The sequence below is a fragment of the Rhodohalobacter mucosus genome (genome assembly GCF_003150675.1).
Taxonomy (GTDB): domain Bacteria; phylum Bacteroidota; class Rhodothermia; order Balneolales; family Balneolaceae; genus Rhodohalobacter; species Rhodohalobacter mucosus.
Window position 1 is genome coordinate 1 of sequence record NZ_QGGB01000004.1, and the last position, 57,671, is coordinate 57,671.

A 57,671-nucleotide genomic window follows, 5' to 3' on the forward strand; every position below is an offset into this window, starting at 1 on the left:
CATCGGGATCCGTGTCATTGGCCAGCAGGCCGGTGGCAGCATCCACAATCAAATCTGTGCCCGGCCGTGTTGTGTAACTATCATCGTTGGCAACCGGAGGCTGGTTCTCCACAGCAATGGTCACGGTGCCTGTTGCAGTAGCCGTCCCGTCAGTGATGGTATATGTGAGGGTTTCGGTACCTGTAAACCCTGCATCCGGTGTGTATTCGAATGACCCGTCGGTGGCAATATTTATTACCCCGTTTACCGGTGCTTCGATCGACTGCACGGTAAGCGGGTCCCCATCGGGATCCGTGTCATTGGCCAGCAGGCCAGTGGCAGCATCCACAATCAAATCTGTGCCCGGCCGTGTTGTGTAACTATCATCGTTGGCAACCGGTGGTTGATTTGCTACAGTGGTAAAACTCCAGACCGTACTCCAGTCGCTTTGGCCGGCTGCATTGACCGCCCTCACCCTCCAGAAGTATCCAGTGGAATACGACAGTGCCGGAGCCTGGAATTCCGTGGCAGCTATTCCGGTCTCATTGACCGCGGTGCTCGAAAAGTCTGAGGCCGTGGACACCTGGATATCATAGGTTTCTGCATCGGTGGACGCCTGCCAGGTAAACAGAGGCGATACCGATACATCTGTTGCCCCATCAGCCGGTGAACTCAGCGTCACTACCCCGGGTGGACTCAACGGCTCGGCTTCGGTCGTAAAGCTCCAGACCGTACTCCAGTCACTTTGCCCGGAAGCATTAACCGCTCGTACTCTCCAGAAGTGCTGGGATTCGTAGGCCAGATCAGAAACGGTCAGTTCTAAAGCCGTGATTCCGCTTTGATCTATAATGGGTGCAGCAAAGTCACTGGTCAGTGATACCTGCACGATATAGCTGGCTGCATCAGTAGAGGCTTGCCAGCTAAGCGTCGGACTGATGGTCACGTCGACTGCTGCGTCACTAGGTGCACTTAGGGTCACAACACCCGGTGGGCTTAGCGGCTCGGCCTCTGTGGTAAAGCTCCAGACTGTACTCCAGTCGCTCTGACCGGATGCGTTTACCGCCCGGACTCTCCAGAAGTAGCCGGTTGAATAAGCCAGCTGCGGCGACTGAAATTCCGTGGCAGCAATACCGGTCTCATTGACCACGGTGCCCGAAAAATCTGAGGCCGTGGATACCTGGATATCGTAGGTTTCTGCATCGGCCGAGGCCTGCCAGGTGAACAGTGGAGCAACTGCTACATCGGAGGCGTTATCGGACGGGCTGCTCAGTGTGACTACTTCCGGCGGACTTAGTGGTTCAGCTTCCGTGGTGAAGCTCCAGACCGTGCTCCAGTCGCTTTGTCCCGCTTCATTCACAGCACGGACCCTCCAGAAGTAGCCGGTTGAATAGGCCAGCTGCGGCGACTGAAATTCCGTGGCAGCAATACCGGTCTCATTGACCACGGTGCCCGAAAAATCTGAGGCCGTGGATACCTGGATATCGTAGGTTTCTGCATCGGCCGAGGCCTGCCAGGTGAACAGTGGAGCAACTGCTACATCGGAGGCGTTATCGGACGGGCTGCTCAGTGTGACTACTTCCGGCGGACTTAGTGGTTCAGCTTCCGTGGTGAAGCTCCAGACCGTGCTCCAGTCGCTTTGTCCCGCTTCATTCACAGCACGGACCCTCCAGAAGTAGCCGGTTGAATAGGCCAGCTGTGGCGCCTGGAATTCGATCGCGGTGACCCCGGTTTCATTAACCACCGTGGAGGAAAAATCTGAAGCTGTCGATACCTGGATCTCATAAGTTGCCGCATCGGCCGAAGCCTGCCAGGAGAACAGCGGAGCGACCGCCACATCGGTGGCATTATCGGACGGTGTTGCCAATACAGGAGCATTGGGTGCCGTAAGTGCGCTTTCAACCAGAACGGTGCCGCCGAATTCGGACGTATTTCCGGTTGACGAAATGGCCAGTGCCGTAACCTGATCTCCTTCTGAAATTAAATCATTCGCTGTCAGCGATACCGCAACTTCTTTTTCCGATCCAAAGTCCGCTGTTTCATATTGTGCTGAACCTAAATAGACCTCTCCCTGCCTGTTTCCACTGTTTTTGTAGAATTCTATGCGAAGCGGATAATCTGAGTTGGCGGGATCTGACGGAACAGAGAACGTGGACGTCAGTTGAGAGACTGCACCATCATACACTGCCGATGTCAATACCGGAAAGTTCTGCAGGTTGTTGGGTCCTGTTACGGAATCATCAGCATCATTATCCGTGGTACCGTCGCCCCCCAGGTCAATACCGGTAGTCAGATTTCCAAAAATAGAGTTACCTGAAATGCGGTTGTTTAATGAATTATTATCCACAACGGTGACCCCGCTTTCATCGATTTCACCGTTACCGGCGATGATGTTTCTCAAACCGGCCCCGGTTTCATCCAATCCGATGATATTGTTGCTGGCACCCTGCTGTATTTTTATCCCATCACTGAAGTTCCCGGTATCCGCCTGAGGCGCACCATTCAGATCGGTACCGATGAAATTACCCTGAATGACGTTTCCGCTGGCGGTACCGCTGATTAGAACTCCACCTCCACGAAACAATGTGGCATTAAATATCCCGCCATTTCCGGATATCAGATTCCCGAAAGACGTGTCGTCACCGCCAAGGGTATTGTTCACCGCATCTACAAGAGCTACCCCGGAAAACCGGTTGGAAACCTTTGTCACTCCATCACTTCCCAACCCTATGATATTTCCCGTAACCACATTCCCTGTACTTTGAGACCCATTGATTTCAAGTCCATTGCTGTCGTTGCCGGACAACACGTTTGAATTAATCTGGTTATTGCCGGACTGCTCAATTCGAATGCCGTCTCTGAAGTTCGGTATTCTTGACGTTGTGAGTGCGTTTGTCCCAACCCTGTTGGCTGATACATTGTTGTTCGAAGTGCCGAAACCCAGGATATCAAATATGTATATTCCGTTTCCGCCATTTCCGGAAATAAGGTTATCAACAATCTCGTTTCCATTGGGACCATTGCCCAAACGGATTCCATCCACTTCATTTGGAATGGCTGTATTTCCTGCCAGATCCAGTCCGATTATATTCTCCTGTAAAACATTACCCGTTGCACCTGCAAGTTGCAGAAATATCCCTGAATTATTTCCTGATATCAGATTTCCTACAATTTCATTATTTGGAACATTGTCAATAAAAACGCCTGCTGATCCATTCGAAGCAGCAGCATCACCCGATGATGTTGTTCCTATAAAGTTATCTACTATGCTATTTCCACCGTTTTGTTGAATCTCAATTCCATTTCCTGAAAAATTATTAATCACCAATGCCAAAACGTTTGAATTACCTCCATTCAGTTCCAATCCCGAGGCCGTTCCCGCATTCGTTCCGTTTATCTCAATAACAGGAGTCGGTTCAAGGGATCCGTCAAAGTAACCCGGCTGTGAGGTTCCGTTAATGGTAACCGGTTTATTCAGAGTTGGTAGCGGTGAATTGGGTGCTATGGAATAGGGCGGGTCGCCTGGTATATTGAATTGAATGGTTGAAGCCTGAGGAGAAAAGTTTGATAGCGTCATCGCCTCTCTTAGCGATCCGGCTCCCGAATCGTTGGTATTGGTTACAACGAATAGAGAAGTTCCGGTAACAGCGGCCGATAGCTCAGACGTGTTCCCGGCTGCATCCGTTGCAGTTGCCACAAGCAGATCTCCGTCACCGAAATCACCCGGTGAAGGCAGCGTAATCGTGACAAATTTATTGCCGCTGCTGTAATCCGTCGACGTATAACTATCGGACCCCAGATAGGTTCTTGCCTGGGTGAAATCCGTACTTGGCCGGAAAAACTCAACCCTGACCGGATAGGCTGTATTTGCAGGGTCGGAATTAAGTGAATAAGTAATGGAAAGCTGGTCACTGCTCAGACTATAGGCAGAGATGTCCGGAGAGTTCTGCAGATTATTCGGTCCGGAATCCGTATCCAGGTCATCATTTTGCGTAATGCCGTCGCCGGCCAGGTCGATCCCGATACCGCCATTTGCATAAATTTGATTGCCCAGAATTGAATTGTTCAGCGACAGAATACCGCCGGAATCTGTCACTTCCACCCCATCGAGGGTATTGTTGGCAATGATATTTCCCTGACCTGCGAGCGTACCGCCGATAAAATTACCGCTGCTTCCTTCAATATCGACCCCACTTCCACCGTTTCCGAAAGGATCCCCCGAACTGTTTAATCCAATTCTGTTGCCAATTACCGAATTTCCGGTACCGCCCTCAAACAGTACGACACCCGTGCTGCTGTTACCGGCTATAATATTTGCAGAGCCGGCTGTTGTTTCACCAATTGTGTTGCTGTTATTCTCTCCCCATAAAAATACACCAGCGGTGTTGCCAAGATCTGCTGTTTCTGAGGCGTTCAGTCCAATAATATTGCCTTCGATATCGTTGGATTCGACGGGTGCTTCAAGGCTTCCCTGCAGGTAAATGCCGTACAAACCATTCCCTGAGACCAGGTTGCCCTCACCCGCGGCACTGCCCCCGATTTTGTTTTCGGTTGCTCCAAACAGCAACAGTACACCTGCCCTCTCATTTGGCAATGCTACGGTACCGGTTACATCCGTTCCGATATAATTTCCCTGAACGGTATTGCCGGTGGGGAGAATGCGATTGTCTGGAGAAAGAAAACCACTGGTAATTACAATCCCGCTTCCACCTTCATTCTGTCCGTCCACCTGTTCAAAAAATGCCCCGGAAATAACATTTCTTTGTGCCGCAGTACTGCCTCCAACCGTATTATTGGACGATCCTCTGATCTGCAGATTAAACTTGTTTCCGGCTGAGGCCGATCCGTCCGAGGTGGTTCCGATATAGTTGCCCTCAATCACATTCTGTCCGCTGCCCGCCTCCAGGTCAATCCCGATATTATTGCCCGAAATCACATTCCTCTGCGATGCGTTTGTACCGCCAATTTGATTACCTGTTGTGCTGGTCACGCTGATACCGGTTCCGTTTCCTGCCACGTTTCCGTCTGCGTCAAGACCGATGAAATTTCCCTCTATTGTGCTGCCTCCACCCACCAGCCGGATTGCAAAACTATCAAAGTTAATAATGGAGAGACCTCTCACGATGCTGTTATCTGCAGAATTGGTGAAAACCAGAGCAGGAGTATCCGTTGTTAAACTGCCGTCAAAAACAATGACCGGGGCACCATCCGCATATCCAGTCTGGGTTGTTCCGTCAACAGTAACCGAATTCGTGAAGGATGTATACTGAGATTGTGGCTGAATCACATGCGGCCCGGTTCCAGTGATGTCGAATGCAATAATTGCCGGATTTGCGTCTGCATTCACCTGATCAACGGCCCACCTGAATGAACCGGTACCCGAATCATCCGTATTGGTAACGGTATACGTATTCTGTGCAACGGCCGCACCCATCGTTGTGAGAACCATTGCTAACAGGAGTGCAAAAGATCTCACTAACTTTTTTGAAATGGTGACTGCATACTGATTACTGAGACTAACAGACAAATTTGTCATCTTATTATATGTTATGATCTGGTTAACACACGAAACGGAAAGGTGTAATATCACTGCTCAACCCCTATACCTACATGCGGGAAAAACTCCTGAATCATATCACGCTGTACAGCCAAATTTTAAAAAGAGGAACCCTTTTAATAAAAATCCTTCATTATATTAGAAACCTATAGTACTATTTTTCAACTGTTTATATGCACATCATTGAATCGGAATAATTATTAATACCTATCTGTACAGCCGCAGTTTGTTAATCCGTGTAATTTTTTTACTATGGAAATCGGGTTAGCCGATTATTCTTAATAGGGTTGGCATCCGTTTTCGCAGATTGAAAATTGAGTATTCATCAAAAGGCCATTATGGAAATTACACAGCTGCTGAAGCGAGTCGGCAAAGGAGATCAGGCTGCATTTGAGGAGCTCTATCCGATGGTGTATGAAAAGCTGAAGAGACTCGCACAGGTTCAGCTAAACCGAGAATATCAGACGCATACGCTATGCAAAACCGAGCTGGTTCATGAAGCGTATGAAAAGATGATTGATTATCCAGATCCGGACTATCAGAACAGAACCCATTTTTACGCCATTGCGGCCAAATCAATGCGCCAGATTTTGGTTGACTATGCCCGCAAAAAAAAGGCCCTCAAACGCGGCGGTGAATACTCAATCCAAAATATGGACATGCAGGAGATCCATATTGAAAATCATGCCGAGCAAATAATTCTTTTCGATGAGCTTCTTGAGGAACTTAAAAAGCTGGATGAGCGAATGGCAGCTGTGGTTGAACTCCGCTTTTTTGGAGGCTTAAGTATTGAAGACACCGCCGACAGCCTGGGCATCTCACCCAGCACCGCAAACCGCGACTGGCTGAAAGCAAGAGGATGGCTCTATGGTAAATTACAGGAGCAGTCGGATTGATTGAAAATTAAAAATGTGCGTTGACTGATACAGTCACGGATTTTTTGTCGCAATATTCTATATAAGACAGTTTTCCATGTAAATCCGCTTCGATGGAACCTAAAAACTGGCATACCATAACGTCGATCGTAGATCAGGCACTTGAACTGCCTGAGGAGAAACGTATGGATTTCGTTCAATCGGTTTGCAAAAATGACGAAGAAACCCGTATACAGGTAGAACGCTTTTTAGAATCGATCAGTAAATCGGAGGGGCTTTGGAGCGATTTATTGCAATCCAACCGGATTTTAGCAGACGATTATATGTCAACCAAACCCGGTTTCTCTGATGATGAGAGCGTCAATCCGGAAAAAATTGGCCGCTATACAATATTGGACAGGATTGCATCGGGCGGGATGGGGCATGTTTATCTTGCGGAGCGGAATGACGGACAGTTCTCCCGAAGGGTAGCCATCAAGGTGCTGCGCAACGAACTGCATTCTGATAAGAATATTGACCGATTTTACAAAGAGCGGCGCATTCTTTCATCTCTGGAACACCCGAATATCGCCAGGCTCTATGATGGCGGAATGACCGAAGATGAACGCCCCTACCTGGTAATGGAGTACGTGGATGGCGTTCCCATCCACAAATACGTCCGTGAAAACGACCTGTCCCTTCATGATATTCTGGATCTTTTTGAACAGGTGTGTGAAGCCGTTCGCTACGCACATAACCACTTCGTAATTCACCGCGATCTCAAACCGGATAATATTTTTGTAACCGGGGAAGGAACCGTCAAGGTCCTGGACTTTGGCGTGGCCAAACTGGTGGATCCCGCAAATACCGAATCGTCCGTTTCGCAGGATGAAAAAAAGGAACTGATTCTTTCACTTCTCTATGCTGCGCCCGAACAGGTGCGGCAGGATAAAATTACGGCCGCTACGGATGTGTACATGCTTGGCGTCGTACTCTATGAGCTGTTCACCGGCATTCAACCCTTCGCAAAGACGAAAACATTGAGCTTTGCAAAAGCATCAAACGTGATTGCGGAATATGTCCCGCCGCCACCCTCTCTAACCATGGATTCCAAACTCCTTAAGCGTGATCTGAGAGGCGATCTGGACGCCGTGGTCGGCAAAGCGATGCAAAAGAAACCGGACGATCGGTACCAATCCGTGGATGCCTTTTTGACCGACCTTGATAACTACAGGAGACACCGTCCGGTTTCAGCCAGGTCATCTACCCTCTCCTATCGTTCATGGAAATATGTGAACAGAAACCGGCAGCTTGTCGGAACCAGCAGTCTTTTCCTGGTTCTCATCACATTTTTTCTGGTTTACCATATATCACAGCTTACCGAAGAGCGAAATATCGCACAGCTGGAGGCTGAAAAAGCACAGACGGTAACCGCCTTTATGACCGATATCTTTTCATCTGCAAATCCAAGCCGGAATTTTGAGGATACTCTGACGGTCTTTCAACTGCTCGACCAAGGTATGCAAAGAGTTGATAACCTGAACAGTCAGCCCGCACTTCAGTCCGATCTGCTGGTTGCAATGAGCGGGGCTTATTCCAAACTGGGAAGCTATGAACAGTCTGAAAGACTGATCCATCGCGCGGATTCACTGGCTCAGACTCATTTTCCGGACGATGATGTAAGACAGGTAACCATAGCCAATCAATTGGGCTTTTTATATCTGGCCATGAGGGATTTTGAATACGCCAACTACTTTTTCGAACGTTCATATGGGCTTCTTGATCAATTAACTGAAAAGGATTGGCGACTTCTTCGGAGCACCTATAGTGGACTTGGCAGATCACGCACCCAGATCGGAGACCCGGAGGATGCCGAACATTGGTTTCATAAAGCCATGAAAATAAATGATGAATATGGAAATACCGCAACTAACAACCGGACTATCAAAACAGATTTAGCAATGAATCTTCGCGCTCAAAATCGTTATCGGGAAGCGGAAGAACTTTATACGGATGTTCTGGATGGACTGAAAGAAAATAATATCGATGACTATGAAGATTTGGTAATCACCTTGAATAATCTGGGATACCTGAATCGCGTATTGGAGCGCTATGCAGAGTCTGAGGAGCACTACCGGCGTGCACTTCGTACAGCAGCAGATCTGTATGGGGAGGACCATCCCCACATATTGATGATCATGAACAACCTGGCTGGAACTTTAAGCGCTCAGGAAAAGCATGAAGAAACACTGGTGGTCCTTGAAAACAAAGCTTCTCTCACCCAACAAAGATTTGGGGATCACTGGCGAACCGCCCGTGCAATCAGTGTGATCGGCAGATTTCATTTTCAGAGAAAAGAGTTTGACAGGTCATCTGAAAAACTACTTGAAAGTGAGGAGATGTACCGGGACGTGTTTGGGAATAACCATTTCTGGACCGGATATGAAAATCTGTACCGCCACATTGCCCTGAAAAATGCGGGTCGTTTTAATGAACCGCTGACCGATTTGCCGGCCTTTCAGGCGATGGTGAGGCATCGTAACACATTTACGTATCAGGACAGTACATCCATCGCATATCTTATTGACCAAACTGAAAAGCATAGTTCTGCTGTCATGGAAGAAGATCTGAAGGAGTTGAAAGCTCTGCTCAATCGCTGAGAAGCAGGGTGTTTTCATTTTTAAATAGTAAAATGATGCAGATCTGCGGTTAATTCGAATAGGTGATCCTTTTCCTTATCTTTAGCCACTCATACGCAGCTATCACATTTATTCCCTGATCGTGACCCAACAATCTGTCCGGAAGACGGATAAATCCACACCCATAATCTGCATCAAGGTAGGCGGCAACGCTCTTGTTGATGAAAGCACCAAAAAATCCATCATATCCCAGGTTTGCGATCTGCATCACCGTGGCTTTCATCCCGTTATTATCCACGGCGGCGGCATTGAGATCCAGCAGCTGCTGGATGATACGGGCACAGAATCACAGTTTATAGGCGGCCACCGCAAGACGGATGCGCGCTCTATTCGATATGTAGAGATGGCCCTCAGCGGTGCCGTAAATAAGGAACTGGTTGGCCTCTTGAATAAGGCTGGTGTGAAGGCGGTTGGCATTTCGGGCAGGGATGCCGGCATGGTGAAAGCCAAAAAGCGAAAACACACCGAAAACGGTGAGGAATTCGATCTTGGATTTGTGGGCGACGTTGATGTTGTAGATACGTCCCTGGTACAAACCCTTACCGCAGCCGGGTACCTTCCGGTGATCTCCCCTGTGTCGGCAGGTGAAGACGGCCACAGCTTTAATATCAATGCCGATATGTTTGCGGGTCATCTTGCCGGTGCACTTCAGGCTGACAAATTTATTGCACTCACCAATATCGACGGACTTCTGCGGGATGTAAAAGATCCAGACTCGATCATCGAGAGCCTGACCCCGGCCGAAGCACGGTCTCTTTTCGGATCTGTAATTCAGGGTGGCATGATCCCAAAAATAGAAGCCTGCCTGATCGCCATTGAGAAAGGCGTAAAATCAGCCCACATCGTCAATGGAACGAAAGAGGGGAATTTATTGCGTATATTCAAGGGCACTGACAAAGTTGGAACCACAATCAGTAAAAATTCCAAATCCCAAATTCCAAATTCCAAACAGCCTTAATGGAATGAAGACATTGGAATTTGGTGCTTGTTATTTGGAATTTCATTTGATTCACTTTAATAAAATCGAATTTTAAACCATGCCAACAAACATCCCCGGCAAAGTATTTAAGGCTGCAAAGACCCTGATCGGTAAGCAGCCTGCTCAGAAAAAAGCTGAAAAGTATCATTTTGATCTGTATAAACGATACCCTCTGACCCTTGTTAAAGGAAAGGGATGTAAAGTATGGGACGATGAGCACAACGAGTATATCGACGCCCTGGCCGGCATTGCTGTCAATAGCCTGGGCCACAGTCATCCGCGAATCGTAAAAGCCATTCAGAAGCAGGCCGGCAAGCTCATCCACGTATCCAATTTTTACTACAACGAACCCCAGAGCAACCTGGCCGAGAAACTTGTAAAAATGTCCGGACTCGACCGCGCATTCTTCTGCAACAGCGGTGCGGAAGCCGTTGAGGGCGCCATCAAGCTGGCCAGAAAGTATTCCTTTAATAAAGGAAAGACGGGAACCATCCTCTCCATGGAAAACTCCTTTCACGGACGAACACTCGGTACCATTGCCATGGGCAAGGACAAGTATCAAAGCGGATTTGCCCCCATGCCCTCCGGTTTTGAGCGGGTTCCCTTTAATGACGCGAACGCTCTTGAGGATCGGGTGAATGAACATACAGTTGCAATTATCCTCGAACCCGTGCAGGGTGAAGGAGGAATCCGGCCTGTGAGTCAAGAGTATCTGAAAAAGGTACGTGAGATTTGTGACGAGCATGATATTCCCATGATTTTGGACGAAGTGCAATGCGGTATTGCGCGGACCGGCAAAATGTTTGCCTATCAGCATTACGATGTGAAGCCCGACATTGTGGCTTCCGCCAAGGCACTGGGTTCCGGCTTCCCGATCGGGGCCGTTATTGCGCGCGAGCAATTTGCGAAAGCATTCGATTATGGAAACCACGGCACCACCTATGGCGGGAATCCGCTTGCATGTGCCGCTGCGCTTGAAACCCTGAAAGTGATCGAGGATGAGGATATCTGTGACATGGCCAGGGTCAGAGGCGAGTACATGATGACCCGCCTGCGCGACCTTTCCATAAACTGGCCTGCCATTCGTGAAGTTCGCGGACTCGGACTGATGATCGGCGTGGAGCTCTCCTTCCCCGGGGCAGACGTTGTTGTGGAAATGATGAAACGGGGCGTACTTTCAAACTGCGCATCCGATGTGGTAATCCGTCTCGTACCCCCACTCATTATGAGCAAGGAGGAGATCGATAAAGTGATTGAAGTGCTTGTGGAATCGATCAAGGAAGTGGAAAGAGTGAAAAGGCAGAAGTGAAAAGTGAGAAGTGAAAAGGCAAAAGATGTTAGCAGTCAGTTCTCAATTGGTTGAAAGGTGCTATCGAATAGTGCGATACCTATTTAGGCTTCCAACCCTTTTCACTTTTGCCCTCTGCCTTTTCACTCACTACACAATACTCATTACTCATTACTCATTACCCAATACTAGTTTTCCCCCATGCCCAAATTTAAAGTAGGAATCGTCGGCGCAACCGGATATACGGGATCAGAGCTTCTGAGACTCTTAATCCACCACCCGGACATCACCATTGAATGCGTAACCAGTGAAACGCATGCGGGCAAACGTATTACCGACATTCATCCGCACCTTCTTGATATTTCTGACATCAGGCTTGAATCTTCCGATAATATCAGTGATTACGACCTGGATCTTGTATTTCTGGCCCTTCCCCACGGTGTATCCATGAGCTTTGTGAAGGAACACGGTTTAGATAAATTTCTTACCGTTGACCTCTCCGGTGATTTTCGATTACCCAACAAGAAAGTGTATGAGAAGTGGTATAAAAAGAAGCACGTGGCAGAAACGTACTTTGAGAATGCCGTTTTCGGCCTGCCGGAACTTTACCGGCATGAAATCCGCAACGCACGGCTGGTGGCAAATCCCGGATGTTACCCAACCTCGGCTATCCTGCCGCTTACACCGCTCGTTAAATATGATATGATCCAGACCTCCGGAATCGTTGTGGATTCCAAGTCGGGAGTAACCGGTGCCGGTGCGAAAGCCAAACCCGGAACGCATTTTCCCGATCTTTTTGGAAATTTCTCCGCCTATGGACTCACAAGCCACAGGCATACACCTGAGATCGAATCCGTCATTCACAACTACACGGGTTACACGACCGAAGTGCTGTTTTCACCGCATTTGCTGCCGATCGATCGGGGGATCCTCACAACAACCTACTCCACGCCCAAAAAAGAGGTAAGCAAAGAGATGGTTGAAGAGCTGTTCTACTCGGTTTTTGAAAAAGAACATTTTATCAGGGTTGTCGACCGTCCGCCACTGCTGAAGCACGTGCGCGGATCAAACTACTGCGATGTGCATGTAACCTATGATGAACGCACCAATAAAATTATAACTGTATCCACTATCGACAACCTTATGAAGGGTGCTGCCGGTCAGGCCGTTCAGAATATGAATATCATGTTCGGGCTGATCGAATCGACCGGATTGCAGCACATTCCGTTAAATCCATAATAAGCCATAAGCGGCAAGCAACAAGCCGCAGGGTAATCGAACCTGTAGCCTGTAGCCTGTAGCCTGTAGCCTGAAACCTGATATCATGCTTAAAAACATCACCCACGTCCGCGGTTTTACCTGCTGGGGCGCCCATATGGGAATCAAATCCAAACGTCGAGACCTGGCGCTGATCTATTCGGATGTACCTGCTTCTGCAGCAGCCGTATTTACACGCAATGTGGTGTGTGCGGAGCCGATCAAACTCAGCAGAAAACACATTAAAAACGGTAAAGCCCAGGCTTTTGTGATCAACTCCGGCAATGCAAATGCATGTACGGGTACAAAAGGCATGGAAGGTGCCGTGGCAATGGCCGAAACAACAGCAAAAGAGTTGAAGATTCCGGTCAACTCAGTGATCGTAGCTTCCACAGGTCTGATAGGGGAGCCCTTCCCTACTGACAAGGTGCTCAGTGGGATACGGGAAAGCGCTAAGAAACTTTCAAGCCGTGACATTGCGGGCTCACTGGCTGCCAATGCGATTCTAACCACAGACACCTTTGCCAAAGAAGGATTCACGTCCTTCAATATCGAAGGAATAGAAATAAACATGGCCGGAATTGCGAAAGGGTCCGGGATGATTCATCCCAACATGGGTACCATGCTGGGGTTCATTGTTTGCGATATTGCGATAACTTCAAAATTGCTTGATGAGGCACTGCGAACAGCCGTCGATAAATCATTCAATATGATCACTGTGGACGGGGATACCTCTACGAATGATATGGTATCTGTGATGTGCAACGGCAAAGCGGGCAACCCGGAAATAAATAAGAAGGATGCCAACTATGATCTGTTTGTATCCAACCTGACGGATCTTTGTGCGCACCTGGCACGATTGATTGTTTCCGACGGGGAAGGATCCACAAAATTGATCGAATACCGGGTGAATGGAGCCAAATCGGAAGAAGATGCGAGGCAAATTGTACGCACCGTCTCCAATTCCAATCTGGTGAAAACAGCCATATTCGGTTCGGACCCCAACTGGGGACGAATTATCGCTGCGGCCGGACGAGCAGGCGTTAATTTCGATCCGGACAAGCTGGATCTCTTTCTGGGAACCGAAATGAACAGTTTATATCCGGTTCTTAAGCAAGCCCAGCCTGTTGAGGGTGTACGAAAGAAACTGCTTAAAGTGATGAACTCCTCCACCATTATCATCGTGGTCGACCTGAATCAGGGTGATGAGGAAGCCGTTGGCTGGGGCTCTGACTTCTCGTATGAGTATGTGAGAATCAACGCGGAGTACACTACGTAGAGGGTTCACCGCAGAGGCGCAAAGGGCGCGGAGAAATATGTATAATGCTTCATCGGATGATTTCGCGTCATTCGATGAAACATATCCTTGCAATGTACTGTAATTGTTTGCTTTGATGATTCATCGGAAAAGGCTATGATTTCAAAGGTCATTAACTCGAGATATCTGCAATACATGGTCCCAAATAAAAAAAATCGTTCGGAAATTAACATTGATGAGGATTCCCTCACTGATGAGCCATCAATTGCGCATAGATTTTTTTATTCCGTATATGCAATCATATTGGGGATAGTTCTCGTTCAGGTCATCTTTTTTATTTTTAACCCTACGGGATCTGTCATCTTATTATTTGATAACATCCTCTTTCTGGCATTCCTTGCAGTATGTGCAATTCTAGGATGGTTCTCGGGAGTAAATTTTATTGCCAGACTTAAAAATGAGATCGGTAAGTTTTGGTAAATCTGCCTGGCAGCTAATTCAAAAAGCGAGTACTTGTGGCTTTCCCAGAATTCCGACAATGAATCTGCCCCTCTCAGGAATCATTGCCCCAACAAACTCATCCGATCACGTGAAGTGATGGGATGAGGTCCCCTTCATCGGATGAATTCGCTTCATCCGATGAATCCCCGGACTTACACCTAACCATCATTTAAAGCGCCGCTTTCTAAATTTCCGGGTGGCATTTCATATCATGCAAGAGAAACTTAATCCCAGAGCTCATTTCGCCAGTATCGTGGCGGGTGACTCTCCCTGACTTCGATGGTTATTCTGTCTGTGCTGACTTCTCCGTGCCGGTCTGTAATCACAACTTCAATCGGATGCACACCCAGCGGCAGTTCGGGAAGCTGAACCCTCCAGAGATGCATATTACTTAACGCAATGGAGCTTTGAGGCCGGGGAGCAGCAGGTCCCATATTCGATCCGCGGAACAGTTCCTGGCCCTGAGCCCGCTCCGGTCCCATGGTACTTTCGTAGGCATAACGCGCTACGGAAAGCTGCCGGGCAGCCGCAAACGGGTCGGCCCATTGCGCACCCGTTTTGGGAGACTCCCCCTCACCGCTCTGCGTACGCTCCATGGTTAAACGCTGATCACCAGGTAAAATAGCTTTCACTTCCGTCTCAGCGGAACCTGCCCAGACATTGACCGTCAGCCAAACTCCCTCCTCAATGTCGCCGGGAGTCACTATTTTTGTATCGGGCAAATCATTGATGGAATACGGAGGAATCGGATTGCGGTTTTCCGCACTTGATCTGTTCCATTCTATAATGCGGTTAAACCACTGTCGAAAAGCAGGTGTATTCACACCGATCCAGTGTCCTCTTTCAGGATCGACCCCCGCGCCTACATACCGCTCTCTGTAATCCGCACCTGTAAATTCCACATGCAGATACCCCATGGGTGCACCCAGCCGCATCAGCGCCATGGGAACGCCTTCAACGGTAAAGTCACCCTGGTACCAGGCACCGGAGGCTGCTCCCGCAATGATATGGCGGAACGGCAGAGGACCTATGCCGGTCTGTTCCGTCCAGCCGTTAAAAAGCTGTCCGGGTGAGTGATTTTCCATTGTGTGGGTATGCCCCGAAAATGACAGCGCTTCGTGGTTTTCCAGAATGGCGTGCAACCGGTGAAGCTCATCCGTCTGGTGCTGACCGCTTGTACCGTCTGCAAATGAGATAAGGGGGATATGCGTATTTACAACGATTAAACGATCTTCCGGGGTACGCTGAACCAGTTCGTCAAGCCACTGAAACTGGGTCTCCGTAAGACGGCCGTTATAGGTAGACCTGCCCTGCCCGCAGTGTGTTCGCCCCATGGCAACATCTTCTTCTCCGCATGGGTAGTACACGTTGTCGAGCACGACGAAAAGTACGTTCCCCATTTCAAAGGCATAATAGTCAGGCCCGTAAATCCTTCTCCAGCTGTCTGCCTTGTCGGCATTGGTACGGGCATCAAAATCAATATCGTGGTTACCCAGTACCATCCACTGCGGTACATTATTCACCGAACCGAGCTCCAGAATACGGTCAAGCAGTCCCAGATCGTCCCCCACTACATCACCCAGGTAGAGCATGCAGTCTCCGGGTTTCAAACCGTTATCCAGAATATCGGAAAGCGCACCATCGCGAAGCCATGATACCTGCTCATTGGAGTATGTCTGCGTATCGCCCAGCACTGCGCATGTAAACTCCTCACCTGCAGCGCCATCCCGGTGAAGCGGAAAGTTAATTTCAGAAGGTGCCGGACCCGTATCCGGAAGCCCGCCAAAACGCATGTCGTATCCTGTTCCTCCCTCCTTGTGAATGTAGAAGAATTGCGGAACCATCCGCTGATCGGTCGGAACACGCCAGCCGGATGGCTGCACAATGGTGAGATTCATGTCCTCCCTCACTCCTATTTCGTACCTGCCCGATTCATCCGTAGACGTCCAGTTCAGTCCGTTTGAAACCAGCACGTCCCCGACACCGGGTTCTCCCCTATCTAACAATCCGTTTTGATTCAGATCATTGAATACCACTCCGGATATTTGATCCCCGCCCGCACCTGCCCCCACGACTTGAGGCTTGCCGTACCAGGGTTGTGCGTTAACTGTTAAAGGGAGAATCAGGGAGAGACAGATCAAAAATGAAATCCGTTTCATGGCATTAAAAGAGGTTAAATGAGGATTGAAAGGTGAAATAGTACAGGCTCGTTGCACGTCATATACTTGTATACATGCATTATAAAATATAACACAGAGAGGAGAGAATGGCGGTTAACAAAAAATTATCATTTTTGTTAATACGGCCATCGGGCAATTCAAAAAGTTTTTTTAACGTCCCGAAGTCCAGGGGCAAAGTACGATAGGAACATTTGTTCGATCATCACCGGTTGAGCGCACCTTCATCCGATGATTTGCCGCCTGACTCAATAAGCAATTGCTTTCAGGAGGGATTGCGGTACCTGAATAGCTATAATTGGCCGGTTCACCAGTTCTTTAATACCTCTGACGAATGATTAACTCAAAAGAGTTGCAAAGTTGACACTGACAAGATTAAAGGATTTACATATGTTTATTGAATGAAGTTGATCAGATACCTTATTACCGGATTTTTTGGCGCAATTTGCCTGCTTTTAGCAACTCTTCTGCCTGGTTTTGCCCAGGAGCTGCAGCGCTACACGTTCGATTCCCGTCATATGGGAACACAGGTTAACATTATTCTTTACGCCGGGAATGAAGCTCTGGCCATTCGCGCCTCAGAGGCAGCATTTGACAGAATTGAAGAGCTGAATCAATTAATGAGCGATTACATTGCAACCAGCGAAGTGAACCTGGTTTCTGAAAAATCAGGCTCCGGAGAGTGGGTCAGCATCAACGAGGACTTGTATGGTTTGCTTCAAACGTCTGGACAGCTTTCGGAGATGACAAATGGGCTGTTTGATGTTACAATGGGTCCATTAACCCATGAGTGGAGATATATTCGAATGATGGCTGAACCGGAACCGCCGGATGATGAGAAACTGGAGCGTTTGCTTAAGAAAGTCGGATATCAACACCTGGAATTTGATGAACAGACAAGATCAGTGCGTTTAAATAAAAGAGGCATGCAGCTTGATCTGGGAGGAATTGCCAAAGGTTATGCAGCAGATAAAGCCATAGAAAAACTGAAGGAGTTTGGCATCAAATCGGCACTGGTAGATGCGGGGGGAGATATTACGGTATCCGCTCCACCTCCCGGCCGGGAGAGCTGGACCGTGGCCGTACCAAAGAGTACCGCGGCAGATAAAAATTCAACGGCATCGCTGAAGTTGCATAACAAAACTATTACAACATCCGGTGATATGTTCCAGTTTCTGGAATTTGAAGGAGTACGCTATTCACATATTATCAATCCAAAAACCGGACTGGGGTCAACATTTAGAATTCAGGCTACCGTAATTTCAGAAGACGGGATGGTAGCCGACGCCCTTGCATCAGCATGTACGCTGATGCTGCCCGACCAGTGCCTGAGACTTATCAACGGAATTGACAACGCGGAAGCAATTATTTTCAGGTCGCGGGAAGGAGAAATTGAAGAGTGGACAACCGCAGGTTTTGACCGTTTTCTGGATTAAACATTCTCCTACCGGGGTGAGTTTGATATGAAAGATTTTTGAAAAGTCTCACTCCGTGGGCTTCCGAAGTGCAAGGAAAGACTCCCCCTGATGGGATTACCGCCTCACGCCTGGAGGAGTGATTGTGCCATGGGCGAACCTTTGCAGTTAAAGGACAATGAATCAACTTTTTTAAAAATGAAACCTTGAGAATAGTGCAGTTAATCACATCGACCCCACCTTACAAATGAGGGGTGACTCATAGTACGATAACTTTGAATCGCCCCTCATGACTCCCTTTGTGGAACTACGCTATTAATTACCCTGCCGCTTTAGTGAGGCTCTGTAACTCCGGGTACCGGAACCGGGTAGAATCCGTTTTCATCGGGCCTTACCGGGGGTTCCATATCCCAGCCAACATAATCAGGCATTAACTGCGCATCTGAATTGATTGCTTCATCCCAGGTCATAAACTTTCCTGAATATGTAGCCATTCTGCCCATTATAGCCGTCATAGTTGTTTTTGCTCCATAATCCGTATCATCAATTACGTCTCCCCTTCGGATGGCACCGAAAAGTTCGTCATGCTCCTGCTGATATGGATTTGGATCATTAAAACCATCGTGCTCATACCTCAGTATACCGTTATAATCACGGATAACGGCGTTATGCCCGCTGTCAAGAGAAACGGTTCCCCGCGCTCCCATCAGATTCTCAGCGACCCTTGAAAAGGTATCTTTCTGATGGCGGCACTGTGCGGAAATCACCGCACCGCCGGGGTAGGTGTATTCAACAAAATGATGATCGAATATCTGCCCGTACTCTTTTCCGGTTCGGACCTCACGGCCGCCCATTCCCTGTGCTGAAACAGGGTACTCTCCAATGAACCAATTGGCTATGTCAATGTTGTGAATATTCTGTTCGAGCAGCATATCCCCTGCAAGCCATGTGAAATAGAACCAGTTATGAACCTGATAAGCCACTTCCGACATACCCGGATTTCGATGGCGAACCCATACGCCCGCATCATTCCAGTACACCTGTCCTGAAATGATCTTTCCAATCGCATTATCAGAAATACGTTTGAAGGCTTCGCGGTAATTGTTCTGATACCTGCGCTGAAGGCCGATAACAACATTCAATTTCTTTTCTCTTGCAATTTCGGCAGCATCCATGAATTGCCTCACGCCCGGCGCATCCGTTGCGATGGGTTTTTCACAGAACATATGAACACCCGCTTTAACGGCTTCTTCAAAATGTGCGGGACGGAATCCCGGAGGAGCAGTCAAAATGACCACATCGGCCAGGGCAATTGCGTCTTTGTATGCATCAAAGCCCACAAATTTATGCTCTTCGGGCACATCCAGCCTTCCTGAGTCCAGATGGCGCTGTGCCAGCGTATCGTAACAAGAATCAAGCCTGTCTCTGAACAGATCGGCAAGGGCAACAATTTTTACACCCGGATCGGCATTTAGGGCCTGGTTGGCGGCACCTGTTCCTCTTCCCCCGCATCCAATTACTGCCAGCTTTAAAGTATCATTCCCTGCAGCATATGCACTTTGTCCGACGGGAAGCGAGCTTAGAATAAATCCCCCTCCTGCTGCAAGTGTCGTTTTTCTCATGAAATCACGCCGGCTTATTCCTTGTTTGAAAATATCTTTTGTTTCCATGCCTGCTACCTTTCGTTTTAGATTTAACCTATTGCGATTTTAGTTGTAGTCCTGGATGGCCTCAATCCAATATTTTTCCATCTCTTCTGCCGATTCAGGTTGATTTTCAGGCATGACTACCCTTATTCCAATGTTGAAAGCATTCGTATGCCACCAAAGGCTTTTCGGGAGCTGCGGATCATCTCGTTTCCAGTTTGGATCCGATCCTCTTCTTTCAAAACAACCGGCCTGTTCTTTGCTATCCATCCACGATCCACCCCTTACTGAACGGGGGTAGAGTTCGTCGGGCCTGAACCAGGGGTTTACCGCAGGTTCATCTTCTAGATGCTGAAAATAGGCTTCATGAAACTGGTCAAAGGTCCATTCTGCAACATTTCCAAGCATGTCGTGAATACCCAGCGAATTGGGCTCTTTACTGCCGGTTTGATGATATTTTCTATCACTGTTTTCTCTGTGCCATGCGTACTGATCTACCTCTCCCGGGTGCCCCTCACCCTCTATACCCCCGCGGCAGGCCAGTTCCCACTCAGCTTCGGTGGGCAGCCGATAAAATTTTCCGGACTTGACCGTCAGCCACTTCGTAAACATATATGCGGCAAAGTGGGTCACATTTACGGCGGGATAGCCATCTGTTCCCATTCCACGCGTTAAGTCGCCCCATGAGGGAGATGGTGTGGAAATGACATCAGTGGGGATATCAGCCTCACGAAGCACCTCAAGCAATTCTTCGGTCATGGTAGGTGAAGAGATGGCATCTGCATCGATATCCACGCCATAAAACGTCTTGAACACCTCTCTCCTCAGATCCTCCGGACTGGCATTCGCAAATTGATTGTACAAATCCCAGGAGATTTCAAATTTACTGATCCAGAACGAGTCTACTTCAACTTCATGTATGCCATCGCCTCCATCTGAACCCATGGCAAATAGACCGCCGGGTACCGGAACCATCTCAATGGTTTCGTCAACTCCCTGTAACGTTTGAGAGAACTCTTCAAAAGGTATCGGATCGGTTTCCGGATGAACTTGCGTATTGGATAGGCCATATCCGGTAAGCAGAGAAGAGATAAGCAAAAGTAGACCGACAAATACGTAATTTTTAAAGCCCATAGAGTAACTCTGCCCAATAATTGACATTCAGTTTATGTAATATCCGTTATTATGATCCAAAAAAACCATAGGGATTTCCCTGAATAATGGTGATTCATGGATGATTTTCTTCTCTTCAAGCCGTTTTCAGGACGAAAATAGCTCTTCTTTTTAGACATCAGCCGCATCGGAAAAAGATTTCAGGCGAACAGGAAATGATAATGTAAGAAGGGATAGCTTGACCCAGGGGCCGGATGGGAAAGCAGCGAAACGACGGGTTCAACTTTTAAGCTCGAACGGTTTTACTTATCGAAGTAGCGGTATTGATGTCCGGAAAACCTTTTAGTTGGCGGCCGTTTAAAAAATGTCGGCGTCAATCTGCAGGATCTCTGCCCGGCATGCGATCAACTGTACTTCAATTGCCGTATCCCCTGACCACTTCGATCACCTTTTCCAGCTCTGCATCCCCAACCTGAAAATGAAAAGTAGCCCGGATCGTTTTTGGGCCAAAAGGAATTATGCCGACACCTGCATCAGAGAATTCAGTAAGAACATCCTCAGCCATTGCGCTCTTCACGTCAAAAATAACAATGTTGGTCTCAACTGATGAAAGGTCAATTTGAAAAGAAGGGTTTTCGTCTACGGCTTCCGCAAATAACCTGGCGCGACGGTGATCTTCCTCCAATAGAGGAAAATGATGCTCCACGGCGTAATCGGCCGCAGCTGCAAGCAAGCCCACCTGGCGCATACCCCCGCCCCACATTTTTCTGAAACGTCGTGCTTTGGCAATGTGATCAGCCGAAGACAGCATCATGGATCCAACCGGAGCGCCGAGTCCCTTGCTGAAACAGATTGAGATTGTATCGGCAATGGAACCAAAAAACTCCGGCTCGATGTCTGTTTTAATAATGGCATTCCAGATACGCGCCCCGTCAAGGTGCAAAAAAATACCCTGCTCATCAGCCAGGTTGCTCAGCTCGAGCATCTCTTCCCGCGAATAGCATACACCCCCGCCTTTGTTGGTGGTATTTTCAATAGCAATTACGCGCGTGTGCGGGTCCCAGTCATTTTTTGGACGAATAGCTTCTTCAGCCAGCTGCCTGGATAATTTTCCGTTTTTGCCTTTGAGCGGACGCAGCTGAACCGATGACAGGTGCGCCGCCGCACCCGATTCATAGTTAAAAACGTGACCCAGTTCGTCAATAATCACTTCATCGCCCGGCCGGGTCAATACCGCAATGCTTAACTGATTGCTCATGGTACCGCTTGGCACAAACAGCCCCGCTTCCATTCCGAACATGCCGGCCATTTTCTGTTCGAATGAATTCACAGTGGGATCCTCGGAAAACACATCGTCTCCCACTTCCGCTTCCATAATTGCATTCAGCATTCCAGGGGTGGGTTTGGTTACGGTGTCGCTACGAAGGTCGATCATGGAATGGCTTGTTGTTAGTTGTTGGTTGTCGATTGTTAATGGTTAGTTGGAAGTGGTTCTTTGTTGATGCCCGGATCATACCTTCACTTTTGCCTTTTGCCTTTTGCCTTCTGCCTTCTCACTTCTCAAGACTCAAGACTAATAAACTAATACGTAAAAAACCCTTCTCCCGTCTTATCGCCCAGCTTCCCTGCATCCACCATCTTCACCAGGAGCGGACACGCACGGTATTTGGGGTCTTTGAAGCCGTCGTACAGTACGTTAAGAATATCGAGACAGACGTCAAGTCCGATAAAGTCTGCCAGACGCAGCGGCCCCATGGGATGTGCCATGCCCAGCTTCATCACCTGATCGACATGCTCCGGTTCTGCTACGCCTTCATGTACGCAGAAAATCGCTTCGTTGATCATCGGCATAAGAACACGATTGGATACGAAACCCGGAAAGTCGTTTGCGGGAACGGGAACTTTGCCCAGCTTTTCCGAAATACTCATGATGCTTTTGGTAACCTCTTCGTCGGTATCGAGGCCGTTAATTACCTCCACCAGCTTCATGACCGGTACCGGATTGAAAAAGTGCATTCCTATAAATCGCGACGGCCGGCCGGTAACGGCTGCCAGTTTTGTAATGGAAATTGAGGATGTATTGCTGGCCAGAATGGCCTGGTCAGGTGCATGTTTGTCAACCTCTTCAAAAATTGATTTTTTCAGTTCAAAGTTTTCCGGAACAGCTTCAATAATAAGGTCAGCTTCCATAACAGCACCCGGAATATTGAGGTGGGGCTGAATTCGATCAATCGCTTCGCTTCTGTCTTTTTCACTGATTTTCTCCTTGCTCACCATCCGACTTAAATTCTTGTCGATAGTGTTCATGGCACGGTCAACAAACTCCTGCTTCGTTTCCACCAGCTTCACATCAAATCCATTCATTGCAAATACATGAACAATGCCATTTCCCATGGTACCGCCGCCAATAACGGCTACAGTCTTTACTTCACTCATTGGTTAGCTCCATTTTTTATTTCATCAATCATCGTTTCATTCGGCCTTGAGAGTATGTATTTTGACGGGAATTTTCAATTCAAACAGCCACATATTTCCATCTCTCTGCATTTTTATCATGGGTTCTATTTTACGGCTAATCTTATTGATCTTTCTTGTGCTGACCGGTTTTGCGGTAATCGGCATATACTGGACCTTTTTTAAACCCCTGCCCGACTACTCCGAAACCATTGAAACCCGACAGCTTGAAGACCCCGTGGATATACACTGGGATTCGTACGGCGTGCCCTATATTTACGCGGACAACGAACGTGATCTTTATTTTGCCGTCGGGTATATACACGCACAGGAACGTCTCTGGCAGATGACACTCTCCCAGATATCAGCGCAGGGCCGTTTTGCAGAGTTTTTTGGAGAAGACCTGGTTGAACTGGATAAATACCAGCGAACTCTCGGATTCTGGGAAACAGCAGGACGAATAGAGAGTGAAACCGATCCGAGGTTAACAGGTCTGCTTCAGAGCTACGCTGACGGTGTGAATGAATATGTCAGGCAAAACCGACGCAATCTGCCGCTCCAGTTCACCCTGCTTGATGTTGAACCAATCGAGTGGACGGTCAGACACTCCCTGGCAATGACCCGCCTGATGGCGTGGGATCAGAATATTCACTGGTGGAGTGAGCTTACCTTTGCGTTCCTTGAAGAGTCACTACCCGCCTCCAGGCTACAGGAACTTTTTCCCGAATATGACGACCGCTATCCTACAACAATGGATGACTCGCAGAGTCGCAATATTGCAGCCAGCATGCTGCCGTTAATTGAGAAAGAATTCAGCAGAAAAAAAATCCTCTCTATGGAAGGAACCCAGGTTGGCAGCAATGCGTGGGCCGTACACGGTTCACGGACCGAATCGGGCTACCCCATTCTGGCCGGCGATCCTCATATGGGGCTTAGTATTCCCGGTTTCTGGTTTGAAGTACACTACTCCGTTCCCGGCCATCGCATTACAGGCGCTACCATACCCGGAATGCCTTTTGTGGTACTTGGCAACAACGATCATGCTGCATGGTCTATTACCAATATGATGGCCGATGTGGCTGACTTTTTTATTGAGACGCCCGACAATCGCAATCCGGATCGATATATCACCGATGCAACAGGCAGCGAGCCTCTTAGTGAACCTTTTCAGATACGGAATGAAGTCATTCGTGTGAAGGGTTCAGATGATCAGTTATTCAGAGTTAGGGAAACGGTTAACGGTCCAATTGTAAGCGATTTGATTGCATCAGATGCAGATACGACGATCAACCAGACTATTTCTATGTCGTGGACAGGCCATCGGGTGAGCCATGAGACTCTGGCTGTTTATCGCATGAATCATGCAGAATCGATGCAGGAGTTCGAAGATGCCGTTCAGGAATTTCGCGCCCCGGCGATGAACTTTACCTATGCAGACAAGGAGAACAACATTGCCATTTTTAGTGCAGGAGCTATTCCCATTCGAGACTTCAACCCGCTTTTATTCAGAAATGGTTCTGATCCGGAACACAGGTGGAGCAACATGGTACCGTATTCTGAACTTCCGAGGCTGGTGAACCCGGACCAGGGATATGTGGCTCATTCTAATAATAAACTCCATACGGACAGCTATACTCACTATATCGGCTCATTCTGGGCCCCTCCCTCAAGAATTATGAGAGTAGGCCAGCTGCTGCGAACAGACAGCCTCATTACGGAAGAGTTTGTTCAGCAAATGCAGTTTGATGCCTACTCGGAGCATGCTCGCGAAATCACTGAAGACATTCTGCCAATGCTGCGCGGACCGGATAGTGAGGAATTTGAACAGGTTCGATCCTACCTTGAAAACTGGGATTTCAACTATACGCCGAGTTCTACGGCGGCTACCATATTTGATCTCTTCTATCTGAATGTTGCACACAACACGCTGTCGGATGAACTGGGAGATCATGCTTATCAGACACTTTCGACGCTTAGTTATCTTCCGGTCAGGATTATCCACCGCATGATCGACAACAACAGTGTATTCTTCAATAATGTGCGAACGGATGAAGCTGAAGACAGGACCGATATTGTGCGTCAAAGTATGAGAGAAACCATTTTACAGCTTGAAGAACGATTCGGCAATGAACCCTATGACTGGCGCTGGGAAAATGTGAATTCGCTGACGCTGAAGCCACCGCTTCTGGGTGAAGCAGCAGCAAACCCGGAAGCTCCCGGAACGCTGAAACTGATTGTTCAAAACATTTTTAATAAAGGCCCCTACAGTCCCCATGGCCACTCCATGTCGATTAATAAAGCAGAGTACAGCTGGGATTCCCCGTTTGAAGTATTTCTGGGCCCCTCTATCCGGCTGGTGGTGGATCTCTCCAATAACAGCCGCAGTTTTTCCGTTTTGCCTACGGGTCAGTCCGGTAATCCGCTCTCTACCCACTACGGAGATCAAACCGATATGTGGCTGGAAGGCAGATATCGGTCGGTCTATAAAGACAGCACGTTTTTTCAGCAGGCCAGCTATCAAACCATGAAACTGTTACCGCAATCACCCCGATAAGCAGGCATGCAGATAACCCTGCACTTTGATTTGAATTTACAACCTCGCTATACATGAAGCATCAGTCCATCATACATTATTTTTCGAATGCGGTTGTCTGTATACTACTGGCCTCTGCAATATTATACCTGGGAGGCTGTAAAAGTTCGGAACCCTTTGAGTTGAAAACGACCGACAGAACCCATTTGTCCGAACCGCAGCCCTCGAACGGGCATATCGAACGCATTTCAGAGATGAGCGGAACCATACCGGTCGATTCCATGCTGAACAGCCTTACGCTGGATGAAAAAATAGGTCAGCTCTTCTCCGTGCCTGCTTACGGCAGCTTCACAAATGAACACGATCCCGGCTTCTTAAGGCTTAAGCGGCTTATCCGTGACTACCATATCGGAGGGATAATCTTTTTCCGGGGTGATGTATACGGACAGGCAATCCTGCACAACAAGCTGCAACGAACCGCAAAACTCCCGCTTTGGGTTTCGCAGGACATGGAGTTCGGTGCTGCAATGCGTGTGGAGGGTACCACGCGCTTTACTCCTGCAATGGGTGTTGCGGCTACCGGTAATCCCGAAAATGCATATCTGAAGGGTAAAATTACCGCGAGAGAAGCAAAAGCTCTGGGAGTTCACCAGATTTATGCTCCCGTACTTGATGTGAACAACAATCCGGACAATCCGGTCATCAATGTGCGTTCATTTTCAGCAGATCCTGATCTTGTAGCCCTGTTTGGAATGAATATGATTGAAGGCATAGAAAGCGAGGGTATTCTTGCCACCGCCAAGCATTTTCCCGGCCACGGCGATACCGATGTGGATTCGCATTTAAACCTCCCCGTAATCAATCATGGAATTACGAGGCTTGAGGAGATCGAACTGGTGCCGTTCCGAAAAGCGGTTAATAACGGGCTGCGGAGCGTGATGAGTGCACACATAGCGTATCCGAACGTAAGCACAAACGGCAACCTGCCCGGAACACTTGATGAAAGCATACTTCGATCGCTTTTAATCGATGAGCTTGGATTTAACGGCCTTGTTGTTACCGACGGTCTGGAAATGCAGGGTATTGCAGCAAATTTTTCACCCGGAGAAGCGGTAGTGCTCGCTCTGAAGGCCGGAGCCGATAAAATGCTGATCAGTCCCGATGAAATGACCGCCATCCACGAACTGAAGCGTGCGGTGCAGTCCGGCACCATTTCAGAAGAACGGATTGACCGGTCGGTACGAAAAATTTTGTCTTTGAAAGCCGAGCATGGCCTGTTTGAAAACAGAATGGTTAACACCGATGACCTCAGCTATACCATCGATACGCCGGAGTACAGAGCCATATCGGAGCGAATTGCCCGCGAGTCGGTGACCCTTCTTAAAAATGACGGAAATGTACTTCCGGTCAGAGATGTCGATTACCTGAATGTACTGGCTGTTGCGCTGTCGGATGACCAATCCGGTTCAACAGGTTCCGGATGGGCACGCGAGCTTAGAAAATATCATAACAATGTTTCGTTTCATGTGCTCGACCGCAGAACCTCGGAAGAAGAGATAGACGAGATGAGAAAGGACGCAATGAAGGCAGATCTTATCATTATAGGATCGTTTATTGTTGTACGTTCATCCCAGCCGATGCAGATACAGCCTGAGCAGCTTGAGATAATCAATGAACTGACGGCCGGTGAAACACCGTCTGTTCTCATGGCATTTGGCAATCCCTATGTGGTGCGCGACGTTCCCGATGCCGATGTTCATCTGATGGCCTGGTCGGCAAGCCGTTCTCAAATTGACCAGACTGTTCCGGCACTGTTTGGAGCCTCCCACATTACCGGACAACTGCCTATCCGAATTCCCGGTATGTATGAAATAGGCGACGGCATTGAAATGCGTCAATCAACCCTTCGATATGACACGCCTGAAGCTGTAGGCATGAGTGGAGATTCACTTCTTGCCATTGATATGATCATGCAGGAAGCCATTAACGATTCCGTATTTCCCGGTGGAGTTGTGGCTGTTATGCACAAAGGTGCCCTGGTCTGGAACAACGGATACGGATATTACGACTATTCAAAAACCAAAGAAATCTCAGCGAATGAAGTGTACGACCTTGCATCTCTGACCAAAGTGGTTGCCACTACAACATCTATAATGAAGCTTGTGGATGAGGGACTAATCGGCCTGGATGATCCGGTTCAGCAATACATCCCGGAATTTAGTGAAGGCATTAAGAAGAACGTTACCATACGTCACCTGCTGCTTCATACATCCGGACTGCCGGCCTTTAAGGTATATGTTGATGAACTTCAGACCCGGGATGAAATCATCAGCGCGGTTCGGCGCGAACCACTCATTTCCGACCCCGGCGAGGAGTACGAGTACAGCGACCTTGGCTTTATACTGCTGGGCGAGATTGTCGAACAGGTTTCCGGCCGCCGCCTTGACCGTTACGTCCGCACAGAAATGTTCTATCCTATGGGCATGTACTCCACACATTTCAATCCATCCGCCGTTGGCGGCTGGATGTCGAACAGGATCCCCCCGACCGAAATCGATACGGTTTATGAAAGGGGGCTTGTTCAGGGAGTAGTACATGACGAACGGGCCTACTATATGGAAGGAGTGGCCGGCCATGCGGGGCTTTTTTCAACCGCCCGTGACCTTGCCGTATATTCGTATATGCTACTGAACGGAGGCCTTTATGCCGGTGAAAGGTACCTGTCGGATAGTGTAATAAATGAGTTTACAGAACAACGCTCTGAACTCAGTAACCGGGGTTTTGGATTCGACAGAAAAAGCAGCGGATTCAGTACGGCAGGCAGCCTGTCGGGGCCCAATACGTTTGGCCATACCGGTTTCACAGGTACGTCCATCTGGATCGATCCTGACCGGGAAACAGCAATAATACTTCTTACTAACCGTGTACACCCCAACCGCAGCTACGGAAGCGGCATCGGGGAAGTCAGGGCAAAAGTGGCAGATACGGTTCTGGGAAGTATTGTATCAGATAAAGAACAGAGTTTATGATCAACGGTTATACCCCCTATTCCGGAAATCAAAATACATGTTATGTGAAGGGAGAGTCAGGCACCTTCTATCCCGGTGTACGCATCGAAAATGTCTCCTACCCGTTAACCATTTCGTCTGTCCAGGCAGCAGTATGCAGCTGCCTGGCGAACAGTGATAACCCCGTTGAGTATTATACGGGAGACCACCAGCCTGAGCTCCTTCAGGTTTGGGCTGATGAATACGATATGAAGCCGGGAGGCAAACTGCCCGACAGTCCGTTAAAGCTGTTTGATCCTCTGGTGCCATCCATACCCGACATCAAAAAAGAACTGGACGTTTTGACCGAAAAGTCCGTGACACCCAACTCAGGCTTTCCGGTCTCTGCATTGCTGCAGACGGAAAAGGGATATATCCGTGGAGTAAATATCGAATTAAGCTCCTGGGCACTTGGACTCTGTGCAGAGAGAGTGGCAATTTCAAGGGCCCTGACGGCGGGCTACACCCAATTTAAATCAATACATATTTATGCACCGGAAGCGGATTTTGTAAGCCCCTGCGGAGCATGCAGGCAGGTATTGCTGGAAGTTATGCCCGATGCAGACACGGAACTCTATCACGGTGACGGAACGTTATCCAAGCACATTGTTTCAGACCTATTACCCTTTGGATTTACGTCCCACAAATTAAAAAAATAAGATGGATTACATCGCAGTACTCTCGTACGAGCATCTCGACAACAGCATGTTTTTAAATGCGTTTACAAAAGCACTTTCGCGAAAGGAAAAAAGAGGGATTATTCTGCATGAAGACAGTGAGTACACCGACCGCCTTATCCAAACCGGAATGATGCGGGAGGATGCCAGAATCAGGGCTGTGAAAGATCTGAATCACAGACTGGTTGCGCTGTTTGCCGACCAGGGAATTTCCACGATTGGACTTAACGGCTACCAGAAAGAACTGATAAGCTATGGCGAATCCGGAATCTCGGTTGATGCCGGTCAATTTGCCCGTTTTCCCGACCACCCGGTTTTGCTGCTCTCAAATCTGATCCATCATTCAGGTTCAGAAAAACCGTTTTTTGCACCCCTCGCGGAACTGACTGTATCGCTAAAGAATTCCCTTGGCATCGATGAGACGATTCTTTTCAGCACGGATGATCAAAGCAGTGTGATCAAGGGTGATTTTCCCATGAGCATATCACCGGGAACACTTAGACAAAAAGAGCTGGAAACACACGTCCCTGAGGGTTTCAGGAACCGGCAGGAATCATTCATACTTACATCAGCTGATCTATTCTAATAGATTGCGGAATCAATGCAAAAGTGTTGTCTCTTAAAGCTAAAACCTGATTTAATTCGTTAAAATGGGGTTTTTTATTTGCCCCTTACCCCTCTGTTCAATAGTTTTACGGCAGATTCCAACGATTTAGATATGGACAAACATTAACTAACCAATGGAGTTATAATGAACAGAATTGAACAGATACAATCGATGGTAGCCGATCTTGAAGTGGATATGAACAAGTTCTATGAAAAAGGAAACAAAGCTGCCGGTACCCGGGCCAGAAAACAGCTCCAGGAACTGAAGAAAGTAGCTCAGGAAATACGATTGGAAATCCAGGACATGAAAAACTCCGGAGAAGTTTAGACCTGTTTGGTAACTGACTTACAAGCCGCTTTACCAAGCGGCTTTTTTTATATACGGCCAGCTTAAAAAAAAGCTTTTTTTATCTTGACTTCCGTTATCGCAACCCCGTATATTTGAGGCTCTGAACTTCACAGAGCGAGTTCTTTATCGATATTTATTCCTCGGTAGCTCAGTGGCAGAGCAGTTGACTGTTAATCAATTGGTCGTAGGTTCGAATCCTACCCGGGGAGCTTCTAAAAGCCTCTATCCTATTCAATTAGGGTAGAGGCTTTTTTTGTAGATGCATTATCAAAAAAATTAAGAGAAGACGCAGAGCCCCGATAAATACAGATGAAGGTTCTCCCGAAAAAACAGAATCCCCGCAGGTCTTTTGTGGATTGGATTTATATCCGTCTGTGATAAGCAGAAAAAGTATTTTGGCTGGTATCTCCACATTTCAGCTTCAACACATCGGTTCTATACCGCCTGAAGGTCTTATGTATGCCAAATAAACGTCAACTTACGGATAGAAATAGTAAAGTGGCCCATATGCGTATGCCCAGCGATAGTAACGCGGTAAACGATCTATAAGTGAACACAGATGCACCTGTAGTTCATTTTGAAATGCAGGAAGGACCAATTAGCTGCTATATCTTTGGCGCCCAGCTGGTGCAAAGCATCCCTTTTGTGGCAATGTCGGGGTGTACGCAGTCTTCCCGCTTAAATCGTGCACACGTACCGCAGTCAATGGACTTGTTCAGGTCGCCTTCACTGCTGAACTGATCGCAGGTGTATTTTTCGTTTACCTTCACTTCATGTGTGTTACAAAAGTTGGCGGCTGTAAATGAGGTGCACTGTCCACAGCTGCTTGCTATTCTGATAGGCATGGTTCAAAGATTTGATTCGTATTTTTTACCATAATACCAATCGCCGGATTAAAATAAATATATAGAGATACATTTAGAGATAGTCTAAATAGAATTACATTAATAACTTTGGTCCAGTGTGTATGTAAAATGAAAACCAGACTGCTACGGGGCTGCCGCTGGTTAATGATCAAATGGCTGTACGTGAAGAAAACCGCTATGCCCCCCAACGCAGTTGATCCGGAATTTTATGAGTTGCAGGGCTTATAGTTATTAAAACTATTCAGAAAAACTGATTTCTATCATATAAAGCAGACTCGATGGACTCTTACGCTTATCCTATGGGGAGTGAGCGGATGATCAGAAATGTCTGCCATTTTATGCTTCTCTTCTTATTGCCTGCCTGCATATTTATACGTACCCTGACCTTGAAGGGCTCACAATTATATCGGCAACTTCATAACGTACTATGGACCTTTATGAAGCACAAATTTCCAATCCTGACCTGTTCCGCCAGTTTTCGTTGAAAGACACGCTTTTCCTTCATTACTCATGTCCTCAGCGCGAAAAGGTACTGCAGCTCTACTCAAAGTACATTCAGTTTAATTTTACACTGAGCGGCAAACGTATTCTTAAGCAGGGAAATCATCGTTGGGTTGCCACACCTGATAATGGCCTGATTGTCAAAAAATGTGCTTTCATGCAGGAGCTGCCCGACGATTACCAAGGGTGGGATGTGCTTATATTTTACCTTCGAGATCACTACCTGAGATCGTTATTTGAAGAATTCAGGCCTCATTTATCATTGGAAGATTTACCGGCCCCGAACAAAATTATGTTTGAGCCGTTTGCAATTGATGACCACATCAAGAATAGCTATCAAAGTTTCATTCCATACATTCTGGAAAATAAAACGCTTCCTGACAACGTCTTTGAAAACAAATTCAAGGAATTGCTTTTCAACATTTTATCCCACCCGGATAACAAACACATTCTGGCCTACATCCAAAGCATTGCAGAAAATTATCAATCGGCCATCTGGGAGGTTATGGAGGCAAATTACATGTACAACCTGAAAATCCGGGACTTCGCTACCATAGCCAATCGCAGCTTATCCACGTTTAAGAGGGAATTTAAAGAACATTACAATACCACGCCCGGGAAGTGGCTTACGGAAAGAAGGTTACAGAGGGCAGAAAGCATGTTGAAATCCGGAAATAAATCCGTTGGTGATATAGCCTTTGATTGCGGGTTTAAAAATACGTCGCATTTCAGCAGGGTGTTCAGGGAACAGTATGGCCTCTCTCCTTCCGGTTATCAGAAAAAGTGGTCCGATAAGTAAAATTTTTGAACTTTTTAGAAAAATTTTAATCCCTGTAATCATGTATGTTATTAGTGCACTTACAGGAATTTACAAGATAGCATTTCAGAGTCGTTAATTTGAAATCTCATTATTTTTTCTAGATTGAACTACTCCTTTCTAAAAATTTCTTTTATATGCCTTTATACATGGATTGTCACGATACGCCCGGAATTAAAATTCAGGAAGCCGAGAAAGCACATCTGAAAGACCTGGCAGTTCAGGAAAAATTTGACGTAAAATACCTGGCATATTGGGTTAATGAAGAGAGTGGCAAGGTTTTTTGCTTGATGAAGGCCCCAAACAAAGAAGCCATTCGTAAGACTCATCTGCTGGCTAATGGGATAGAAACGTGCAACATAGTTGAAGTTGAGGGAGGCCTTTACTCAGCATTTATGGGAAAAGACCTGAGAGATAAAAACGACTTAGTTATTGATGAAAATGGAACACCGGATGGTGGGTATCGATTTATCCTGAACCTGGATATCATCGCTGTAACCCGGTTGTCCGGGTTTATCGATTTTGATGAATTAAAATTACCCCGGAAACCGCTTGAAGCTGCAGAGCGACTCATTTTAAAAAACAATGGTAACGTTATAAACCAATTGTCCTATGATCGGGTCATCGCTGTTTTTAAAACCCCGGAAAGCTGTCTTCTTTGCGCAAAAGAGATTCAGGAGGAATTTCTCTCCCATCAAAATCAGTATCCTCCCAACGAATGGAATTTCAGGTTCACCATGGGATTGTGTATCGGAGAACCGGTTACTTCTATGGATGACCGGATATTTCAAAAAGCACTCAACCAAAGTATGTGGTATTGTAAAATTGCTGAAAATGGAAAAATTGTACTACCGGTTGAATTTCAGGAAATAAGTGTATTCTGCAGAACAGAAATGGATGTTCCTGATATCACCATAATCGACAAGTCTGATCAGGAGTTTATTGAGCATTTGTTTGAGCTTATTAGCATCAATATTTCTAAAGACAATTTTACCATTGATAAATTGAGTAAAGAGATGCGACTGAGCAGAGCTCAACTGTACAGGAAAATAAACTCTATGTCTAACACCTCCCCGGTTCAATTTATCAGGGATATCAGGCTTAGAAATGCACTGAACCTGATTAAAGAGAGAAAATTATCGATCTCGGAAATTGCGTATGAGTTGGGCTTTTCAAATCCATCGTATTTCTCCAAGTGCTTCAAAGAAAAGTTTGGCATCTCACCGTCCAGAATAAAGGTTGAAGTTTAGTTACATACAGAAAAAAGTCCGGTAAGCTATATTGGAAAGGGTGATTCCCTGCGGGCAGTGCAACAAATGTTGCAAATATTGAAACAAATGAGGTTGAAGAGATTCAGACCCGGAAGTATTTATAAACTGACAAAAATATTTAACCCCACAGATGGAGTTTATTATGAACAGTTTATACAAAATTTTTCTGATTGGCACCCTTCTAACAAGTTTGATATGCACCGCATGCCAGGCTCAATCCAATGATGGAATAGCGGCGGAATATCCTGCAGAGAAAGCCGAAATCATGCAGACGTGGAATGAAATTGTGGAGAGCGTCAAAGCCGGAGACATTGACAAACTAATTTCTTTTCACGCTTATGGCCCCAAATTTACAGAATTCAAACAGGGGGCTCCAAGAAACGGTGGAGTGGAAAACGAAGCCTTTGAACGCGGTGTGTTTGGCAGTGTCCTGGAAGTTGTAAGAATGGACGCAAATGATCTGAAGATTGCCGTTTATCACGAAAATGTAGCCGTTGTTACCTTCCATTCCGACTTTCACCTGCAGTTTGAAGAAGAACTGGCCGTAGTGAATGACCAGATCAGCCTGGTGTTTGCTAAAAATAATCAAGGGGATTGGAAAATCGTGCACGAGCATCACTCTCCGCTTAGTCAATCGTAGGATAGGCAGACTCGTATTCTTTGCAAATGATCCGGCGTACAGCAACTTGAAGCGGCACGGTGAACCCGTAAAACAGATGCTTTTTATTAACAATCAACAACCCATCGGTAACACATAATGAATATTGAGGAGCTGCAATCTACTTTCAGAGGTCGTTTAATTCTGCCAGATAATTCAGATTACGATAAGGAACGGCAAGTCTGGAACGGATACATCGATAAACATCCATCCCTGATAGCACAGTGCAGCGGGACGGCAGATGTGATCGATGCCGTAAAATTTGCACGGAATAACAATATTGAGGTATCCGTTCGGGGCGGAGGTCACAATGTAGCAGGAACGGCTCTTGTCGATGACGGAATGGTTATTGATCTGTCTCGAATGCGAGCAGTGCACGTTGATGCACCGAAGAAACTCGCACGGGTACAGGGTGGCGCAACCTGGGGCGATCTGGACCGCGAAACACAGGTCTTCGGACTGGCGGCTCCGGGCGGTGTGGTATCCACTACCGGGGTTGCAGGACTCACGCTTGGAGGCGGACTGGGATGGCTCAGGAAAAAGCACGGGCTGAGCTGCGACAATCTGCACTCTGTAGAAATTGTAACCGCAGAGGGTAACTTACTTACGGCCAGCAAAACAGAAAACCCTGATCTTTTCTGGGCATTGCGCGGCGGTGGCGGAAATTTTGGGGTTGTAACATCCTTTGTTTTTCATCTTCATGAAGTAGGGCCAACCGTGATGATGTGTGCTATAATGTATCCGGTTGAAATAGCAGAAAGAGTACTTTCAACCTGGAAAGAGTTTATGATATCCTCGTCTGATGAAATCAGCGCACAGGCACTCTTTTGGGCTATACCGGATATCGAAGATTTCCCTGAACAGGCAAGGGGAAAGCATGTAATTTCCATTACAGCCATGTATGCCGGAGATCCGGACGAGGGTGAAAAAGCTTTTCAGCAGTTACGGAATATTGATGAGCCGGTGATCGATCTGAGCGGAAAAATTCCGTATGCAGTAGCCAACACAATGTTTGACCCCTTCTTCCCGAAACATGAACGATACTACTATTTTAAGTCCCAGGATCTGGCGTCTCTGAACAAGGAAACTATGGATTTTCTGATTGAAGCAGCGAATGACAGGCCTGTCGATTCTATGTTATTTGCCATCTGGCACTATGGCGGAAAAATGAATCGGGTTGGAAGTGAGGATACGGCCTTTGGAAGCCGTGATACCACTTTTCTCTTCAGTGTCGATTCCATCTGGGATGATTACAGCAAATCGGAGGAAGTCATCTCCTGGTCGCGGGATATCCTCGATAAAGCAAAGGAATTTTCAGGAGATGGCATGTATGTCAATTTCTCGGGCTTCGGAGAAGAAGGCGAAGACCTGGTACAATCAGCTTATGGTGATAATTATGACCGGTTGTCCAAAATCAAATCAAAATATGATCCGGATAACTTCTTTCACATCAACCAGAATATTAAACCGGCGTCCAGCTAATTCTGATTATAGGGACAAACGATTCCTGAATAATCAGGAAACCTGACAATGAATGTTTTAGGCCCGGTAAAAGCCTGCCGCTTCTTGAGAATGCCCTTTTGGTGTTGATCAAGATGCGGTTATACATATCAATCAAAATCAGTTCCGGTTATGAATGTTCATCCTCTGTTATGGTTCACGGGTATCCTGTTTATCTTTTGCTTATTACCTGTTCATGCTATTTCTCAGGTACAGATAATAGGTACAGTTTCTGAAGCCGATAATACGCCCATACCTTCTGCAAATGTGTTAATTCTCAGTCCGGCAGACTCATCACTTGTAAAAGGAGCCGTAACAGATAGAGATGGTCAGTTCTCAATTGAAAACGTAGAATCAGGAACATACATCATTTCTATATCAATGATTGGATTTAAGGAGCATGAACGTTCGATCGTATTAGACGACAGGAATGACAGTCAGCTGAACCTTGAGCGGATCATACTGCAGGAATCACTTGAACAATTGGGAGAAGTTGTAGCAACTGCCCGCCGGCCGCTTTATGAACAGCAGGTGGACAGGCTGGTCGTAAACGTTCAAAGCAGAATCACAACTTCAGGGAGCAGCGCGCTGGAGGTGTTGGAAAAATCACCGGGTGTTCAGCTTAACCGTCAAAGCAATAATCTGTCACTCAATGGAAAGTCCGGTGTGATCATAATGATCAATGATAAAGTTGTTCGACTGCCACTCGAAGCCGTGATTACCATGCTGAATGGTATGAGCTCATCAAACATAGAAAAAATAGAGTTAATCACTACCCCTCCTGCAAGGTATGATGCCGAAGGAAATGCAGGCATCATCAATATCAGAATGAAAGATTACACGGATTTGGGATATACGGGCACCATTGGAACAGATGTTGGATACAATAGCGCTGAAACTCTCGGAGGAAACTTTTCATTCAGCAGCAGGAAGAGAAAAGTAGCTTTGCTGCTGAACTATTCGATCTCTTACAATAACTCAGAAGAGCATATGTTCAGCGAAAGGTTTGTTACCGAGAGTGGATTTACACAAAACGTTCGCACTGAAAATAGCAGAGACCCTATAACAGCCGTTCAAAATCTTACCGCAGGTATTGAATATGCCATCACTAAAGATACAGACATTGAATTGATTTTGACCGGTTATCGCCGTCTGTGGGATACAGCAGATTTTTCAGAGAATTTAAATCACTCCAGCCCGGGTCAACTTCAAACCATGGAGCAGCGTATACAGGAAAAGAATCTATGGCAGAATGGAATTCTTAATTTAGGAATCGATCATGCGTTTCGTAGTGACAGAACACTTAATCTGGATCTGGATTATCTCTATTACAATAACAGCAATCCATCGGATTATCAGATTGATGTACTGAGCGGCACGATCGATCCGAACTCTGCAGACATCATCAACGTGGAGAAAGATACGCCGCTTAGTTTCTGGGTAACAAAGATGGATTACCGGCACGGGATTTCAGAATATGTATCACTTGAGACAGGCATTAAAGGAACCTTTTCTAATTTTTCCAACGATGTCCGGGTAAATGAGAGGATAAACGGGACCTTTCAAATGAATAATCTGTTCAGTAACGAGGCTGACCAGAATGAGTTTATCGGGGCAGCATATGTAGCCTCAAATATAACACCTTCCGAGAGCATTCAGATCAATGCGGGAATCCGGTATGAATATGTTGACAGAAACTTAAGTTCTCCTGATGAGGGCTCGATTGTTGATCTGCAAACAGGTCGATTTTTCCCCAGCTTGTTTATTCAAAAAGGCTTTCAGGGACCCAATAGCCTGAATTTCTCCTATAGCCGCAGAATTACAAGACCCACTTTCTGGGACCTTGCTCCTTTTGTTTTCTTTATTGATCCAAACACTTTCCTGTCTGGAAATTCAAACCTCAAATCTGCCATCAGCGATAACTTTAGCCTTGGTTTTTCAAGAAATCAATTCCTGGTGACTCTATCATACTCACACAGCAGTGATGAAATTGCTCCATGGCAACCGGTTTACAACTCAGATACGGATAATCAAACATACAGTACCCAAAATCTGGATTATCTGGATACCTATGCCCTCACCTCCAGTTTTCCTGTGAACTTATCCAGGTGGTTGAATATACGCCTGAACGCAACGGGAACGTATCAATTCTACCGGTCAGCCCATCTGGAAGATAATTTCTCAGGTGAAGCTGCCGGATTTAATGCAAATATTGTGAATACCATAACCCTGACTGACAATCTGCTGTTTGAGGTTTCAGGAATGTATATTTCAAAATCAGTCTGGGGAATTACAAGATCCAGTCCAATGGGCACGCTGGATCTGGGTTTGCAGAAAAGTTTCAGCGATGGCCAGGGTACTTTGCGACTCAGAGCAAACGATATTCTGAACACAAATATACTGCAGGCAAGGACCAATCTGGAAAGTGACGGATTGAGTTCAGTCTGGCGCTATAATCGCGATTTCAGATCTGTTGCAATTTCATTTTCCTGGAATTTTGGAAGCAGTGATTTTGAAAATGTTGAAGTCAACTCAGGTTCCGCAGAAGAGCAAAACAGGGTTGGCATTAACTAGCCCGGCCTCTGCGACATGGAATAAACAGTTTACGCCTTACCTGTTTATTTCAATGAGATGACGCCGGCTCAGTTCCTGTATGGTGCCACAACCCAGAAGCGTTAGCAGTATTCGCATGTCGCTATACCATTGGTCAAGCAGTTCTAAAAAGGCATCCTCCCCTCCATCCACAATGGCTTTGATGACGGGCTGTGCAGTTGCTGCAAAATCTGCCCCCAGTGCAAGCGATTTGGCAATATCAAAGGATGACCTCACACCGCCTGAAGAGATCAGCTGAAAGCGAAATTTACTTCGCAAGGGCTGTATCTTCAGCAGACACTCTGTTGTTGGGATCCCCCAGTCATCAAACTGGTGCTTGGGTTCTTTGGCACTTTTTCGAAGATTTTCCACTTTGGCCCAGCTGGTACCACCCGCACCGGCAACATCGATGCAGGACGCCCCGATACTGAGCAATCTGCGCGCGACCTGCCCCGAAATTCCCGCCCCCGTCTCTTTGACGATCACAGGTACGCTGCTGCTTTCAATAAGGTGCTTTATCCCATTTTCAATACTCCTAAAATCATGATCCCCCTCCGGCTGCATCAGCTCCTGAAGCGGGTTCAGATGCACGATTATTGCATCTGCTTTGATACTGCCGACCAGCAGATCGATTTTCGTTTTATCCAATCCGCCAATGAGCTGTGCACCACCGATATTGGCAGCGATAAAAGCATTGGGGGCATACTCCCTGACCACCGAAAACGATTCAACCTGGGACGGATCCTCCAGCATGGCGCGCTGGCTTCCCACGCCAAAGGGCAGATCCATTTTTTCGCATACCCGGGCTATAACAGAGTTTACCGCACCGGCTTCGGTGTATCCGCCGGTCATCGAGGATATAAAGAGGGGAAAAGAAAATCTGTGTCCGAACAGTTCAGCCGAAAGATCCACTTCCGCGGGATTCACTTCAGGAAGTGCATTATGAATAAAATCATAGCGTTCAAATCCGGCTGTCTTTCGGTAGAACACATCTTCCTTTGCCGTAAGCTCAACATGATCTTTTTTACGCTGCTGGATGGACATTTTCAGAGTTAAGGTTGGGGTTGAGGTTGAGGCTCAGGTTGAGATTGAGGTTTTTACGTAGTCTCGGGACGGCGACCTGCACGCAGCGGGTTACGGGTAGTTTGAAAAAAATTTCTTAGATCACAAATCGCACATCGCCAGTCACCACTTTTCACTTTTGCCTTCTGCCCTCTGCCTTCTCACTCTTCAAGCCTCAAGCCTCAAGCCTCAAGACTATCCTCAAATCATGTACGATCCGCCGTTGATATGGAAAGTGGAGCCGGTCATGTGCCGCACTTCTCCCCTGCACAGAAAGGCTGCCAATGCGGCCACTTCTTCTGGCTGGGTAACTTCATCGAATGCGGAGTTTTTCGTAAGTGCTTCTTCTCCCAGAATTTTTATCGATTCACGGGCCATATCTGTTTCAATAAAGCCGGGTGCGATGGTATAGGCTACCACTCCTTTACTGCTGAAATCCCTGGCAATACTTTTGGTCATGGCGGTCATGCCGGCTTTTGAGGCAGCATATGCAGCGAACTCCTGGGTGTCTCCCCTGTACGCGGCCCTTGAGGCAATATTGATAATAATACCCTTGCTTCCATGTTTAAAGTGCCGGTTAACAAACCACTTTGAGAGCAGCGCAGCCGACCTGAGATTTACATTCATGGTGCGGTCCCACACAGTAAGCCATTCGTCATCCTGCAGTGAAAAGTCTGCCTCGCTGAATATTCCCGCATTATTGATCAGCACATCCGGCACGCTATTGAAGAACAACGGCTTCAGCTCTCTTTGCGTGTGATCCTGGGAATTGAGATCCACCTTAAGGCCTGTAAACGCAGAATTCCGGTGCAGGTCTTCAGGAAAAGGTGTTTGATGATGTGTGCCCGTAACCAGAAATTTTTCGGAAAGAAGTTTCCGGGCGATGGCAAGCCCGATTCCCTTTGAGCTGCCTGTAATCAGAACATGTTTCATGCTGGTAATTAATTAATCTGAGACCGTATGATGTTTTTTTTAAAATAGGATCTGGTCCGGTCAATTTCTTAAAAAAAAAGGCCGGACAGTAGAATATCTGCATCCGGCCTCATTTTGCACAGAAAATATTTTGGCTTGATTTATCTCCACCCTGCCCGGTCCATCAAACGAATGGCTGCGGGATTATTTTCGCCATAGTATGTTACATTGATTGCATCGCTTTCATAATCCCCGAATTCGCCCAGTACACCCGGCAGCTCCACAGAGTCGAGGATAGGGAATTCATTATTCGCAACGGCAAAGATCATTTGCGCCTCTTCGGTTGCTAAATATTCCAGGAATCTGACGGCGTTCTCCATATTGGGAGAGTTCACGGCGATGCCTGCACCGCTGATATTGACGTGCGCTCCGCCGTATTCAGCCGGAGGGAAATACATGCTAACCTGTTCAGCCACTTCCTGGTCTTCCGTATCTTCCGACTGCATCAGCCTGGCCAGGTAATAGTGATTAACAACCGTAATGTCACACAAGCCCGCTGCAACAGCACGGATCTGATCGGTATCGCCGCCCTGCGGGTCTCGTGCAAAATTATTCACCAGTCCGCGTGCCCACTCTTCCGTGGCTTCTTCTCCCCGGCTTTCGATGAGCGATGCAACCAGCGATTGATTGTATATATTATTTGATGAGCGAATGCAGATACGTCCTTCCCATTCAGGCTCCGCAAGCTGCCAGTATCCCTGCAGCTCTTCGGGGTTCACCGCATCTCGATTGTACACAATTCCGCGTACACGCTCAGACAGGCCTACCCAGTACCCGTCCTCGTCCCGCATCTCGGCTGGAATCCGTTCATTCAGCGTTTCTGAACCGTGAGGTTGAAGCACATCCGCTTCCTTGGCTCTCCAGAGCCGCCCAGCGTCCACGGTAATGACGACGTCTGCCGGACTGTTTACACCTTCATTACGGATTCTTTCAATCAGTTCATCGCTCGTTCCTTCAATGAGGTTCACGGTTATGCCGGTCTGCTCCGTAAAATTGTCGTATAGCTCCGTATCGGTATCGTAATGGCGTGATGAGTAGATATTAACCTCTTCCTGGCCGGTACAGTTCATCAGAAAGAGAGATGTCAAAAACAGATATATCAGCTTTTTAAGCATTGATTTTATTTTCTTTCAATTTGGGATTTAATTTAGACCCATTCTAAATAAAATCTGCCTCAGAATCAACGCTGAAAATTTTCAGATTGCATAAGGGAATTGCCTGGCCCGGTGAACAATAATGAGCAGTAACTCTCTGTGTCGCAGTGGAAATCAGAATCACTTGCTGAAGAAGCAGATACTATTCCTGATGCAGTAACGAGCCTCAACCAATCATGAACGCAAAGAAAAACAGTCCGGATAGAACATCCGCCATGGGAATGCTCTTCCGGAACTGATTCTTTGTCAACACCCTGAATCGGTGCGTAAACTTGGTTTAAAGCTGCATACTATGCATCAGCCGTTTCCAGGGTTTCTTCCATTACGCGTTTCTGCACATCGTGGGGCACCTGCGTGTAGCTGTGGAATGCACGCGTGTAGGTTGCACTGCCCTGCGTCATCGATTTGAGCCTTGTGGTATAATGATCGAGTTCCTGAAGCGGAACCTGCGCTTTGATCTTCTGGATGGACCCTTCCGAGTCCATTCCCTGTATTTGTCCGCGCCTTGAACTAAGATCACTGAGTACATCCCCCATATAATCTGCCGGAAGCGTCACCTCGATTTCATAGGTGGGTTCAAGCAGCTGCGGTGATGCGTTGAGGAAGCCCTCCTTGAATGCCATTAGACCTGCCGTCTTAAATGCCGCTTCGTTCGAATCAACCGAATGCATTGAACCGTCATAAACGGAAACACGGATATCACGAGCCCGGCAACCGCTCATCGGCCCGTTCGCCATCTTCTCCATCACCCCTTTCAAAATAGCCGGCAAAAAACGGTTGTCGATTACGCCACCTACAATACAGTTTTGGAATACCAGCTTGCCTCCCCACTCCAGGTCGATCTCCTGAACTCCGCGTACATTGAGATCGCTGCGTTCCGGCATTCCTTCATACCATGGCTCTATCGACAGGTACACTTCTGCATACTGTCCCGCACCGCCGCTCTGTTTTTTGTGCTTGTAATGCGCGTCAACCTTTTTGGTAATGGTTTCCCTGTATGGAATTTTTGGCGTTACAAATTCAACATCCAGCTTGAACCGCTCTTTCAGCTGATGGTGTATCACACCAAGATGTTCCTCGCCCAAACCGTGCAGAATGGTTTGCTGGAGCTCCTGGCTCTGTTCGACCTTCACGGACGGATCTTCCTTTTCAATTTGATGCAGCGCATTGGCCAGCTTATCCTCTTCTCCTTCATTGGTCACTTTCAGCGCTACACGTATGGTCGTATCGGGATATTCAACCGGAGCAAATTCGAGTTCGGTACCTTTCTCAGCCAGGGTATCACCTGAGTTTACATCCTTAAGCTTCACGGCTACTGCGATGTCTCCTGCGGAGACGCTGTTTACTTCCATTCGTTTTTCACCCTGATCCATATAAAGTGAACCGATACGGATGCTGTCGCCGGTTCGCTGATTGATCATTTCACTGCCATGAACTATTTCGCCTCCGGTTGCCTTGAAAAACGTGAGGTCGCCCACATGTGCCTCTGATGAAGTACGAAACACAAACATAGAGGGCGGTTTTTCCGGTGATATTCTGTGAGTGCCCCCATCCGCGAGTGAGAGTTCTCTCTGAAGCGGATCCGGAGTTACATTGCAAATGAAGCCCATCACGCGGCCGCTTCCCATATTTCTTTGCGCACAGGTACAAAAAAGAGGGAATATATCGCGATTATCCATGCTCAGCTTCAGTCCGTCCCTCATCTGGTATTCATCCAGTTCTCCGTTTTCAAAATAGAGGTCCAGCAGGGTCTCGTCATTCTCAGCTACGGCTTCTACCAGCTCATTGTGCAGCAGTTCAGCCTGTGCACGCTGTGAATCGGGGATCGGCAGCTTATCCGGCTTTCCACCGTCTTCCGGAAACTCATACATGGTCATCTTCAGTACATCGATGATGGCATGAAAGTCTTCGCCTTCACTGTAAGGGTACTGAACAACCGCCACACCCCTGCCAAAACGCTCTTTGGCCATGTCTACGGTTTTCTGGAAATTGGAATATTCGCTGTCCAGCTTATTAACCACCAGCATGGTGGGCATGTTTTTCTCCTCCGCCGCTTTCCAGTAAGCTTCAGTACCTACTTCCACGCCCGCCTCACTGTTAAGCAGCACCATGGCTGAATCGGCCACATGCAGTGAATCGGAGATTTGACCCCAGAAGTCGGGCGTGCCCGGTGTATCAAACAGGTTTACTTTGGTTCCCCGCCAATCCAGGTGCATGAGCGACCCGAATACGGATTTTTCTTTCTCCTTCTCTATGTCCCTGAAATCTGACACCGTGTTTCTGTTTTCAACCGAGCCGCGTTTGCGCATCATGCCCGACTCGTAAAGCATGGTTTCGGCCAGCGTGGTTTTGCCTGAGCCGGAGTGGCCGAGCAGCACAACATTGCGAATTTTTCCTGATGGGTAATTATTCATATACAACTCCTGTTTTTTTCCCGTTTAAATGCATCATCAAGTAGTTTAACCGGTTTGTTATTCTAAAATACCTGCCCTCTCAGGGCCTGTATCACAGAAAAGCCGGGAAAATCCATGCCTGCTTCATCTTCCCGGCAGAACCGTTCGACACTCGAATATCTGAAATCCTTTCTGAACTTCTCATCACTTCATTATCTTCCCCGTAATTTATAAGCCCTGACGATCAAATCAATATGAAAAATATTCTTTTACTGCAGACCGGGGGAACCATTGCCATGCATATTGATCAGGGCGAATCTGAACTCAACCCGGATCGTTGGGGTGAACTGCTCTGCAGGGAGATTCCCGAACTTGAAGACATTGCGCGCATTGAGATTCGAAAAGTCTTTTTTGAAGACAGCTCTGATATCAATCACACCCACTGGGCCACGCTTTGCAGAACCATTGCTGATCATTACGAGAATTATGACGGTTTTGTGGTTCTGCACGGCACCGATACCATGGCCTATACCGCTTCCGCACTGTCATTCGGCCTTCAGGGTCTTACAAAACCGGTTATCATGACCGGGAGCCAGGTTCCCATGAGCAATATCCGAAGCGATGCAAGAAGAAACCTGGTGAATGCCATTGAACTGGCCACGCACCCTATTCCGGAGGTGGCCGTCTGCTTCAACGATCATCTTTTCAGGGGAAACAGAAGCACCAAAATGAGTATCGGTGATTTTGATGCTTTCGCATCCCCGAACTTTCCACCCCTCGCCGAGATCGGCATTGACATACGCCTTGCCTCAAATCTGATTCGTTTATCAGAATCATCCCTGAGCTGTATGCCAGAATTCAGCGATTCGGTTGCTGTGATAAAACTGCATCCCAGCCTGAAACCCGACCTGCTGATGAGCATGGACTTTTCGGGTCTGCGCGCGGTGATTATTGAAGCTTTCGGCAGCGGCAACATGCCGATCAAGGGGCTTTACAATATGCTGCCCTTTATCGAACTATGCAGAAGTAAAAACATTCATGTAATCATCACATCGCAGGCATCACATGATTCCGTGGATCTGAGTCTCTATCGCAGCGGCAGGGAAGCGCAGAAACTGGGCGCAATCGGTGCCGGCGACATGACCATGGAGGCGGCTGTAACCAAATCAATGCACCTTCTGTCATTCGCTCTTGCAGAGAACGATTTCAAATTGCAATTTGAGAGAAGCATTGCCGGAGAACGCAGCTGACCAATCAAACCAACCTGCCTATGTTTTTTATTTTTGATGTTGAAACCATACCCGATTTTGAATTCGTCCGGCAGGTGATGAACGATTCCGAGACCGGTGAAGATGATCTGCTTCTGAACGCATCAGAGCAGCTTGCACGAAACACGAGCGGATTTCTTCCTCCCATGTACCACAGAATGGTTTCCTGGGTTGGCCTGTGGGTAGAAAACGATGGAAGTCCGGTTCAAAAGACTTCATGGAACGGAGAAAACGAAAAAGAGGGGTTGAGCGCACTGTTCGACAGCCTTCTCACCTACAAGGATTTTGGACTGGTGCACCACAACGGGCGCGGCTTCGACCTCCCGCTCATCACCTATCGATCCATGAAATACAACATGCAGATGCCCCTCCGGCTCAGCCATTACGACATCCGCTACAGGTTCAGCAAAGCCAATGTGGACCTGATGGATGAGTTCAGCAACTACGGGGCCAGCTCCTATCCAAAACTGAAACATCTGGGCTATCTGATCGGGGTTCCTTTCAAGCAGACCGCAGAGGGAAATGAAGTGCTGGCCATGTACCGGGAGGGTAAACTGGAGGAAATTGAGCACTACTGCTACGAAGATGTAATGGCTACATACATCGTATGGCTGCGTATGAAGTACACCACAGGCGACATTTCAGAGGAAATTTTTACCAATCTGAATCAGCGCGCTCTTACCAAACTGAAAGATATTCAAAAGTCATGACATGATCGTCAGCACCCCCTGAATTTGTTTAAACAGGCATCACCCCCACCAGCAAAAAAATGATCGCAGCAGAATCAATTTCCAAAACGTTTGATCAAAAAGTGCTGGACTCCGTATCACTTCAAATCGATGAGGGCACATCGGTTGCACTGATCGGCCCCAGCGGCTGCGGCAAATCCACTCTTCTCAGAATTATCATGGGCCTCATTTCGGCGGATTCGGGCAGTGTAGAGGTGGGCGGAGATAGACTTACCGAGGAAAACAAGCTGCAGATTCGCAGGAAGATGGGATATGTTATCCAGCAGGGCGGGTTATTTCCGCATCTCACAGGCCGTGAAAATCTTACCGTTGTAACGCGGTATCTCGGCTGGAACCGGGAACGTGAAGAGGAACGGATCCATGAACTTTGCGAACTGACATCCATTGATCCATCTATTCTGTCAAGAAAACCGGAAAACCTGTCGGGCGGTCAGGCTCAGCGCGTAAGCCTTATGCGCGCACTCATGCTCGACCCGCCTGTACTGCTCATGGACGAGCCGCTTGGCTCCATCGATCCGCTCGTCCGGTTTGAACTGCAGAACGATCTTCAGCATATTTTTAAAGAGCTGGGCAAAACCGTTTTGCTGGTTACGCATGATCTGGGTGAAGCAGGATTCCTGGGAGATTCCATCGCATTGATGACTTCCGGCAGAATTGTCCAGCAGGGACCCATTGAGGATATCCTGAAGCATCCCGCCAATGATTTTGTGGAACGTTTTGTAAATGCGCAACGAAGTCCGCTGGAGAGGCTCTGATATGGTTCGAGCCTTCTTTTTAACTCTTTTTATGTGCATCGCGGTCACTTTCGGCCTGAACACCATCTTGCAGGCACAGCAGCCGGTAAAAACAGGCACAAAAGCGTTTACCGAATCTGTTATACTGGGAGAAATGATCCGTCAGTCGATCGAAGCGGATGGAACGGATACAGAGATCTACAAACAGCTGGGAGGCACCCGGATTTTGTGGAGTGCCCTGGTCAGAGGCGAAATCGATATCTACCCTGACTATACCGGAACCATTACCGAAGAGATACTTGCCGACGAAGACATCCGCACTACCGGTGAATTATCAGCTGCATTAAACGAGTATGGAATCCGGATGAGTGAACCTCTCGGTTTCAACAATACCTATGCCCTTGGAATGAAGCGATCCCTCGCTCGCGAACTGGGCATACAGACCATCTCCGATTTGCGCGACCATCCTCAGCTGCGTTTCGGTTTCAGCAATGAATTTATGGATCGCAACGACGGCTGGCCCGGCCTTCGCGAAGCCTACAATCTGAGTCCGGCTCGCGTTGACGGCCTTGAGCACGCACTGGCTTATCGCGGACTGGATGAAGGAAGCATAGATGTGATCGATCTCTATTCAACCGATCCCGAAATTGAATACTATGATCTTCTTGTTCTGAGTGACGACCGGTCATTTTTCCCTGACTATGAGGCCGTTATACTGTATCGTATTGAAGTTCATGATCTTGTAGTAAATACAATAGAACGTTTAGAGGGAGCAATCAGCTCCGATGAGATGAGTTCATTGAACGCTGCCGTCAAACTGGATGGGGTGCCGGATGCCGTTGCTGCATCGGAATTTCTTGAAGAGACGTTTCAGATTGAATCGGACGTCGCAGTAAGCAGTTTCCGTGATCGACTTGCAAAGAATACTGCCGATCACCTCTACCTTGTTTTGATTTCGCTTTCGCTGGCCATTGCGATTGCCATTCCCATGGGAATACTGGCTGTAAAGATAAATATACTTGAAGGTGCCGTATTGGGGACAGTCGGGGTGATGCAGACCATTCCATCGCTTGCACTACTGGTATTTATGATACCTCTGTTTGGTATCGGGGCGCTGCCTGCCATGGCGGCCCTGTTTCTCTACAGCCTGCTCCCCATTGTCAGAAATACGCACTCCGGTATAAAAGAAATACCACTACCCATCCTGGAATCTGCACGGGCACTGGGCTTGCCTGAAAGGGTGATCCTGCGCAGGATTGAGATCCCCCTTGCTCTGCCGTCTATATTGGCAGGTATCAAGACATCTGCGGTCATCAATGTGGGAGTGGCTACGCTGGGTGCGCTGATTGGTGCGGGCGGCTACGGTCAGCCAATTTTGACAGGCATAAGGCTCGACAATATCCAGCTTATTCTGGAAGGGGCAGTTCCCGCAGCTGTACTTGCATTGCTGGTTCAGGGAGTGTTTGATCTAATTGAAAAGAAAATCACCTGAGCAGCAGCGCATCATGCCGTAAACGATGGATTTTATTTATTCCGGGTCAATAGTCCAACCGTTACCGTAAATACGACCGACCCGATTATCGACCAGATCACCGGAAATGTGCTGTTCCCGATCTGAACGTTAAATAGGTCCGGCCAGCCAAGCTGGGTGCTGATCCACGACCCCAGAAGCGCACCGATAAATCCGACGACAATGGATACCACACACCCGCCGCGGGAAAAGCCTGCAATAGACTGACCGATGGACCCGCAAACGCCCGCAATAAAAAGCAGCAGCAAAAATTCAAGAAAAGTCATTGGGTTGATTGTTTATGATGTATTAATGATTAACCTGCTTATTTGTTGAACGGCACAGGCAATTTTCAATCGCCCATAACCACGCCTTCCCTTCGTGGGTCAGCACCGCCGTAGTATCCGTTTTTTGTCACTCTGATCGCCTGCAGGCCGCTTGTGAGCGGCGACTCATCCACCTCATGGCCCATAGCTCTCAGAGCTTCAATTAATGCCGGAGGAAACCTATCCTCTTCAAGTAGAGTCGGGCCGTTGTAATTCACGAAATTGGGAAGATCGATTGCCTGCTGGGGATTCAGGTTCCACTCAAACATACCTATCATGGTTTTTGCCGTATAGTGAATGATGGCTGCACCGCCCGGTGATCCCAGGCTGGCAATCAGCTCGCCTGATTCCCGGTCGAACACCAAAGTGGGACTCATACTTGACCGGGGCTGTTTTCCCCCCTGCACCCTGTTTGCAATCAGATTGCCGTCTTCATCAACCGGCGCCCTTGAAAAGTCGGTAAGTTCATTGTTAAGATGAAAACCGCCGGGCAGGCCCGTCCCGCCGTCGCTCATAATCCGGCTGCCGAATGCGCTCTCAATTGTGGTTGTCATCGACACCGCGTTGCCCTGCCTGTCGATAACGCTGATATGGCTTGTTCCGCTCTCAGGCTGTATCTCCATCATACCCGCCGTAGAGTACTCCTCCCTGGGATATCCGGGCTGAGCCGTATCCATGCTCTGCTCGCCGATAAGGGCGGCACGGGTTGCAAGGTAGTCCTCTTTTAGCAGGCTCTGCCAGTCACCGGCGGGTGCGTCAACATATAACGGGTCCGCAACGTATAGGGCGCGGTCAGCGTAGGCCAGTTTGGCTGATTCAAGATAAAAATGCAGCCACTCCACGGCAGGGAGACCGTTTATAAACGAGGACCCCTGGATTTCAAGGTGTTCCATGATTCCCAGCATCTGCATGATGGCCAGGTGCCCTGATGCGGGCGGCGGGAAGCCGCAAATCAGCCAGAGGCGCCACTCATTGCACATGGGTTCCACTTCAAATTCCCGATCCCTGTACACGCTTATATCCTCAACGGTCATTATACCCGGTCTGGGGTGTGAACGGACACGATTTACGATACTCTCAGCTGCTGCTCCGGTGTAGAAAGCCTCCGGGCCTTCATCCGCAATTTTCTGAAGCAGCTGTGCCAATGCCGGATTTTTCAGAAGGTTTCCGACGGGCAGCGCTTCTCCGTTCTCATCATAATACAGATCCCTGGCAATCGAATCCTGCCGGAGCGCTTCGTCTGCCTCAAGCAATCCGTGCAGCCTGGGACTCACATGAAACCCATCGCGCGCAAGCGTTATAGCAGGTTTAAACAGCTCTTGCCACGGCAGAATGCCCTGCTCCTGATGTGCATGGTAAAGCATCGCCACCGTACCGGGTATTCCCGGGGAGAGTCCGCTTCGTACCGCCTCGGAATATGACAGCGGATTCCCGTTTTCGTCCAGAAAATATGTCTCATCTGCCGAAGCGGGTGCAGTTTCGCGTCCGTTGTAGGCTTTCAGTTCGTTACCGTCCCAGTTAAGCAGAAAAGCTCCGCCGCCAATGCCGCTCGACTGCGGTTCAACCAGCGTAAGCACCATTTGAATTGCAATTGCCGCATCCACTGCCGAACCGCCTGCATTGATAACCTGGTAACCTGCATCGGTTGCGAGTGGATTGGCGGCGGCTACGGCAAACTCTGTTGTCTCCCAGCCCGGTTTCGGATTGTACCCGCTGGGCAGCTCCGGCTGGGGCGGTACCGAGTAGGTAATTCCCGATGAGTCCGGAGTACCCGCGCAACCGGTGAAACAAAAAAGGGCTCCAAGTAGTGAAACAATCAGGGAAACGGTGCGGAAAAGGGTTCTCATCAGGCGAAAGAAGTTGCTTTAGTTAGCAGGTTCGTGACAGATCGTTATAGCCTGATGCAATAGAGCATGAGTTAAAACATTGTGCATTCGGCCGTTAATCAAAAAGGAATCAACGGTAATGTAAGAAAGGCTTTTAATGCTTATCAAGCCGGAACTGGTGAGATTCGGCCAGCCGATCACGGCCAGGCCTGCCATGGAATGCGAATTAGTATCAGAATAAGCCCAAGTGTGTAGTAGAGAATCACCGTTTTAAAGCGCCGTGCATCATCGCCCGGTTTTTTGGCCTTGATGTAGCCCACAGAGATCAGCACGATGGCGATGATCATGGTAAGCGGATGTTCAAGCGCGTAGAGTCTGGCAACAGAGTCCGACATCACGTCACCCGAATATGCGCTCAGGCCCAGTGGTGAAAGCACAAAAAGTACCAGTCCGATCAGCAGCTGCAGGTGTGAGGCTATAAAACCCCCAAGTGCCACCTTTCTGACACCTTCCGTAAATGACTGCTTGGTTACAAACTTGAAAATTGAATAGAGTATTGAAAACAGAAGTACGCCGAGAAGCAGATATGCGAGATAGGAGTGCAGATGTTGAAATCCTGTGTACATGAGGCAGGGTTATTGTTTCCGGGCAATCCGGACATTCATGTTGACTATTCCGAATACAATGTATGTAAAAATTGCAGCACCGGAAACTACCCGTATTAACGATAATTACGGCGTTTTGTTTCCATGGGCGCTCATCTCACCAGTTCACGTGATCGGATGAGTACGTGGGGTTATCCGATACTATAAAGGTGAAGGTTGTGAATCAGTGTCAGGTATTCACCGGATCACGTGAGGTTATAATATGAAGGATATTATACAATCCTGTCCGGGTTGCTGTAGTCGGGAATCTCTCCCCTGTACCTGAAGATTCTCTTGATCCATTTTACGAGGCTTTCCGACTGGTTTTTGATATACCACTGATCGGCTGCGCGTCGTGCCCCAAGACCATAGCTGGGATAGGGATGGATCGTATCTGCAAATTCTCGAAGCGACACACCGTTGCGCATGGCCAGCGCATACTGTGAGATCATCTCACCCGCATGCGCTCCTGCGACCGATGCACCCAGAATCCTGCCGCTCCATTTTTTGGCATGTACTTTGATCAGCCCTTCCGGAACGCCGTCTGTAACCGCACGGTCGATCTTGCTGAAGGGGAAACGATAGGTTTCATAGGTCACCCCCTTATCCTTCAGCTCTTTTTCCGTTGCCCCAATCTGGCCTATTTCAGGATCCGTGTAGGTTACCCATGGAACATGCTTTTTGTCAATCTTCATCGGAACCTTAATCAGCGCATTAGAAGCAGCTACTTTTGCCATGTGCTCACACATATGGGTAAACTGATATCTGCCGGTAACATCGCCAACCGCATAAATGTGGGATTTATTGGTGCGGCATGCATCATTCACCGTGATTCCCGAGCTGTCGTATGTAACTCCGGCCGCGTCCAGGTTCAATGCGTCAATATTGGCTTTGCGGCCGGTTGCGAGAAGCACACTTTCTGCTGATATGGACTCTGCCTTTCCATCTGCTTCAAAATACACCGAGATGGAATCCCCCATCTGCTCTACGCGCTTCACTGCAGCATTCAGATGAAAAGTAACTCCCTCCTGTTCCATCTTCATTTTCAGAATATCACTCATCTCCCGGTCATCGTTTATCAGAATTCCGGGAGCCATATCCACCAGATGAACCTCCGTACCCAATCTCTGAAAGCTCTGCGACATTTCTGAACCGATAGGTCCCCCGCCCACAACAATCAATTTCCCGGGCAGGTTATCGATCTCAAAAAGGGATTCGTTTGTCAGGTACTTAACACCATCCAGACCGGGAATGGGTGGCACAAATGCCCTGGCACCGGTGCAAATAAAAATATACCTGGCGCTAAGGGTAGTGATCACCCCATTTTCGTCGGTAATTTGGACCGTATGATCGTCTGTAAAAGCGGCACTCCCAAAAACTACCTCAATACCCATCTCTTCAAATATCTCCGGGCGATCGGCATCCTCATAGATCTCCCTCCGTACGTTGTCAACATGTTTCATAACGCCGGCCGTATCTGTCTTCGCGGCATCCATGCGGAGTCCGTATTTTTCACCCTCGCGCATATGATGAATCACTGAAGCCGCCTTGATTAATGTTTTACTGGGAACGCAACCGGTCCAGGTACAGTCTCCCCCAAGCCTTTCTCTCTCAATCATTACGGTTTTGGCACCAAAATTTGCCGCAATTCCGGCTGTGGTCAGTCCTGCCGCCCCGCCTCCAATCACCATCGCATCATAGTCGTATTTCATTGTACTGTCTCTTCTTCTGTTTCCGTAATCCGTTTTTGAATTTTACTGTAGGTGCTCCATGCCCCGTAAAGCAGCATTCCGATTACCACAGCGTATACCCACCATGGAACATTCTCACCGGCAATCATCAGGTATACATACGCTGAAACAAAACATCCGGATGCACTTAATACAGGCAGAGCTATCGGCTTTTTCTTTTTGACGTTCCGAACAATCCAGGCTACCGAGATGGTAAAAAAGGGAATTGCACCAATATAGATTGCGCCAAAGATAAATGGGTTCACGCCATACTGATCGCCCAAACTCAAAAACCATTTACTAAACGCTTCAACCCATTCCATTTTTTCCTTGTTAATCAATCAGTATCGTTTTGCGGCCGGTATGTTACAAAAGATATTCTGTAATGTTTGTCACAAAACTGTGATTTAAGCTCTTGGTGGGATAAGAACAAAATTCATCGAAATGCTGAAACAATATTTAACGTTAATCTTTGTTGATGTGATAGGTCGTTAGTGTGTATATTCGTACATACTTTTTTACAGCAGACTCTGCCATGGCATTCAAAATAAAGAACATATCGACTTTTTTTGTTCTGTTATTCATAACAGGCGTGCTCAGTGCGTCTTTTCACCTTCATGTGGATGAAGGGCACGCGGCAGATTCTGAACCCCCACACTACGTACAAGACCACAATTTCTGTAGTCTTTGCGCTTCCCAGTTCACTTATTCCAAGGATCATGACCTGGAGTCGGAAACTGTATTTGAACCCGGAGAATTTGTTCCGGACTTACAGCCGGCAATCTTTGCGCCCCCTCTGGTCCTTCTGCAGAATTATCGTGCTCCCCCTTTTTTGAGCTGATTTACTCTCCTTACCCATCAAATTAACTCAAATCTACTGAAAACAGATCAAAAACCGTTCTGGATGCAGAAACGGCTTTTGTCCCAACATTTTTCTGTTCAACACTATAATTCTGAGAATTATGAAATTTTATCGTTTACAATCACTTATTCTTTTCACAGTACTATTAAGCCTTTCCTTGCTGTTTGCCTCGTGCGAAAACAGTGCATCCGTCGAAGAAGAAGAACACTCCGATCCATTTGGCGTGGCTCTGATTCTGAACGGAGTTGAAATTGCCAAACAGGAGAACGGAGTGGTGAGCTATGCGGAAGGTGATCACCTTGAACTGAAAGTAGGTGAGGAAACAAACCTCATTACTGTTCGATGGATCGCTGAAGATGGTGACCGTTTTGTTCCCGATGAAGCTGAAGGTTACGGCCTGCAGTGGGTAATTGACAATGAAGCCGTTACCGAAGTGGAACAACACGAAGAGGACGGTGCCTGGAGTTTCCACCTTGTAGGAACCGGAACGGGTGAAACCGAGATTCGTTTTGAACTTTTTCACAACGATCATTCCGACTTTACCAGCCTTCCCTTCGAAGTACACGTAGAAGAAGCCGTATCCGGTATGGAGCTAAGGGATGATACCGGTTCTGCCGTTGTAACCGTCGATTCCGAAGGTAATGTAACCGGATCCATTGATGTGGCTTCAGGCAGTCAGGCCGGTCCATTTACACTCGTTTTCTTCGATGACCAGGGAGGCGAGCTCGACACCAGTTCTGAGTATGAGCTTGAATGGCATACAACCGGTACGGAGTTTGCAACGATCACCGCTGACACAAACAATCCGTTTTCCATAATGGTTGACGGTGTAACTGCCGGTCAGGCAGAAGTTCACTTTGAGCTGATCAAGGGCCATAGTGAAGATGGAGGTGATGATCACGACCACGATCACGAAACCGTGGTATATGAATCACCTGACATTGCCGTAAATGTAAATTAATTTAACCCGGGGAACAGTCAGGCAAGCTGTTCCCCTTTTTAGTTTCCCTGAGCCGGCATTTTACATGATCTACTTATACAGACTGCTGCTGATATCACTCTTTTTCTTTCCTGCCATTTTGCAGGCACAATTCAGGGGTTTAGTGCATGACGCACAGACGCGTGAACCTGTTCCTTTCGCCTATGTACACCTGGCAGAGATCAACCGTACAGCAACTGCCGACAAAGAAGGGCTTTTCTTTTTTCAGAACGTGCCTCCGGGCACCTATACCCTTTCAATTCACAGAATTGGTTACAAAACCTACACATCGCAGATTCGCGTTGAAGATGAAACCGGCATGACCGAACCGGATCTTTTTCTGCTTACGCCTGAAAGTGTGGTGAGTGAGGAAATTACCGTAACGGGTCAGGCCGAAGAGGTAGCCGGATCAAGATTACAGCATGCATCATCCAAAATTATCGGTGAAAACCTGCGAAGAAATCTGGGCAGCACACTTGCAGAAACCATGAAAAACGAGCCGGGTTTCAATGAACGCAGCCTGGGGCCGGCTCCCGGCAGACCCGTGATCCGCGGTTTGGGCGACGAGCGTGTGCTTATTCTTCAGGACGGTGAACGCACAGGTGATGTTTCATCGCAATCAGCCGATCACGCCGTTAGCGTGGATCCGATGGGTGCCGAAGAGATTGAGATTGCGCGCGGTCCGGCTGCCCTGGCCTACGGTGCCAATGCAATCGGGGGAGTTATCAATGTTGTTAAAAATCAGATATCCACATCTGTACCAAGTGATTTTAGCGGTACCCTTTCGCTTCTCGGGCAAACCGTAAACAGTGAGGCAGCCGCCTCGGTTGACGCTTCCATACCTTACCGCGACTGGGTAGTTAACCTGGACCTGAACGGTAAAAACGGTACCGACTACTCTGCTCCCGGAGAAACCATTACCAATTCATATCTGAAAAATTCACAGAATACGATCGGAATCAGCCGGGTTGGAAACAGCGGATATGTTGGGGCTTCAGCCTCCTATTACGTTTCCCGATATGGAATCCCACCCGATCCAAACGGCGGGCATCCGAACGGTGTGGATATTGAGATGGATAAGCTGCAGTTTGATGTGAGAGCTGAACGTATTTTCAGAAATTCTTTCATCAGCCTTCTAGAAGCGCGATACTCTTTTGTCAATTATGATCATTCCGAAATAGAGTCGAACGGAACACTGGGAACCCGGTTTGGCAACCTTAGCACGAATGTATCGCTGAAAGGGCATAATCGCAGCTGGTGGATTTTTGACAACGGTTCATTCGGGCTCTGGGGTGAGCTCCTCGACTATGCCGTAATTGGTGCTCGCACACCTGAATCAAACCAGTATTCGGGGGCAGCCTATATGATTCAGGAAGGCAATTCGGGAAACCTTCACTATGAAGTGGGAACCCGTTTCGAATATGTGCTATCAAAACCTGATGAGCAGAGAGTATCGCCCAGGATCGGGCTGATCGAGCAGCGCGAATTTGCCGCACTTGCCACATCTGCTTCACTGATTTACGGACTTACGAATACCGTTTTCCTGGGAACTACCGCCATTCACTCGTTCCGCCCACCATCGCTGGAAGAGCTCTATTCCGAGGGGCCTCATCTGGCTGCATACAGTTTTGAAATAGGCAATCCGCAGCTGGATGCTGAAAGAGGCCTTGGGCTTGAGCTCTTTTTGCGGCATAACTCAAACAGATTTCAGGCACAGCTTACGGGCTACAGCAACCTATTTTCCAATTATCTCTATGCACGCGATACCGGAGAACAGAGTATCTCCGACCCTTCCCTGAACAACTATCAGTTTGTGGGTGAAGAAGCACGATTTTTGGGTGTTGAATTTTCCGGAGAGGTGCGTATAACCCCAGGCCTTACAGCCGGGGGAATGCTCTCCTATACCTTTGCAGAACGAAACGTGAGTGAAGAGGAGCAGAATGTAACAGGCTTTACAGGTTCAACAAGGCCTCTGCCCATGATACCGCCCATCCAGGGGTCGCTGTTCGTGAGGCAGGAAATTGATAATTTTACCGTTTCCACCCGGTTTTCATCAACGGGCAGACAAACACGGGTTGGCGAATTTGAAACACCGACCGACGGATTCAATCTCCTGAATGCATCCGTACAGTACCGCTTTTCAACCTCCGGCTTACTGCACACTATCTCCCTTAGAGGCTCAAATCTGCTAAACACTACGTACCGTAATCACTTGTCCAGAATAAAAGAGGTGTTCCCGGCACCGGGCAGAAACGTTAGCTTACTTTACAGAGTGTATTTTTAACGCTGCTCTTTCTGTTCCGTTTCCACGCTGTCATTCAGCTCCTGCTCTTTCAACTCGGCCAGGCTTTCCGATTTCGACACAGTTGAGAGGTACAGAAACAGAATGAGATTCATAACTTTCCTCAGAGCACTCGAAACTAGAAGCATCCCCGCAACGGATGCCGTTGCCATGTTCAGCATTTTTGAGAGCTCTATGCCGACCCACATAAATACCAAATCACGGCTTGGCAGCAGGGGAATGCGGTTAACTACAATCACCACGGTCAGAAAGAGCAGCCATACGGAGATTGGGGTATCTGGAATAACAACGGCCCACTGCACAACAATCAGTCCGTGATGAATCAGGAATCGCGTCATATAGATTCCAAATATTACCAGGGCTTTTTTCAGGGGCAGGTCAAAAATATACTTTCTGAACTGCACGATAACCGCAACGATAAGCGCTAGAATAAAGACCGCTGCAGCAATGTAAATCCAGTCGATATCGCCAACAAGCTCTTCTATATCGATAAACCCGGTAAAGATCAGCACTCCCACCAGGGTAAAAGCAACCAGATTCGAGTTAATGGCGGAAAGGATGTTGTTATC

At 47.8% G+C, this 57,671-nt stretch carries 40 protein-coding genes and 1 tRNA gene (1 of these 41 running past the window's edge); 24 read left to right on the forward strand and 17 right to left on the reverse strand.

Going from position 1 to position 57,671, the window contains the following annotated elements; all coding sequences use genetic code 11:
* Positions 1-5,425 (reverse strand): glycoside hydrolase family 78 protein (locus DDZ15_RS05100; protein ID WP_199222889.1); only part of this gene is annotated, 5,425 nt, incomplete at its 3' end.
* A gap of 446 nt (positions 5,426-5,871) precedes the next feature.
* On the opposite strand from DDZ15_RS05100, the gene DDZ15_RS05105 reads away from it, so the two are divergent.
* The 6 genes from DDZ15_RS05105 (at position 5,872) to argJ (ending at position 13,889) form a co-directional block, all read left to right on the forward strand.
* Complete coding sequence (locus DDZ15_RS05105) at positions 5,872-6,429, forward strand: ECF-type sigma factor (protein WP_109645791.1); 558 nt, start codon at positions 5,872-5,874, stop codon at positions 6,427-6,429.
* Positions 6,430-6,521: 92 nt separating this feature from the next.
* Positions 6,522-9,047 carry a serine/threonine-protein kinase gene (locus tag DDZ15_RS05110; protein ID WP_109645793.1) on the forward strand — a complete coding sequence of 842 codons (2,526 nt, stop codon included), beginning with the start codon at positions 6,522-6,524 and terminating at the stop codon, positions 9,045-9,047.
* 121 nt (positions 9,048-9,168) lie between these two features.
* Positions 9,169-10,044, forward strand: coding sequence for an acetylglutamate kinase (gene argB, locus DDZ15_RS05115; protein ID WP_158278621.1), 876 nt, complete (start codon positions 9,169-9,171; stop codon positions 10,042-10,044).
* A 79-nt stretch (positions 10,045-10,123) separates the two neighbouring features.
* Positions 10,124-11,374, forward strand: a complete 1,251-nt coding sequence (locus DDZ15_RS05120) for an aspartate aminotransferase family protein (protein ID WP_109645797.1) — start codon at positions 10,124-10,126, stop codon at positions 11,372-11,374.
* Positions 11,375-11,554: 180 nt separating this feature from the next.
* Positions 11,555-12,592: an N-acetyl-gamma-glutamyl-phosphate reductase gene (gene argC, locus DDZ15_RS05125; protein ID WP_109645799.1), complete on the forward strand. Its 1,038-nt coding sequence runs from the start codon at positions 11,555-11,557 to the stop codon at positions 12,590-12,592.
* Positions 12,593-12,677: 85 nt separating this feature from the next.
* A complete protein-coding gene (gene argJ / locus DDZ15_RS05130; RefSeq protein ID WP_109645801.1) occupies positions 12,678-13,889 on the forward strand; it encodes a bifunctional glutamate N-acetyltransferase/amino-acid acetyltransferase ArgJ in 1,212 nt (403 codons plus the stop codon).
* A gap of 704 nt (positions 13,890-14,593) precedes the next feature.
* On the opposite strand, the gene DDZ15_RS05140 is transcribed toward argJ, so the two are convergent.
* Positions 14,594-16,528: a calcineurin-like phosphoesterase C-terminal domain-containing protein gene (locus DDZ15_RS05140; protein WP_109645805.1), complete on the reverse strand. Its 1,935-nt coding sequence runs from the start codon at positions 16,526-16,528 to the stop codon at positions 14,594-14,596.
* 419 nt (positions 16,529-16,947) lie between these two features.
* On the opposite strand from DDZ15_RS05140, the gene DDZ15_RS05145 reads away from it, so the two are divergent.
* Positions 16,948-17,982 (forward strand): FAD:protein FMN transferase, encoded by a 1,035-nt coding sequence (locus DDZ15_RS05145; RefSeq protein ID WP_109645807.1) that lies wholly within the window; start codon positions 16,948-16,950, stop codon positions 17,980-17,982.
* Between the two features lie 311 nt (positions 17,983-18,293).
* On the opposite strand, the gene DDZ15_RS05150 is transcribed toward DDZ15_RS05145, so the two are convergent.
* The 4 genes from DDZ15_RS05150 to DDZ15_RS05165 form a co-directional block, all read right to left on the reverse strand.
* Positions 18,294-19,631, reverse strand: coding sequence for a Gfo/Idh/MocA family protein (locus DDZ15_RS05150; protein ID WP_109645809.1), 1,338 nt, complete (start codon positions 19,629-19,631; stop codon positions 18,294-18,296).
* 39 nt (positions 19,632-19,670) lie between these two features.
* Positions 19,671-20,768 carry a formylglycine-generating enzyme family protein gene (locus tag DDZ15_RS05155; RefSeq protein ID WP_109645811.1) on the reverse strand — a complete coding sequence of 366 codons (1,098 nt, stop codon included), beginning with the start codon at positions 20,766-20,768 and terminating at the stop codon, positions 19,671-19,673.
* 367 nt (positions 20,769-21,135) lie between these two features.
* A complete protein-coding gene (locus DDZ15_RS05160) occupies positions 21,136-22,155 on the reverse strand; it encodes a threonine aldolase family protein (protein WP_109645813.1) in 1,020 nt (339 codons plus the stop codon).
* Between the two features lie 146 nt (positions 22,156-22,301).
* Positions 22,302-23,156 carry a 3-hydroxyacyl-CoA dehydrogenase family protein gene (locus tag DDZ15_RS05165; RefSeq protein ID WP_109645814.1) on the reverse strand — a complete coding sequence of 285 codons (855 nt, stop codon included), beginning with the start codon at positions 23,154-23,156 and terminating at the stop codon, positions 22,302-22,304.
* Between the two features lie 145 nt (positions 23,157-23,301).
* Between DDZ15_RS05165 and DDZ15_RS05170 the strand changes: the two genes are divergently transcribed.
* From DDZ15_RS05170 to DDZ15_RS05195, 6 genes are all read left to right on the forward strand, one after another.
* On the forward strand, positions 23,302-25,728 hold the full coding sequence (locus DDZ15_RS05170; RefSeq protein ID WP_158278622.1) for a penicillin acylase family protein: 2,427 nt from the start codon (positions 23,302-23,304) through the stop codon (positions 25,726-25,728).
* 185 nt (positions 25,729-25,913) lie between these two features.
* The gene (locus DDZ15_RS05175) at positions 25,914-28,736 is read left to right on the forward strand and encodes a serine hydrolase domain-containing protein (protein ID WP_158278623.1); all 2,823 of its coding nucleotides are present in this window, start codon (positions 25,914-25,916) and stop codon (positions 28,734-28,736) included.
* Positions 28,733-29,413 carry a cytidine deaminase gene (locus tag DDZ15_RS05180; RefSeq protein WP_109645819.1) on the forward strand — a complete coding sequence of 227 codons (681 nt, stop codon included), beginning with the start codon at positions 28,733-28,735 and terminating at the stop codon, positions 29,411-29,413. Before DDZ15_RS05175 ends, DDZ15_RS05180 begins: the two co-directional genes overlap by 4 nt.
* Before the next feature lies 1 nt (position 29,414).
* The gene (locus DDZ15_RS05185; RefSeq protein ID WP_109645821.1) at positions 29,415-30,017 is read left to right on the forward strand and encodes a hypothetical protein; all 603 of its coding nucleotides are present in this window, start codon (positions 29,415-29,417) and stop codon (positions 30,015-30,017) included.
* A gap of 165 nt (positions 30,018-30,182) precedes the next feature.
* Positions 30,183-30,365, forward strand: a complete 183-nt coding sequence (locus tag DDZ15_RS05190) for a histone H1 (RefSeq protein WP_109645823.1) — start codon at positions 30,183-30,185, stop codon at positions 30,363-30,365.
* Between the two features lie 158 nt (positions 30,366-30,523).
* Positions 30,524-30,595: transfer RNA gene (locus tag DDZ15_RS05195), tRNA-Asn, on the forward strand.
* Between the two features lie 396 nt (positions 30,596-30,991).
* On the opposite strand, the gene DDZ15_RS05200 is transcribed toward DDZ15_RS05195, so the two are convergent.
* Positions 30,992-31,231, reverse strand: a complete 240-nt coding sequence (locus DDZ15_RS05200) for a hypothetical protein (RefSeq protein WP_109645825.1) — start codon at positions 31,229-31,231, stop codon at positions 30,992-30,994.
* Between the two features lie 448 nt (positions 31,232-31,679).
* On the opposite strand from DDZ15_RS05200, the gene DDZ15_RS05205 reads away from it, so the two are divergent.
* The 5 genes from DDZ15_RS05205 (at position 31,680) to DDZ15_RS05225 (ending at position 38,573) form a co-directional block, all read left to right on the forward strand.
* Positions 31,680-32,552, forward strand: a complete 873-nt coding sequence (locus DDZ15_RS05205) for a helix-turn-helix domain-containing protein (protein ID WP_109645827.1) — start codon at positions 31,680-31,682, stop codon at positions 32,550-32,552.
* Positions 32,553-32,707: 155 nt separating this feature from the next.
* The gene (locus tag DDZ15_RS05210; RefSeq protein WP_109645829.1) at positions 32,708-33,820 is read left to right on the forward strand and encodes a nickel-binding protein; all 1,113 of its coding nucleotides are present in this window, start codon (positions 32,708-32,710) and stop codon (positions 33,818-33,820) included.
* A 163-nt stretch (positions 33,821-33,983) separates the two neighbouring features.
* A complete protein-coding gene (locus DDZ15_RS05215) occupies positions 33,984-34,481 on the forward strand; it encodes a YybH family protein (RefSeq protein WP_109645986.1) in 498 nt (165 codons plus the stop codon).
* A gap of 117 nt (positions 34,482-34,598) precedes the next feature.
* A complete protein-coding gene (locus DDZ15_RS05220) occupies positions 34,599-35,981 on the forward strand; it encodes an FAD-binding oxidoreductase (protein WP_109645830.1) in 1,383 nt (460 codons plus the stop codon).
* A 150-nt stretch (positions 35,982-36,131) separates the two neighbouring features.
* On the forward strand, positions 36,132-38,573 hold the full coding sequence (locus DDZ15_RS05225) for a TonB-dependent receptor (RefSeq protein WP_109645832.1): 2,442 nt from the start codon (positions 36,132-36,134) through the stop codon (positions 38,571-38,573).
* Positions 38,574-38,609: 36 nt separating this feature from the next.
* On the opposite strand, the gene fni is transcribed toward DDZ15_RS05225, so the two are convergent.
* From fni to DDZ15_RS05245, 4 genes are all read right to left on the reverse strand, one after another.
* The gene (gene fni, locus DDZ15_RS05230) at positions 38,610-39,635 is read right to left on the reverse strand and encodes a type 2 isopentenyl-diphosphate Delta-isomerase (RefSeq protein WP_109645834.1); all 1,026 of its coding nucleotides are present in this window, start codon (positions 39,633-39,635) and stop codon (positions 38,610-38,612) included.
* A gap of 219 nt (positions 39,636-39,854) precedes the next feature.
* Positions 39,855-40,586, reverse strand: a complete 732-nt coding sequence (locus tag DDZ15_RS05235; protein WP_109645836.1) for an SDR family NAD(P)-dependent oxidoreductase — start codon at positions 40,584-40,586, stop codon at positions 39,855-39,857.
* Between the two features lie 140 nt (positions 40,587-40,726).
* Positions 40,727-41,740: a Fe(3+) ABC transporter substrate-binding protein gene (locus DDZ15_RS05240; RefSeq protein WP_109645838.1), complete on the reverse strand. Its 1,014-nt coding sequence runs from the start codon at positions 41,738-41,740 to the stop codon at positions 40,727-40,729.
* 329 nt (positions 41,741-42,069) lie between these two features.
* Entirely contained in the window at positions 42,070-44,193 is a 2,124-nt protein-coding gene (locus tag DDZ15_RS05245; RefSeq protein WP_109645840.1) for an elongation factor G, read from the reverse strand.
* 233 nt (positions 44,194-44,426) lie between these two features.
* On the opposite strand from DDZ15_RS05245, the gene DDZ15_RS05250 reads away from it, so the two are divergent.
* Genes DDZ15_RS05250 through DDZ15_RS05265 form a run of 4 tightly spaced genes read left to right on the forward strand, consistent with a single transcriptional unit; the run spans position 44,427 to position 48,415 of the window.
* Positions 44,427-45,422 (forward strand): asparaginase, encoded by a 996-nt coding sequence (locus DDZ15_RS05250; protein WP_109645842.1) that lies wholly within the window; start codon positions 44,427-44,429, stop codon positions 45,420-45,422.
* A gap of 20 nt (positions 45,423-45,442) precedes the next feature.
* On the forward strand, positions 45,443-46,150 hold the full coding sequence (locus DDZ15_RS05255) for a ribonuclease H-like domain-containing protein (protein WP_109645844.1): 708 nt from the start codon (positions 45,443-45,445) through the stop codon (positions 46,148-46,150).
* A 59-nt stretch (positions 46,151-46,209) separates the two neighbouring features.
* Entirely contained in the window at positions 46,210-46,944 is a 735-nt protein-coding gene (locus tag DDZ15_RS05260) for an ATP-binding cassette domain-containing protein (protein WP_109645846.1), read from the forward strand.
* Complete coding sequence (locus DDZ15_RS05265; RefSeq protein WP_242978898.1) at positions 46,913-48,415, forward strand: ABC transporter permease/substrate-binding protein; 1,503 nt, start codon at positions 46,913-46,915, stop codon at positions 48,413-48,415. The genes DDZ15_RS05260 and DDZ15_RS05265 overlap by 32 nt, the downstream gene beginning before the upstream one ends.
* Positions 48,416-48,447: 32 nt before the next feature.
* Here DDZ15_RS05265 and DDZ15_RS05270 read toward each other — a convergent pair whose 3' ends face one another.
* The 5 genes from DDZ15_RS05270 to DDZ15_RS05290 form a co-directional block, all read right to left on the reverse strand.
* Positions 48,448-48,720, reverse strand: coding sequence for a GlsB/YeaQ/YmgE family stress response membrane protein (locus DDZ15_RS05270; RefSeq protein WP_109645850.1), 273 nt, complete (start codon positions 48,718-48,720; stop codon positions 48,448-48,450).
* Between the two features lie 65 nt (positions 48,721-48,785).
* A complete protein-coding gene (gene ggt, locus DDZ15_RS05275; protein WP_109645852.1) occupies positions 48,786-50,606 on the reverse strand; it encodes a gamma-glutamyltransferase in 1,821 nt (606 codons plus the stop codon).
* Between the two features lie 176 nt (positions 50,607-50,782).
* Positions 50,783-51,211 (reverse strand): hypothetical protein, encoded by a 429-nt coding sequence (locus tag DDZ15_RS05280; RefSeq protein WP_109645854.1) that lies wholly within the window; start codon positions 51,209-51,211, stop codon positions 50,783-50,785.
* A 251-nt stretch (positions 51,212-51,462) separates the two neighbouring features.
* Positions 51,463-52,941, reverse strand: a complete 1,479-nt coding sequence (locus tag DDZ15_RS05285) for a dihydrolipoyl dehydrogenase family protein (RefSeq protein WP_109645856.1) — start codon at positions 52,939-52,941, stop codon at positions 51,463-51,465.
* Entirely contained in the window at positions 52,938-53,300 is a 363-nt protein-coding gene (locus tag DDZ15_RS05290) for a hypothetical protein (protein ID WP_242978899.1), read from the reverse strand. The genes DDZ15_RS05285 and DDZ15_RS05290 overlap by 4 nt, the downstream gene beginning before the upstream one ends.
* A 621-nt stretch (positions 53,301-53,921) precedes the next feature.
* Between DDZ15_RS05290 and DDZ15_RS05300 the strand changes: the two genes are divergently transcribed.
* Positions 53,922-54,782, forward strand: a complete 861-nt coding sequence (locus DDZ15_RS05300) for a hypothetical protein (protein ID WP_146198520.1) — start codon at positions 53,922-53,924, stop codon at positions 54,780-54,782.
* A gap of 64 nt (positions 54,783-54,846) precedes the next feature.
* The gene (locus DDZ15_RS05305) at positions 54,847-57,084 is read left to right on the forward strand and encodes a TonB-dependent receptor (RefSeq protein WP_109645864.1); all 2,238 of its coding nucleotides are present in this window, start codon (positions 54,847-54,849) and stop codon (positions 57,082-57,084) included.
* Here DDZ15_RS05305 and DDZ15_RS05310 read toward each other — a convergent pair.
* Positions 57,081-57,671, reverse strand: partial view of a hypothetical protein gene (locus DDZ15_RS05310; RefSeq protein ID WP_109645866.1) — the 3' portion only. It continues 402 nt past the right edge of the window; only the last 591 of its 993 coding nucleotides appear in the window; its start codon lies beyond the right edge, outside the window; it ends in the stop codon at positions 57,081-57,083. The two genes, DDZ15_RS05305 and DDZ15_RS05310, sit on opposite strands and share 4 nt — an antisense overlap.

Coding starts and splice junctions, on each gene's coding strand:
- DDZ15_RS05105 (WP_109645791.1), top strand. CDS start 5,872: ATGGAAATTACACAGCTGCTGAAGCGAGTCGGCAAAGGAGATCAGGCT.
- DDZ15_RS05110 (WP_109645793.1), top strand. CDS start 6,522: ATGGAACCTAAAAACTGGCATACCATAACGTCGATCGTAGATCAGGCA.
- DDZ15_RS05120 (WP_109645797.1), top strand. CDS start 10,124: ATGCCAACAAACATCCCCGGCAAAGTATTTAAGGCTGCAAAGACCCTG.
- argC (WP_109645799.1), top strand. CDS start 11,555: ATGCCCAAATTTAAAGTAGGAATCGTCGGCGCAACCGGATATACGGGA.
- argJ (WP_109645801.1), top strand. CDS start 12,678: ATGCTTAAAAACATCACCCACGTCCGCGGTTTTACCTGCTGGGGCGCC.
- DDZ15_RS05140 (WP_109645805.1), bottom strand. CDS start 16,528: ATGAAACGGATTTCATTTTTGATCTGTCTCTCCCTGATTCTCCCTTTA.
- DDZ15_RS05145 (WP_109645807.1), top strand. CDS start 16,948: ATGAAGTTGATCAGATACCTTATTACCGGATTTTTTGGCGCAATTTGC.
- DDZ15_RS05150 (WP_109645809.1), bottom strand. CDS start 19,631: ATGGAAACAAAAGATATTTTCAAACAAGGAATAAGCCGGCGTGATTTC.
- DDZ15_RS05155 (WP_109645811.1), bottom strand. CDS start 20,768: ATGTCAATTATTGGGCAGAGTTACTCTATGGGCTTTAAAAATTACGTA.
- DDZ15_RS05160 (WP_109645813.1), bottom strand. CDS start 22,155: ATGATCGACCTTCGTAGCGACACCGTAACCAAACCCACCCCTGGAATG.
- DDZ15_RS05165 (WP_109645814.1), bottom strand. CDS start 23,156: ATGAGTGAAGTAAAGACTGTAGCCGTTATTGGCGGCGGTACCATGGGA.
- DDZ15_RS05180 (WP_109645819.1), top strand. CDS start 28,733: ATGATCAACGGTTATACCCCCTATTCCGGAAATCAAAATACATGTTAT.
- DDZ15_RS05185 (WP_109645821.1), top strand. CDS start 29,415: ATGGATTACATCGCAGTACTCTCGTACGAGCATCTCGACAACAGCATG.
- DDZ15_RS05190 (WP_109645823.1), top strand. CDS start 30,183: ATGAACAGAATTGAACAGATACAATCGATGGTAGCCGATCTTGAAGTG.
- DDZ15_RS05200 (WP_109645825.1), bottom strand. CDS start 31,231: ATGCCTATCAGAATAGCAAGCAGCTGTGGACAGTGCACCTCATTTACA.
- DDZ15_RS05205 (WP_109645827.1), top strand. CDS start 31,680: ATGGACCTTTATGAAGCACAAATTTCCAATCCTGACCTGTTCCGCCAG.
- DDZ15_RS05210 (WP_109645829.1), top strand. CDS start 32,708: ATGCCTTTATACATGGATTGTCACGATACGCCCGGAATTAAAATTCAG.
- DDZ15_RS05215 (WP_109645986.1), top strand. CDS start 33,984: ATGAACAGTTTATACAAAATTTTTCTGATTGGCACCCTTCTAACAAGT.
- DDZ15_RS05220 (WP_109645830.1), top strand. CDS start 34,599: ATGAATATTGAGGAGCTGCAATCTACTTTCAGAGGTCGTTTAATTCTG.
- DDZ15_RS05225 (WP_109645832.1), top strand. CDS start 36,132: ATGAATGTTCATCCTCTGTTATGGTTCACGGGTATCCTGTTTATCTTT.
- fni (WP_109645834.1), bottom strand. CDS start 39,635: ATGTCCATCCAGCAGCGTAAAAAAGATCATGTTGAGCTTACGGCAAAG.
- DDZ15_RS05235 (WP_109645836.1), bottom strand. CDS start 40,586: ATGAAACATGTTCTGATTACAGGCAGCTCAAAGGGAATCGGGCTTGCC.
- DDZ15_RS05240 (WP_109645838.1), bottom strand. CDS start 41,740: ATGCTTAAAAAGCTGATATATCTGTTTTTGACATCTCTCTTTCTGATG.
- DDZ15_RS05245 (WP_109645840.1), bottom strand. CDS start 44,193: ATGAATAATTACCCATCAGGAAAAATTCGCAATGTTGTGCTGCTCGGC.
- DDZ15_RS05250 (WP_109645842.1), top strand. CDS start 44,427: ATGAAAAATATTCTTTTACTGCAGACCGGGGGAACCATTGCCATGCAT.
- DDZ15_RS05255 (WP_109645844.1), top strand. CDS start 45,443: ATGTTTTTTATTTTTGATGTTGAAACCATACCCGATTTTGAATTCGTC.
- DDZ15_RS05260 (WP_109645846.1), top strand. CDS start 46,210: ATGATCGCAGCAGAATCAATTTCCAAAACGTTTGATCAAAAAGTGCTG.
- DDZ15_RS05265 (WP_242978898.1), top strand. CDS start 46,913: ATGCGCAACGAAGTCCGCTGGAGAGGCTCTGATATGGTTCGAGCCTTC.
- DDZ15_RS05270 (WP_109645850.1), bottom strand. CDS start 48,720: ATGACTTTTCTTGAATTTTTGCTGCTGCTTTTTATTGCGGGCGTTTGC.
- ggt (WP_109645852.1), bottom strand. CDS start 50,606: ATGAGAACCCTTTTCCGCACCGTTTCCCTGATTGTTTCACTACTTGGA.
- DDZ15_RS05280 (WP_109645854.1), bottom strand. CDS start 51,211: ATGTACACAGGATTTCAACATCTGCACTCCTATCTCGCATATCTGCTT.
- DDZ15_RS05285 (WP_109645856.1), bottom strand. CDS start 52,941: ATGAAATACGACTATGATGCGATGGTGATTGGAGGCGGGGCGGCAGGA.
- DDZ15_RS05300 (WP_146198520.1), top strand. CDS start 53,922: ATGAAATTTTATCGTTTACAATCACTTATTCTTTTCACAGTACTATTA.
- DDZ15_RS05305 (WP_109645864.1), top strand. CDS start 54,847: ATGATCTACTTATACAGACTGCTGCTGATATCACTCTTTTTCTTTCCT.